Genomic DNA, 54,314 nt, shown 5'->3' on the forward strand with positions numbered 1-54,314 from the left:
CAGTTCGTTCTTGAGCCCGGAGCGGACAACCCGCTCCGGGCGTTTTCTCAAGGCAGCAGAACCGTAGACCCCACAGTCCTGCGAGCCGACAATTCCGCCTGCGCCTTCGCCGCCTCGGTCAACGGATACCGCTGCTGGATATCCACCACCAGCTTCCCACTCCCAATCATCGCGAACAGATCATCCGCCATCGCCTGGGTGTTCTCGGCATTGTTGGCGTAGCTCGCCAGGGTCGGCCGGGTCACGTACAGCGAGCCCTTCTGCGCCAGGATGCCCAGGTTGACCCCGCTAACCGCGCCAGAGGCGTTGCCGAAGCTCACCATCAACCCGCGCGGGCGCACGCAGTCCAGCGAGGTCAGCCAGGTGTCGGCACCGACGCCGTCATACACCACGGCGCATTTCTGGCCGTCGGTCAGTTCCAGCACCCGCTTGGCCACATTCTCGTGGCTGTAGTCGATGGTCGCCCACGCGCCCAGCGCCTTGGCCCGCTCGGCTTTCTCGGCGGAACTGACCGTACCGATCAGCTTGGCGCCCAATGCCTTGGCCCACTGGCACGCCAACGAGCCCACGCCACCGGCAGCGGCATGGAACAGGATGAAGTCGCCCGGCTGCACGGCGTAGGTCTGCTTGAGCAGGTATTGGGTGGTCAGGCCCTTGAGCATCACCCCGGCTGCCTGCTCGAAGCTGATGTGCTCGGGCAGCTTGACCAGATTGGCTTCCGGCAAGGTGTGCACTTCGCTGTAGGCGCCCAGCGGCCCCGTGCCGTAGGCCACGCGGTCGCCGACCTTCAGGCGTGTCACGCCCTCGCCCACTGCCTCGACCACACCTGCACCTTCGGTGCCCAGCCCGGACGGCAGCGCAGGCGGGGCATACAATCCACCGCGGAAGTAGGTGTCGATGAAATTCAAGCCGATCGCATGGTTGCGCACTCGCACCTGCTGCGGCGCTAAGGCGGCGGGTTCGAATTCCACAAGCTGCAGCACTTCCGGGCCGCCATGCTGGCTGAACTGGATACGCTTGGCCATCTCGTACTCCTGTCGTCGGGATAGGGAAAGGCCCTCTATCGGACGCCTTTGCTTGATCGCCGTCAACTGCGGCGCGCTGGCCGCCGGTGGTATGCTACGCGGCGAATTCTTCCCTGCCCGTTCCTGGTGACCCGATGACTAGCCGCACCGAGGCCGTGAAAGCCTATCTGCTCGACCTGCAAGACCGCATCTGCTCTGCTCTCGAAAACGAGGACGGCGGCGCCCGCTTCGTCGAGGACGCCTGGGTGCGCGAAGCCGGTGGTGGTGGGCGGACGCGGGTGATCGGCGACGGCAAGGTCATCGAAAAAGGCGGGGTGAATTTCTCCCACGTATTCGGCACCGGCCTGCCGCCGTCGGCCAGTGCCCACCGTCCGGAACTGGCGGGCCGTGGCTTCGAGGCCCTGGGTGTGTCGCTGGTCATCCACCCGCATAACCCCCACGTGCCCACGTCCCACGCCAACGTGCGATTCTTCATCGCCGAAAAGGAAGGCGAGGAAGCGGTATGGTGGTTCGGCGGCGGCTTCGACCTGACCCCGTACTACGGCAATGAAGAAGACTGCATCCACTGGCACCGGGTCGCCGAGCAGGCCTGTGCGCCATTCGGTGCCGACGTGTACTCGCGTTACAAGGCCTGGTGCGACCGCTATTTCCACATCAAGCACCGTGGCGAGCCGCGGGGTATCGGCGGGCTGTTCTTCGACGACCTCAACGAATGGGATTTCGACACCTGCTTCGCCTTCATTCGCGCCATCGGCGATGCCTATGTCGAGGCCTACCTGCCAATCGTCCAGCGCCGCAAGGACACGCCTTACACTGCGCAGCAGCGTGAGTTCCAGGAGTATCGGCGTGGCCGCTACGTGGAGTTCAACCTGGTCTACGACCGAGGCACGCTGTTCGGGCTACAGTCCGGCGGGCGGACCGAATCGATTCTGATGTCGCTGCCGCCGCAGGTGCGCTGGGGCTACGACTGGAAAGCGGCGCCGGGCAGCGAGGAAGCGCGGCTGACCGAATACTTCCTGCAAGACCGCGACTGGCTCGGCCAGTAAGCCTGTGGATAACCGGAGAAACTCCATGGACCAGTACGTCGTTTTCGGTAATCCCATCGGCCACAGCAAGTCGCCGTTGATCCACCGGCTGTTCGCCGAGCAGACCGGCCAGGATCTGGAATATTCCACCCTGCTGGCGCCACTCGACGATTTCAGTGACTGCGCCCGCGGCTTCTTCAAGCAAGGCAGTGGCGCCAACGTCACCGTGCCGTTCAAGGAAGAAGCCTACCGCTTGTGCGACAGCCTGGCCCCCCGCGCGCGGCGCGCCGGAGCGGTGAATACCCTGACCCGACTTGCCGACGGCACCCTGCAAGGCGACAACACCGATGGCGCCGGGCTGGTCCGCGACCTGACGGTGAATGCCGGCGTGACCCTGGCGGGCAAGCGCATTCTGATTCTGGGTGCCGGTGGCGCGGTACGAGGAGTGCTGGAGCCGATCCTGGCGCATAAGCCGCAATCGCTGGTGATCGCCAACCGCACGGTGGAAAAGGCCGAGCAGCTGGCCCACGAGTTCGACGAACTGGGGCCGGTGGTGGCCAGCGGATACGCCTGGTTGCAGGAGCCGGTGGATGTGATCATCAACGCCACCTCGGCGAGCCTCGCTGGCGAACTGCCGCCGATCGCCGACAGTCTGGTCGAGCCTGGCCGCACGGTGTGCTACGACATGATGTATGGCAAGGAGCCGACCCCGTTCTGCCAGTGGGCGACCAGGTTGGGGGCGGCCAAGGTGCTCGATGGTCTGGGCATGCTCGCCGAACAGGCAGCCGAGGCGTTCTTCATCTGGCGCGGCGTCCGGCCGGACACCACGCCAGTGCTGGCTGAATTGCGCCGCCAGCTCGCCCGCGGCTGATGCAGCTCAGCGGCTGGCGCTGAGGGCCGCTTCGGCGTTGCCACCGTCCCGAGTGGTCACGCCCTGCAGCCAGCCGCCGAGCGCCTGCGGATGGGCCTTGACCCAGGCCGCGGCCGCTTCGTCGAAACTGGTCTTGTTATCCACAACCTCGGCCATGATGCTGTTTTCCATGTCCAGGGTGAAGGTCAGGTTCGCCAGTAGCTTGGCCGCGTTCGGACAGGCCTGTGGATAACCCTTACGGGTCAGGGTATAGACATCGCCTTTGCTGCCGAACCACTTCTCCCCGCCAGTGAGGTAGTGCATGTTCAGCTTCACGTTCATGGGGTGTGGCGTCCAACCGAGGAAAACGATGAACTGCTGCTTCTTCGCTGCCCGGTCGACCTGCGCCAGCATCGCCTGCTCGCTGGACTCCACCAGCTTCCACTGACCAAGGTCGAATTCGTTTTTATCGATGATCTCTTTCAGCGACTGGTTCGCCGGCGCGCCGGAGCCAATCCCATAGAGCTTCTGGTCGAACTTATCAGCGTACTTGTGCAGGTCGGCGAAGTCCTTCACGCCGGCATTCCACACGTAGTCCGGCACCGCGAGAGTGAACTCGGTGCCCTGGAGGTTGCGTGACAGCCGCTGGACGTCGCCCGTGGCGACGAACTTGTCATGAAAGCCCTGCTGCGCCGGCATCCAGTTGCCAAGAAAGGCATCCACCTTGCCGTCCTTGAGGCCGCCATAGATGATCGGCACCGCCAGGTTGTCGATCTTCACCTCGTAGCCCAGGCGTTCGAGCAGCAAGCGAGCGACCGCGTTGGTCGAAGCGATGTCGCTCCAGCCGGGGTCGGCAAGCCTGACGGTGCTGCATTGGGCGTTGTCTGCGGCCTGGGCGCTGATGGCGCCGAAACCGAGTAACAGGGTCAAAGCGGTGCGGGCGAACGTGTGCATGGCGGCCTCTCTTCTCAATCCATGGGGGCGGGCTGTGGATAACGTGCCTTGCGCTCGAGGTCATCGAGATCGATGTGGTTACGCATGTATTGCTGACTGGCGTCCACGAACGGTTGGTGGTCCCAGCTTTTCAAGGTGCCGATGGCCAGGGCCTCGGCCACCAGGCGACGGCGGCGCTGGCTGGCCAGCACCTGTTGACGCAGACTGGGAATGTCCCAGCGGTGGCGCGCCTCTTCGATGAAGGCTTGCAGCAGCGCCTGATAGTCCGGGCTGCCGGCGAGGTTCTCCCGCTCGTGCGGGTCGTTGCTCAGGTCATAGAGTAGACAGGGGTCGTCTTCGCTGTACACGAATTTGTACGGTCCGCGGCGAATCATCATCAGAGGGCCGACCGTACCTTCGGCCATGTATTCGCCAATCACTTCGTCGTGCCCGCCCTGCCCTTGCAGGTGGCCGAGCAACGAGCGTCCATCCAGGTGCAAGTCCGGCTCGACGCTGCCGCCAGCCAGTTCCACCAGGGTCGGCAGCAGGTCGCAGGTCGATACCGAGGCGCCGACCCGCTGCGCCGCGAAGCGCTTGGGTGCATGGATCAGCAGCGGTACCCGTGCCGACATTTCGAACCAGTGCATCTTGTACCAGAGGCCGCGCTCGCCAAGCATGTCGCCGTGGTCGCCGGAGAACACGATCAGAGTGTCCTCGGCCAGATTGCACTCTTCCAGGGTCTGCAAAAGCTTGCCGATGTTGTCGTCGATGTAGCTGCATGCCCCGAAGTAGGCGCGGCGAGCGGCACGAATCTTATCCACAGGCAGCGGCTTGTCCCATAGGTCGTAGACCTTCAGCAGGCGTTGCGAATGTGGGTCGAGCTGATCCTGGCTCGGCGTGTCGTGCGGCATGGGGATATCCACACCCTCGTAGCGATCCCAGTACTGCCGGGGAATGGTGTACGGGTCGTGAGGGTGGGTCATCGAAACGGTCAGGCAGAACGGCTGGCCATCATTGGCGCGCACATGGTCGTAGAGGTACTGGCGCGCCTTGAAGACCACCTCTTCATCGAAGTCCAGCTGGTTGGTGCGCACACAGGGGCCGGCTTGCAGCACCGACGACATGTTGTGATACCAGCTTGGTCGCTCATCTGGCGCGTCCCAGTTTACCGACCAGCCATAGTCTGCCGGGTAGATGTCGCTGGTCAGGCGTTCTTCGTAGCCATGCAGTTGGTCCGGCCCGCAGAAGTGCATCTTGCCCGACAGCGCGGTGCGATAGCCCAGGCGACGCAGATAGTGGGCGTACGTCGGTACGTCGCCGGGGAAGTCGGCGGCATTGTCGTAGGCACCGATACGGCTGGGCAGTTGACCGCTGACCAGGGTGAAGCGCGACGGCGCACACAGGGGGCTGTTGCAATAGGCCGAATCGAATACCACGGCCTGCTCGGCGAGGCGGCCGAGGTGGGGCATCTGGATCGGCGAGGGACCGTAGATCGGTAGCAGCGGCGCGGCCATCTGGTCGGCCATGATGAACAGGATATTCGGGCGCGTCATGGTAGGCTTTCCATCGTCGAGGGTTATGCATTTCACTTGCTTTCCACGATGAGGCCCTGGATAAATGGGGTAAAGCCCATGGCGGACAATGACTGGGATTAGCTGAGCTTATGTTTGAACACCTTGCCGAGTTTTCTCTGGAGACCCTGCGGGTGTTCGAGGCCGCGGCCCGCCTGCGCGGGTTCACCGCGGCGGCGCTGGAGCTGGGCACGACCCAGCCTGCGGTGAGCCAGCAGATCAAGCGCCTGGAGGCGCAGCTGGCGACGCGCTTGTTCGATCGGATCTACCGTGGCATCGCGCTGACCGAGGCCGGCCAGGTATTGTTCGAGCAGGTGCAGCAAGGCATGCAGTGCATGAACGAAGGCATTGCCCAGGTCAGTGGACAGGGCCAGCGCGAAGTGTTGCAGGTGGCGACTGACTTTGCCTTCGCTGCCTTCTGGTTGATGCCTCGCTTGCAGCGCTTTCACGACGCTTATCCCCAGGTGGACGTGAGTCTGGTGACCAGCGAACGCACCGAGGCGATGCTGCGCCCGGACATCGACGTAGCGGTGCTGTTCGGCGATGGTCGATTTCACCAGGGCGAGAGCCGCTGGCTGTTCGACGAGGAGGTGTTTCCGGTCTGCAGTCCCCGGTTGAGCCATGGCAAGGCCTTGCCAGCCGAGGCTTTGCAACGATTGCCCCTGCTTCATCTGCGTCCTGGCCAGGGCAGTCGCTGGTTCGATTGGGCGGGCGTGTTTCGTGGACTCGGATTGGCGAGCGCACCGCCGACCGGCCATTTGCGGTTCGACAATTACACGCTGTTGATCCAGGCGGCTATCGCGGGTCAGGGCGTGGCGATCGGCTGGGGACATCTGGTCGATGGACTGGTCGAGCAGGGCTTGTTGTGTCGCCCCGTGGCGGGCCATCTGCGTTCGTCACGGGGGTATTACGCAGTACTTCCGCCGCGGAAACGGCGCGGGGCGTTGATCGCGCGATTCGTGGACTGGCTGGAGCAGGAACGTGGCCAGTAGGCCTCACCTCAGGTCACAAAGTTCAGATGCTCTCCCCGGTGCAGATCCAGCTCGAGCATATCCACCATTCCCGCTGCAATCCCGGCCAAACGCCGCACGGGCTCGGCAATCGCAGGCTCGAGGGTGCCCTGCACTGTGCGAAAATGCTCGATGCCAAGCCCTGGGCAATCCTCCGGCGCATTGATCACCGTCCAGTGCAAGTCACTGCGTTGTAGGCCATCGACAATTCGGTCGACGCAAATGCGCTGTTCGTCGGTGTAGTGCCCTGGCATGTCGAGCACAGCGAAATCGCCCACCAGCAACAGTCGGCGTATAGTCGTGCGCGCGAGCCCGGCCAGCAGTGTTGCGCTCATCCGTGTTTGAGCCGGCAGGTCGCCTGGAGCCAGTTGCGACAGCAGCGCGATCACCGCCGAACCGCCCGCCGCGGCTTGTTCGGCCTGGTCGGCGCTGTCCAGCCCACCTATCTTGAAGTGCAGACCTGGGCGCGGTGCATGGCGGTTGAGGTCCTGCACCACCGCCGTGACCTCGTGTTGGCGCGACAGCAGCTCGACCATCAGGGCATTGCCCAGGCTACTATCGGCGCCGAACAGCACCAGTTTGAAAACGGGCGTTTCGGCATTTTTCACGGCGTCACTCCCTTGCCAGATGATGAAGGGTTTGACCACTTTCAGGAGTTATCGTGCAACGGATCAAGGGATATCACGCCCACGTCTATTATGACGCCGGCACCATCGACCAGGCACGCGAGTTGTGCGAGGAAGCGGCGCGGTTGTTCCCGGTGACCATGGGGCGAATGCACCAGAAACCGGTAGGGCCGCATCCGGACTGGAGCTGCCAGTTGGCCTTCGGGCCGGAGGTGGTGGGAGTGGTGTTGCCGTGGTTGGCGTTGAATCGCAAGGGATTGGTGGTATTCCTGCACCCGCTAACCGGCGATGAGCTGGTGGATCACCGCGACCACGCGATCTGGATGGGGGCTGTGCGACCGCTGAATCTTGCGGTTTTCGGTGGGTAGAGTCGTGCCGTTCGCTCGCGGGCAAGCCCGCTCTGTGGGAGCGCAGAACCGCCGCTGCCACAGAGCAGGTGCTGCCGCAAAGGCGGCGCGGATCAGCGCCGCGCGCCGCGCACCCCTTCGGCCAGCGCCGAGCACAGGCTCAGTACATCACTGACAGCCTGGTCGTCATCGTTGGCCTTGGCGATCTTGTCGACCAGCGCCGAACCCACGACCACACCATCGGCCAGGCGCGCAATTGCCGCTGCCTGCTCCGGGGTACGGATGCCGAAGCCGACGCTGATCGGCAGGTCGGTATGTCGGCGCAGGCGAGCAATGGCTTCGGTCACGTGCTCGGTGGTCGCCGAACCCGCACCGGTCACACCAGCCACCGACACGTAGTAGACGAACCCGGAACTGCGCTCCAGCACACGCGGCAGACGCACGTCGTCGGTGGTCGGGGTGGTCAGGCGAATGAAGTCGATGCCCGCGGCCTGGGCCGGGGTCGCCAGCTCGGCGTCGTGCTCGGGCGGCAGGTCGACGATGATCAGGCCATCGACGCCCGCTTCCTTGGCCTGGGCAACGAACTGCGCCACGCCGAAGCGATGGATCGGGTTGTAGTAACCCATCAGCACGATCGGCGTGGTCTGGTTATCCACTCTGAATTCACGAACCATCTGCAGGGTCTTGGCCAAGGTCTGGCCAGCGTCCAGGGCACGCAAGGTGGCCAGCTGGATGGCTACGCCATCGGCCATCGGGTCGGTGAATGGCATGCCCAGCTCGATCACATCGGCACCGGCGGCCGGCAGGCCCTTGAGGATCTGCAGCGAGGCGTCGTAGCCCGGGTCGCCAGCAGTGACGAAGGTGACCAGTGCGGAGCGGCCTTCGGCCTTGAGCTCGGCGAAGCGTTGTTCAAGACGGCTCATGCCTGTTTCTCCTGGGCTGCCATGTGGTTCATCACGGTTTGCATGTCTTTGTCGCCACGGCCCGACAGGCACACGACCATCAGGTGGTCCTTGGGCAGGGTCGGCGCGCGCTTGATCGCCTCGGCCAGGGCGTGGGAGCTCTCCAGCGCCGGGATGATGCCCTCCAGGCGGCAGGTGGCATGGAACGCATCGAGGGCTTCATCGTCGGTGATGCTGACGTACTCGACGCGCTTCACTTCGTGCAGGTAGGCGTGCTCAGGGCCGATGCCGGGGTAATCGAGTCCGGCGGAAATCGAGTGGGCATCGGTGATCTGGCCGTCGTCGTCCTGCAGCAGGTAGGTGCGGTTGCCGTGCAACACGCCCGGTACGCCGCCGTTGAGGCTGGCCGCATGCTTGTCGGTGTGCACGCCGTGGCCGCCGGCTTCGACGCCGATGATCTGCACGCTCGGCTCTTCGAGGAATTCATGGAACAGGCCCATGGCGTTGGAGCCGCCGCCGACGCAGGCGACCAGGCTGTCAGGCAGGCGGCCTTCCTTCTCCTGCAGTTGAGCGCGGGTTTCCTTGCCGATGATCGACTGGAAATCACGAACCATGGCCGGATATGGGTGCGGGCCGGCTACGGTGCCGATCAGGTAGAAGGTATCGTCGACATTGGTGACCCAGTCGCGCAGGGCTTCGTTCATGGCGTCTTTCAGGGTGCCGGTGCCGGCGGTGACCGGGACGATCTCGGCGCCCAGCAGCTTCATACGGAACACGTTGGCCTGCTGGCGTTCGATGTCGGTGGCGCCCATGTAGATCACACAGGGCAGACCGAAGCGCGCCGCCACGGTGGCGGTGGCCACGCCGTGCATGCCGGCGCCGGTTTCGGCGATCAGACGCTTCTTGCCCATGCGTTTGGCCAGCAGCACCTGGCCGATGCAGTTGTTCACCTTGTGCGCGCCGGTGTGGTTGAGTTCTTCACGCTTGAAGAAAATCTTCGCGCCGCCGCAGTGCTCGGTCAGGCGTTCGGCGAAGTACAGTGGATTCGGCCGGCCAATGTAGTCACGCTGGAAATAGGCCAGGTCCTCGACGAACTTCGGGTCTGCCTTGGCCGCTTCGTACTCGCGGGCCAGGTCCAGGACCAGGGGCATCAGGGTTTCGGCCACGTAGCGGCCGCCGAACGAGCCGAACAGGCCGTTGGCATCCGGGCCGGGGCGGTATTGGGTCTGGGTCATGGGGCGCTCCAGGGCGTTATGAATGAGTGATGGGCTTTACTCTAACCACGACACGCCCGGCTGAAAACCGATAAGATTGCGCTAACCTGTCAGGAAATCTCACACGACGATGGCCCACGATCTCCCCCCGCTCAATGCCCTGCGCGCATTCGAGGCCACGGCCCGGCTCAACAGTGTCAGTCAGGCAGCCGAAGCGCTTCACGTGACCCACGGCGCCGTTAGCCGGCAGCTCAAGGTGTTGGAGGAGCATCTGGGGGTGGCGCTTTTCGTCAAGGATGGCCGTGGCATCAAACTCACAGATGCCGGTATCCGCCTGCGCGATGCGAGCTTCGACGCCTTCGACCGGCTGCGGGGCATCTGCGCGGAGCTCAGCCGGGACATCAGCGAGGCACCATTCGTGCTGGGCTGTTCGGGAAGTCTGCTGGCGAGGTGGTTCATACCACGGTTGGGAAGATTGAACGCCGATCTGCCAGAGTTGCGCCTGCACCTGTCGGCTGGCGAAGGTGACCTCGACCCACGCCGTCCCGGGCTGGATGCGCTGCTGGTCTACGCCGAGCCTCTTTGGCCTGCGGACATGCAGGTGCATGTGCTGGCCGAAGAGCGCATCGGGCCGGTACTGAGCCCGCATTTCGCAGGCTTCGAGCGGCTCCGCACGGCCCCGGCGCAGGCTCTGCTGGGAGAGCCTCTGCTACACACCACCTCAAGACCCCAGGCATGGCCGACGTGGGCTGGCAAACAAGGGCTGGACGCCGGTGCCCTTCAGTATGGCCAGGCCTTCGAGCACCTTTACTACCTCTTGGAAGCGGCGGTTGCGGGCCTCGGTGTCGCCATCGCGCCGCAACCGTTGGTGGCCGATGACCTGCGTGCCGGGAGGTTGAGCGCGCCTTGGGGGTTCTCGCCGACCCGGGCGGCGCTGGCGCTATGGGTGCCGCGGCGCGCCGCAGATGGGCGCGCCGAGCAGTTGGCGCAATGGCTGCGCCGGGAGTTGGACAGTCAGTTGGCCTAGTTGCGCTTGCACAGCAACCAGGCGGCCAGCAGACCCAGCGCCCCCACCGCTACACCTGCGGTGGTCAGTGGGTGCTCCTGGGCATAGTCGCGGGTAGCGATGCCGGTTTGGCGGGTGCGGGTCTTGACCTCTTCATAGGCCTCGCCGAGCAGGCTGCGCGAGTGACGCAGCGCGCTTTCGGCATTGCTGCGAATGGTCTTGAGTGACTTCTGCGACTCCTCGGAGGCGTCGTGCTTAAGGTTTTCCAGGGCTTTGAGCAGGCTTTCGATCTCCGACTCCATGCTTTCCAGGGACGCTTTGCGCAGCGAATTGCGTGGCATGTGGACTCTCCTTCGCGGTAGGGGTGGTAAGGATTGCGACTTCCCGCTGCGTTGAAAGTGCGATCGAACTTTCCGCGCCGTCGACGGCTCGCAGGTAAACCAAGCCGGCGCTGCTAGGCTCAAATGTCACAACCCTTCAAGGAGAACGTCATGAGCGATCATCACACGTACAAGAAAATCGAGTTGGTTGGATCGTCTACCACCAGCATCGAGGACGCCATCAACAATGCACTGGCCGAGGCGGCCAAGAGCATCAAGTTGTTGGAATGGTTCGAGGTGGTCGATACCCGCGGGCATATCCGCGATGGCAAGGTCGAGCACTACCAGGTGACGCTCAAGGTCGGCTTCCGTATCGCCAACAGCTGAAGTTCGGCCGGGGCCAGTGGCCCAGGCGTGCTGATACTTCTCGAGGGTGCCGCTGCCGGCGCCCTTTTTCGGCTTCATTCAATCAGGAAAAGTGAGTGATGAATAAAGTGATGTCGGCAGTAGCGCTCATGGTGTTGGCGGGCGGAGCTTCAGCGGCGGGCAAGCCGTGCGATGAGCTCAAGGCGGAAATTGCCGCGAAGCTCGATGCCAAGGGGGTCGAAGGCTATACCCTCGAAGTGGTGGACAAGGGCGAGCCGGCGGGCAAGGTCATCGGTAGCTGCGAGGGCGGCACCAAGGAAATCGTCTACCGGCGTGGTTGATGCGAGGGGTTTGCCCGCGTATGAGGTCACGCAGTCTTGAGCGCTTGGGCCATCAGCTCATAGGAACGCACTCGGTCGGCATGCTCGTAGAGGTCGCAGGTGAAGATCAGCTCATCCGCTCCGGTCTGCTCCAGCAACACCTCCACCTTGGCGCGTACTTTCTGAGGGCTGCCAATCATCGCCAGGCCCAGGAAACTACCCACCGCATCGCGTTCATGGGGCAACCACAAGCCGTCCATGCTCGGCACCGGTGGGCGCTGCATCAGGCTTTGTCCTCGGATCAGCGCGAGAATGCGTTGGTACACCGAGGTGGCCAGGTACTCGGCCCGCTCGTCGGTGTCGGCAACCACCATCGGCACGCCGAGCATCACGTAGGGCTTGTCCAGGGTGGTCGAGGGCTTGAAGTGATCGCGGTAGATGCGGATCGCCTCATGCATCATGCGCGGCGCGAAATGCGAGGCGAAGGCATAAGGCATGCCGCGCATACCGGCTAGTTGAGCACTGAACAGGCTGGAGCCGAGCAGCCACATGGGCACCTCGGTATCGTGACCCGGCACGGCGATCACTTTCTGGTCATCGGTTCGCGGCCCCAGGTAGCGTGACAGCTCCTCGACGTCGTCCGGAAAATCGTCGGGACTGCCAGCACGGTCACGGCGCAAGGCATGGGCGGTCATTTGATCGGACCCCGGCGCACGGCCCAGGCCCAGATCGATCCTTCCAGGATAGAGGCTGGCCAGGGTGCCGAACTGCTCTGCGACCACCAGGGGCGCGTGATTGGGCAGCATGATACCGCCGGAGCCTACGCGAATGGTCGAGGTGCCACCTGCCAGATAGCCGATCAGCACCGAGGTGGCGGAGCTGGCGATGCCGTCCATGTTGTGATGCTCGGCCACCCAGAAACGGTTGTAACCGAAGCGTTCGACGTGGCGCGCCAGGTCCAGGGAGTTGTGTAGCGCTTGGGCAGGACCGGCGTCGGCGCGTACCGGTACCAGGTCGAGTGTGGAAATCTTCAGGTCACGCAGCTGGGTCATCGGAGCCTCCGCAAAAGGACATAGGCCAGAAGCCTTTTGTTCTGTGTATGGGCAGAATCGCAGTAATCAATGCTCGCCGGTGGATTGATCTGAACTTGCTGTACGAGAGCTGCCTCTGAATCAGTACGTATGTAACCCTTGACCAGGAGGCATCATGAAAAAGACAGCATCGGCGGTTTGGCAAGGTGGACTCAAGGACGGCAAAGGCCGGATTTCCACCGAAAGCGGGGCGCTCAAGGAGAGCCCCTACGGTTTCAATACCCGGTTCGAAGGCTCGCCTGGGACCAACCCGGAAGAGCTGATCGGCGCCGCGCATGCCGGTTGTTTCTCCATGGCGCTGTCGATGATGCTCGGCGAAGCGGGGCTTACCCCGGAGCGCATCGATACCACTGCCGAAGTGAGCCTGGAGCGCGAGCCCGATGGATTCGCCATTACTGCGGTACATCTGACCCTCAAGGCCAAGGTGCCCGGTGCCAGCGAGGCGCAGTTCCTGCAGATCGCCGACAAGGCCAAAGCCGGCTGCCCGGTGTCCAAGGTGCTGAAGGCAAAGATCAGCCTGGATGCTTCGCTCGAGGGCTGAGCCGCGAAACGGTGGCAGATTGCTGTAGTCTAAAGTGCGTTGGCAGCGAGGCTGCCTTTTCGGGAGCCGTTCCTATGAAACGCGTCGTAATTGCCGCACTGGCCTCTGTCCTCGCCACTTCAGCATTAGCGGCGGTCAAACCGTGCGAAGAGCTCAAGGCCGAGATCGAAGCGAAGATCCAGGCTGCTGGCGTACCGTCCTATACCCTGGAAATCGTGCCCAATAGTGAGGTGAAGGACCAGAATATGGTCGTCGGCTCCTGCGATGGCGGAACCAAGAAGATCATCTACCAGAAGAACGATCAGTAAGCGCTCGCCCCATGGAAGCAGCCAAGGCCGCTTCCATGGGGTCGCTGCGCCTAGGGTATGCAGAACACGTTGCTCGCTTCATCCACCACCTTGTTGCGGCTGGCGTCGTACATCGCCACCTCGGGGTCCATGACCGGCGCACGGGCAACCAGGCGATAACGTTCACCGGCCTTGAAGTTATCGAAACGCACGGTGAGATAGCAGGTGCGATCCCGAGGGTCGGTGGTCAAGCCGCCTGAGTACACTTCGTAGTCGAAGCGCACCACCAATTCGTGCTTGCCGGGGGTTACCTGGAAGTAGCGGCCATCGTTCAGCCGTTGACCGTCGAGTCGGTCGGCCATGACCAGACGCCCAGGGGTCATGGTGTAGAGGTCGACCCAGGCCTGCTTGGGGTCGGCCGGCGGCAAGGGGCTGGCGCAAGCCCCCAGGGCACTGAGGGCGATCAGCATCATGGGCTGGCGCATTGCAATACTCCCGCGTGCGACTCACAAGGTACAAGCATAGCGCCGTTCAGGCGGTTCAGGTGCGCTGACAGCCCGCTGGCAGGCCTTGGCCGACGAGTTTTTGCTGGTGATCGTAGAGCTTGATCCAGGGCCGGAAGCCGATGCTGCCGGCTTGCAGCTGATAGCGCTGGCCGGCGCCGAAGTCCTTGAACGTCAGGTTGAGCTGGCAATCGCGCCACAGTGGTTCATTCACCGGGCCGATATTGCTCGGCGTGACAGGGAACTGATAGCGCACGGTCAACTCGTGGCTGCCAGGCGCTACTTCGAAGTAGCGATTGTCTGCCCATTCACGTTCGTCCACCTGGACGGCGTGCAACGATGTATCGGCATGCGGGTCTAGATCGATCCAGGCCTGATTGGGATCGGGATCGGGCAAGGTCGAGCAGGCAGATAGCAGGGTCAGCGAACTGGCGACCAACAGTGCACGCATGGCGGTACTCCCCCGGGCAAGATAGTCTTGGGCGCATTGGCCGTGAGCGAGCGGGACGACCCCAGATGGATCGAATTTTTCTTTTGCAGCGCTCGGGCCCTGGGCCACTCGACCGCATTTTCAGCAGATTGGTTCCCCTGCTGGCCGTGCTTCTGCTGAACGGTTGCACCAGCGTCGGTTATTACGGGCAACTGGCCCAAGGGCAATGGCAACTGCTGCGGGCGCGCCAGCCTGTGGATGACGTGTTGGCCGATCCGACCAGCAGCCCGCTATTGCGCCAACGCCTGGCTCATGCGGAACAGGCGCGGCGCTTTGCCAGCGAACACCTGCAACTGCCAGATAATCGCAGCTACCGGGTCTATGCCGACCTCGGTCGACCCTATGTGGTGTGGAATGTCTTCGCGACTCCCGAGCTGTCGCTGCAACCGGTGACTCACTGCTTCCCCATCGCCGGCTGCGTCGCCTACCGCGGCTACTACCGTCAGGGCGCAGCTCGCGGTGCGGCGGCGCTGATGCGCCAGGACGGCCTGGATGTTTATGTCGGGGGCGTCGAGGCCTATTCGACCCTGGGTTGGTTCGACGACCCGATTCTGTCGACGATGGTCGGCTGGGGCGATGAGCGCCTGGCGGCGTTGATCTTTCACGAATTGGCGCACCAGCGCTTCTATGTGCGTGACGACACCGCGTTCAATGAGTCGTTTGCCACCTTCGTCGAGCAGGAGGGTGCCCGGCAATGGCGCGCGGCCTTTGGATTGCCGGCGTTGGAGGATGGCCAGGCCGGACAACGGGCGCAGTTCACTCGATTGGTACTGGCCAGTCGCGAGCGCCTGCAGGCGATCTATGCAGGTCCGCTGGACGATGCGCACAAGCGGGAGGCCAAGCAGGCCGAATTTCAGCGCCTGCGGCGCGAGTACCGGGTATTGCGCGATGGGCCGTGGGCGGGGGACAAGCGCTACGACGCCTGGATCTACGGGCCGATGAACAATGCCAAACTGCTGCCGTTTGGTCTGTACGACCAGTGGGTGCCAGCGTTCGCGGCGTTGTTTGGCGAGGTGGGCGGGAATTGGCGGCTGTTCTACCAGCGGGTGGAGCGATTGGGGCAGTTGCCGATCGAACAGCGCACAGCAGCGTTGCAGCGGTTGAGGTAAGCCGACGAGGGTTTGGGGCCGCTCTGCGGCCCCGGCCATCAGGCCTTGATGAACGCCTGATGCAACTGCGCCAACGTGGCGAAGTGAAAAGCCGGCGCTTCAGCCTCCAGTTCATCCTGGCTGCCAAACCCGTACCCGACCGCCACCGCCTGCAGCCCATTGCTGCGAGCGCCGATCAGGTCGTGCTTGCGGTCGCCGATCATCAGCGTCTGCGAAGGATCCAGCCCCTCCTGGTCCAACAGGTGGCGAATCAACTCGACCTTGTTGGTGCGGGTGCCATCCAGCTCGCTGCCGTAGATCACTTTGAAGTGGTGGTCGAAAGCGAAGTGACGGGCGATCTCACGGGCGAACTCCCACGGTTTTGAGGTGGCGATGTATAGCGTGCGGCCCTGGTCGTTGAGTGCCTCGAGCAGCTCAGGCACGCCATCGAACACGTGGTTCTCGTAAAGACCGGTCACCCGGAAGCGTTCGCGGTAGTGGTTCACCGCCTCCCACGCCTTGGCTTCGTCGAAATCGTAGAACTGCATGAAGGCCTGTAACAGCGGTGGCCCGATGAAGTGCTCCAGGCGCGTGAGGTCCGGCTCGTCGATGCCCAGTTTGGCCAGGGCGTATTGGATCGAGCGGGTGATGCCCAGACGAGGGTCGGTCAGGGTGCCGTCGAGGTCGAAAAGGATGTTCTGTTGGTGCATGAGGCGTTCCACTTGAATGCTGCGGGGTCTTCTTCGCGGGCAAACCCGCTCCCGCAAGGGATGGCGCCGCTTGGCCGCGAAGAAGTCACTCAGGTTGGTCGTAGCCTTCGGCCAGGTGCTGGTCCTTGAGCTTTACGTAGTTGCCGGCACTATACGGGAAGAACGCCCGCTCCTTGTCGGAAAGCGGTCGCGCTTGCTTCACCGGGCTGCCCACGTACAGGTAGCCGCTCTCCAGGCGCTTGCCCGGCGGCACCAGGCTGCCGGCGCCGATGATCACCTCGTCTTCGACGATGGCGCCATCCATGATGGTGCTGCCCATGCCGACCAGGATGCGATTGCCCAGGGTGCAGCCGTGCAGCATCACCTTGTGGCCGATGGTCACCTCGTCGCCGATGATCAGCGGGAAACCGTCGGGGTTGAACGGGCCGGCGTGGGTGATGTGCAGCACGCTGGCGTCCTGCACGCTGGTGCGCGCACCGATACGGATGCGGTGCATGTCGCCGCGGATCACCGTCAACGGCCACACCGAGCTGTCCTCGCCGATCTCCACGTCGCCCAGCACCACTGCCGAACGGTCGACGAAGGCACGTGGTCCAACTTTCGGAGTGTGTTGCTGGAAGCTTCGGATGGCCATGATAGCGTCTCTCATCTGTGCCGATAGGCAGGCTGCCTGCTGCGGTCGGCGTCGATTGTAATTAAGATGGTCCAGTGTTTCTTCTGCCAAGGTATCCAAACCGTGAGTGCGAACAACCCGCTTCTGCAGCCCTACGATCTGCCGCCGTTCTCGGCGATCCGTGCCGAACACGTGCTGCCAGCCATCGAAGAGATCCTGGCCGACAACCGCAAAGCCATTGCCCAGATCCTCGAAAAGCAAGGCAAGCAGCCTACCTGGGCCGGCCTGGTGCTGGCCATGGACGAACTCAACGACCGACTGGGCGCTGCCTGGAGCCCTGTCAGCCACCTCAACGCGGTGTGCAACAGCCAGGAGCTGCGCGAGGCCTATGAGGCGTGCCTGCCGGCGCTCAGTGCCTACTCTACCGAACTGGGACAGAACCGTGCGCTGTTCGAAGCCTATCAGGCGCTGATCGACAGCCCCGAAGCCGCTGGCTTCGACGTGGCGCAGAAAACGATTCTCGAGCACGCCCTGCGTGACTTCCGCCTGTCGGGTATAGACCTGCCGGCCGATCAGCAGCAGCGTTATGCCCAGGTGCAGAGCAAGCTCAGCGAACTGGGCAGCCGCTTCTCCAACCAATTGCTCGACGCTACTCAGGCCTGGACCAAGCACGTCACCGACGAAGCCGCCCTGGCCGGCCTGCCTGATTCGGCCAAGGCACAGATGGCCGCCGCCGCCCAGGCCAAAGGCCTCGAAGGCTGGTTGATCACACTGGAATTCCCCAGCTACTACGCGGTAATGACCTACGCCAGCGACCGCGCGCTGCGCGAAGAGCTGTACGCCGCCTACTGCACCCGTGCCTCGGACCAGGGGCCGAACGCCGGTCAGTTCGACAACGGCCCGGTGATGCGCGAGATCCTCGATCTTCGTCAGGAACTGGCCGAGCTGCTGGGCTATAAGCACTACGCCGAACTGAGCCTGGCGACCAAGATGGCCGAGTCCAGCGACCAGGTGCTGAGCTTCCTGCGTGACCTGGCCAAGCGCTCCAAACCCTTCGCCGCCCAGGACCTGGAGCAACTCAAGGCCTACGCTGCCGAACAGGGCTGCGCCGAGCTGGCCAGCTGGGACGCAGGCTATTTCGGTGAGAAGCTGCGCGAGCAGCGTTATAGCGTCTCGCAGGAAACCCTGCGTGCCTACTTCCCCATCGACAAGGTGCTCGGGGGCCTGTTCGCCATCGTCCAGCGCCTGTACGGCATCGAGATTACCGAGCTCAAAGATTTCGACACCTGGCACCCGGACGTGCGTCTGTTCGAGATCAAGGAAGACGGCCAACACGTCGGCCGCTTCTTCTTCGACCTGTATGCCCGCGCCAACAAGCGCGGCGGTGCCTGGATGGACGGCGCTCGCGACCGTCGCCGCACGGCCGAGGGCGCGTTGCAGAGCCCGGTGGCCAACCTGGTGTGCAACTTCACCCCGGCAGCGCCCGGCAAGCCCGCGCTGCTGACCCACGATGAAGTCACCACGCTGTTTCACGAGTTCGGCCACGGCCTGCACCACCTGCTGACCCGCATCGAGCATGCTGGCGTGTCCGGCATCAACGGCGTGGCCTGGGATGCAGTCGAGCTGCCGAGCCAGTTCATGGAGAACTGGTGCTGGGAACCTGAAGGCCTGGCGCTGATTTCCGGTCATTACGAAACCGGTGCTGCCCTGCCCCAAGACCTGCTGGACAAGATGCTGGCGGCGAAGAACTTCCAATCCGGCATGATGATGGTGCGCCAGCTGGAATTCTCGCTGTTCGACTTCGAGTTGCACGCCAGTCACGGCGATGGCCGCAGCGTGCTACAGGTGCTCGAAGGTGTTCGCGACGAGGTCTCGGTGATGCGTCCGCCGGCGTACAACCGTTTCCCCAACAGCTTTGCCCATATCTTCGCTGGCGGTTATGCCGCAGGTTACTACAGCTACAAATGGGCCGAGGTGCTGTCGGCCGACGCCTTCTCGCGCTTCGAGGAAGAAGGCGTGCTCAACGCCGAGACCGGCCGCGCCTTCCGCGAGGCTATTCTGGCCCGTGGTGGTTCGCGTGAGCCGATGGTGCTGTTCGTCGACTTCCGTGGCCGTGAGCCTTCCATCGATGCCTTGCTGCGCCACAGTGGCCTGAGCGAGGACGCGGCAGCATGAGCGAGGTCGTCGTGAACAAGACCAAGAAGCGTTTCATCGCCGGTGCGGTATGCCCGGCGTGCAGCGAGCCGGACAAGCTGATGATGTGGAACGAGGACGGTGTGCCGCACCGCGAGTGCGTCGCCTGCGGCTTCACCGACACCCTCAACGAGCAGGGCCTGTCGGTGCCCAAGGAACTGGGCACACGGGTCAATCAGCAGGCGCCCAAGGCCGCTGCCCCGGCCCAGGTGCAGACGGTGCAGTTCTTCCCCAACCCCAAGCTGAAAAAGCCCACCGAGTGATCTTCGGGCCGGCGCCTGCACGGGCGCCGGCCCTGTTGCACTTAGATATGGCTTCCTGACCTGGTTGAGCGGCGCCCTACCTTGGCCGCCCTTCAATCAGCACCAGGGAGTGCCCCATGACCGACAGTCTGCCCACGCTGGCCCATGGCTTGCTTGACTATTCCGCGTTGCGACCCGAGCAGCTCGAGCCCCTCTTCCGAACCTTGCGCGATACCAATATCGCGGCCCTCGAACAGATCATCCAAGCCCACGGACAATCGCCTGGGTGGGACAATTTCGTGTTGGCGATCGACCGTCTGGACCAGCGAATCGAAGGCCTGTTCGATCTGCTCGTACCGCTGGCGTACGAAGACGGCGCTTGGCGCGACGCAGTCAACGCCTGTTATGAACTGTGCATGGCCTGGAAGCAGGACAAATACAGCCAGCCTGGGCTGCATGACGCCTACCAGCGTCTCGACACCCTCCAGCTCGACGACGAACGGAAAGTGGTGCACGCCCTCATCCTGCGTGACCTGCGCCTGGGTGGGCATGGTCTCCATGGGACCGAACTCGTGCAACTACGCGAGACCGAGGCGGCGATCGCCCGGTTGCAAGACCAGTTCCTGGGCAACCTGGAAAAGGCACGTACTGCCTGGGACTACCTGATCACCGACGAGTCCGACCTGGCCGGCCTGCCGTCGACGCTGCGCGAGCGGCTGGCCGCCAATGCCCAAGCCCTTGGCGAACAGGGCTGGCGGCTCGACCTTGAGCAAGCGACGGTCGAGGCGCTGCTCGCCTGGGCCGACGATCGAAAACTGCGCGAAACGGTGTACCGCGCCTCGCGAAACCTGGCATCCGATCTGGGGCCGGACAGTGCGTTGGACAATGAGCCCGTACTGCGTGCGTTATTGCGCCTGCGTCACGAGCGGGCTCAATTGCTGGGACTGACCGATGCAGCGCAACTGGGCCTGGAAACCCGGGAGGCGCGCACGGCGGAGCAGGTCGAAGGGTTCATCGAAAACCTGATCGAGCAAAACCGCCCTCGCCTGCAAGACGATCTGCGGGTGATCGAGGCCCACGGCGAGCAGCTGGGAATCGCCCCGGTCGAGCCGTGGGACACGGCATACCTGGCGCGTCAGCTACGCCTGCAAGGCAGTGAGGAAATCGAGATGCGCATGCAGACGCTGTTCCCGTTGGACAGGGTCCTGACGGGTTTGTGGCAATTGCATGAGCGGCTGCTGGGTATTCGGATCTCGTCCTCTGCCGTGGTTGCCTGGCATCCGGATGTGCATGTTCTCGAGGTCAGCGAGGCGAGAGCGACCCTCGGTCATATCTACCTGGATATATATGCGCGCGCGGACAAGCTGCCTTGGCCGACCTGCTACCCCATGCGTCAGCGTCATGTCGATGCCGATGGGGTGGTCATATTGCCGGCCGTGCTGCTCTCCTGCTACGTCAAGCGAGTCGCGGGCCAGCCAGCGTCACTTTTGAGTCATGAGCAGCTGTGCCAGCTGTTCCACGAGTTCGGGCATGCCTTGAACCAGGTGCTGGTGACCAACCGGCACCGTCGGCTCAACCGGGTCGCCGATACATCGCTCGGCGCGGACCGTTGCGAGTTCGTTGGCAAGTTCATGGAACAGTGGTGCTGGTCGGCGTCCACCCTGCATGCCGTTGCACAGCCGGCGTCGGTGTCGTTGCCGCAGTTGCGCCAGTGGCTGGCGGCCAGGAGCCGCATGCAATCGGTGAGCGAGGCCGAACAACTGCGCAAGGGCTGGTTCGACTTCTTCGTACACCGTGACCCAGACGCCCGCCAGAACTTGCGCCAGTTGGCCGTCGCTGCCACTCGTCGTGTCGGGTTGCCCGAAGGGTTCGCCGAGGACCGTTTCGCCGAAACGTTCGACTACATGGTGACCGGCTACGAAGCCGGGTTCTACACCTATAAATGGGCGCAGACCCACGCGATCGATGCGTTCACCCGCTTCGAGGCAGCCGATGCCGATGAGGCCGCGTTGGGCCGAGCGGTGCGCCACGAGATCCTGGCCAAGGGCGGCTTGCGTGGTATGGGTGCCTCGTTCCTGGCTTTCGTAGGTCGGAACATGTCGCTGCAAGCCTATGCGCGTCGGCAGGGTTCTGCCTGACGGTAGTGGCAAAGGTTCGGTGCTTTGCGATACTGTACGTAAATACAGTATACGGGGCCGATCATGCAACCGACTTCCATCCGCGGTCGCGGTACCGCCAGCAATCCCCATAACCGCTTCGCGCCCAACCGCTCGGTGGTGGAGGACGACGGCTGGTACCAGGAAGTACCCCAAACCCAGGGCACCGAGGTGCGGGTCGAGATGGCCAAGACCATCATCGCCCGCAATACCTCGCCCGACTTGCCCTTCGACCGTTCGATCAACCCCTATCGGGGGTGCGAACATGGCTGTATCTATTGCTATGCGAGGCCTAGCCACGCCTATTGGGACATGTCGCCAGGCCTGGACTTCGAGACCAAGCTGATCGCCAAGACCAACGCTGCCGAGGTATTGGCCGAGCAGCTGAGCAAGCCCGGTTACGTCTGCGCGCCGATCAACCTCGGCGCCAACACCGACCCCTATCAGCCGATCGAGCGCGACCAGCGCCTGACCCGACAGTTGCTCGAAGTCCTGCTACGTTTTCGCCACCCGGTGACCATCGTCACCAAGGGATCGCTGGTACTGCGCGATCTTGACTTGCTGGCGGAGATGGCCGGTCAGCGGCTGGTGCGGGTGATGATCAGCCTGACCACCCTGGACGATGAACTCAAACGGGTGCTGGAGCCGCGTGCGGCCTCGCCCAAGGCCCGCTTGCGAGCGATCCGCGTGTTGCACGAAGCCGGCGTACCGGTGGGAGTACTGTGCTCGCCGATGATTCCGATGATCAACGACAGTGAGCTGGAGCATCTGCTTCAGGCCGCCAAGGAAGCTGGAGCCCAGAGCGCGGCCTACATGATGCTGCGTCTGCCGCTGGAAGTGGCGCCGCTGTTCGAGCAATGGTTGCAGGACCATTACCCGCAGCGGACAGCTCATGTGCTCAGCCTGATTCGCCAGAGCCGTGGTGGAGCGTTGTACGACAGCCGCTTTGGCGCACGCATGCGCGGCGAGGGTGTGTTTGCCGAGTTATTGGCCCAGCGCTTCGCCCGGGCCATGAAACGTCTGGCGTTCGCCGGACGGGAAGCGCAAGCGCTGGATTGCTCGGCGTTTTGCCCGCCAGGTGGACAAATGGCGTTGTTTTAGGCCGCTGTCCACAGTACGACTAATCCGACTCAATAATTACACTCATACCCCTAGCCATTTGATGCTTTTTTGCTATTATCTAGATCCCGCCTTCCTCATCTGGAACACCCGTTCTAGAGCCTTCGAATTAAGTTTCAGTTAAGTTTTCCCCGTTAGCGTAGGAACCCAGTCGACGAAGACTGTGATCAATGGCCTGTGCGTGTCATCTAACTCCCTGCATAGCCAGAATCTTTCCCCGGTAAAATGGATTTACCTACACACCGCCAAGAGGATGAATCATGCCCGTCAAGGACCCTTCCAAGGTCGTTCCGCAGGCCCCTGCCGAGAGCGCCGATGCCGCCCTCAAACACATCGTCGACGGCTTCCTGCGTTTTCACCATGACGTCTTCCCCGAACAGCAGGAGCTGTTCAAGAAGCTCGCCACGGCGCAAACGCCGCGTGCCATGTTCATTACCTGTGCCGACTCGCGCATCGTCCCCGAACTGATCACCCAGAGCTCGCCCGGCGACCTGTTCGTGACCCGCAACGTCGGTAACGTCGTACCGCCATATGGCCAGATGAACGGGGGTGTTTCCAGCGCCATCGAATACGCCGTACTGGCGTTGAAGGTGCATCACATCATCATCTGCGGTCACTCCGACTGCGGCGCGATGCGTGCAGTACTCAACCCGCACTCGCTGGACAAGATGCCGACCGTCGGTGCCTGGCTGCGCCACGCCGAGGTCGCCCGTACCGTGGTCGAGAACAACTGTTCCTGTGGCAGCGAGCACGAGACGATGCAGGTGCTGACCAAGGAAAACGTCATCGCCCAGCTGCATCACTTGCGCACTCACCCTTCGGTCGCCTCGCGCCTGGCGGCCGGTGAGTTGTACATCCACGGTTGGGTCTACGACATCGAGACCAGCCGAATCGAAGCCTACGACGCTGCCAGCGACAGCTTCATGCCCCTGGCCGCCGGCGAGCCGGTTCCCTGCGCCACTCCGAGAGGCCGCTACTAAGCGACCCGTCCACAGCTAGAGCCTTGATAGCCGGCTGCACCCCATAGGGGTGTGGCGCGGCCTTCGGCTGCCTTGAATTCCCTGACTGCCCTGCCGGCATTTTCGCTGGCGGCCAGCGCCTGCGCGTTCGTCAGGGACCCACGTGCCCACGACCAGCGGATTGGTCGTGCGACAGAGAAAGGAGAAATAGGGTGAACATTACACAGTTGAAAGCGGCCCTGCCGCGTGAGTTGCTAGCGTCGGTGGTGGTCTTTCTGGTCGCTCTACCCCTGTGCATGGGCATCGCCATCGCTTCCGGCATGCCGCCGGCCAAGGGCCTGATCACCGGCATCATCGGTGGCGTCGTGGTGGGCTTTCTGGCCGGTTCGCCGTTGCAGGTCAGCGGCCCCGCAGCGGGTCTGGCGGTGCTGGTGTTCGAGTTGGTGCGCCAGCACGGCATGGGCATGCTCGGGCCGATCCTGTTGCTGGCTGGGGTATTGCAACTGCTAGCCGGGCGCCTGCGCCTGGGCTGCTGGTTCCGGGTGACGGCGCCGGCAGTGGTGTACGGCATGCTTGCAGGCATCGGCATACTGATCGTGCTGTCTCAGGTGCATGTGATGTTCGACACGACGCCGCAGCCGTCCGGTATGCAGAACCTGCTGGAGTTTCCAGCCACCTTGATGGCGGCCTTGCCCCAGGAGGCTGCCGGTAATGGTTGGCAGGCGGGGGCACTGGGTCTGGGGACCATTGCCTTGATGTGGAGTTGGGAGCGTTGGCGTCCGCAGAAGCTGCGGTTCATCCCCGGCGCACTGCTCGGGGTCGCGACCATGACGATCATCAGCATGTGGCTGGCCCTGCCGGTCAATCGTGTGGTGGTGCCTGCCGACCTGTCCGAGGCCATCGACTGGATTCGCCCGGATGACTTGCTCAAGCTGGCCGACCCCACCCTGCTGGTCGCCGCGTTCGCCCTCGCCTTCATCGCCAGCGCCGAGACCTTGCTCTCCGCCGCTGCGGTCGATCGCATGCAAAGCGGCCAACGCTCGGACTTCGATCGCGAACTGTCGGCACAAGGTATCGGCAACATGCTCTGCGGTGTGTTGGGTGCCTTGCCCATGACAGGGGTGATCGTGCGCAGTTCGGCGAACGTCCAGGCCGGTGCGCAGACACGCGCTTCGGCGATCCTGCATGGCCTGTGGTTATTGGCCTTCGTCGTGGTGCTGAGCAGCGTGCTACAGCAGATCCCGGTGGCGAGCCTTGCGGGCGTGCTGGTGTACACCGGTATCAAGTTGGTGGACTTCAAGGCGTTCAGGGGCCTGGGCCGCTACGGGCGGATGCCGATGTTCACCTACGCGGCTACGGCCTTGGCGATCGTCTTCACCGACCTGCTGACCGGGGTGCTGTTGGGCTTCGCTTTGACCCTGCTGAAGCTGGCGTTCAAGGCCGCACGGTTGAAGATCAATCTGGTGAGCCTGGCCCAGCCTGGGCACATGGAGCTGCGCTTGAGCGGTGCAGCCACGTTCCTCAAGGTGCCGGCGTTGACCAAAGCATTGGAGGCCGTGCCTGCTGGCACGCATCTGCATGTGCCGTTGGCCAACCTTCGATACATGGATCACTCGGTGCTCGAGCTGCTCGAAGACTGGGCGCGGGCCCAGCGTCAACTGGGTGCGCGCCTGATCATCGAGCCACGCGGACTCAAGCGCCGGATCGAAGGGCGTTTGCGTACCGCGCCGGAGTGCTGATGTCTTGGATGTCCAGCCCGTGAGGGCTGGACATCGCTCAAGCGGTGGTCGGCACCAGTTTGCGACAGCTCTCTTTACGGCTGGGGTATTGCTCGCATTTGCGCAGCACCTGCTTTACCTGGTTATCGGCCTTGAGCTGACGGTTGGCCATGAGCTTTTCGGTGATGAACAGTTCTTCGGAGCCCAACGTGCGTTCGGCCTCTTCGATCATGGCCAAGGCTGCCTGAGGTTGGTTGTTTCTCAAGTGATGGCCGATTATCAGGTCATAGATCGATGGGCTGGCCAGTGACCAGTCCGTGATGGCCTGCAGGTCGGCCAGCGCGGCGCGGCTGTTGCCTTGCGCCGCATGCAGGCTGTAGGCGGCCCGGCGTATGCCAGGTTGGTCCGCGACCGGAGAAGACAAGGCCTGTGCGACAAACGCTGCGGCTTCTGGGAGTTTTTTCTGTTCCAGGGCGGTCGTTGCTGCATAGGCACTGCGATAGCCTTGCAACGAGCGTTGCACCTCTGCGTTGTCCCGAATCTTTGGCCAACTCCGCCTATCGACACGCGCTCGCGACTGCTGCTTGTATTCGCGTTGCAGATACTGGCGCAGCTCCTCATCCCGATGCATCGGTGACATGTGCGAGCGGCTCAAGTATTGGCCGGTGGAGGCGATGGCGGTTCCCAGACCTTGGTTGAGCAGCGTTTGCAGCTCGCGCGAAGTGCGGTTGATGTCGAACTGCTTCAGGGATTCAGTCACGGCGACCTGCCGCTGTTCCAGGAAACTGCTCAGCAGCGGTTTTTGCTTGCCTTGGAAATCGTTTAGGCGCTGCAAGCTCACACTGGAGGCCCTGGGTGCGTAGCCAGCGCTGACCATCAGGTCGGCCCCCAGCAAGTCGGCCTGATCTTCCTGGGTACGCCCCCATGCGGTGCTCCAGACATTGTCCGAGAAACTATTGGCCAATGCGGTATACAGGACGGTATTGCCGATGGTTTTCTGGGTGCGCAACGGGTCCTTGCTGTAGAACTTGCCAGTATCGCGGTTCAAGCCCGTGTCCTTGGCCATGGCTGCGATCACCACGGTACTGGCGACATTGGTCATCAGCGCCTTTTGCTGCTGGAAGGTTGCAAGGCGATCATGATGGCGCAGCAGTACATGGCTCATTTCATGGCCGAGCATGGCGGCGATCTCGTCTTCGCTCTCGACGTTGTCGAGCATGCCGAGGGGTACGTAGATATTGCCGTAGGGATCGGCCGAAGGGCCGAACGCGTAGCTGTCGATGATGCGTACCTGCAGGGCCGGGGCTTGCCCCGGCCATCCCTTGGCCAGTCGCGTGACGATGCCTTGCAGGTAGGTTTGCAGTTTGGGAATACGCACCAGGTTCTGTTGGCGTATCTCATCGGCAGGCAATGTCCGGCCATCGAAGCTCAGGCGAAGTTGGCCGGCATGCTGAGGGTCAAGGCGGTAGTATTGGCGCACCTGCTCCTGGTCCAAGTAGCGGCCATCCAAGCGCGATTGAGTGGATGGGCCGACCAGGTTCATGAGCGCGTCATTGGCCCCGCCTAAGGTCTGGCAGCCGCTCAACGAAATCGTTAGGGCTGCTGCCAATGAGACGATAAGGGCTTTGTCCTTTGTCATTTTTCACACCCGGCACCGAATCCGATGGTCGAATTATTCTGATGATCTTCGGCCATGCTCCTGGTCAGCTTCTGGCACGGTAGTTTGACGACGTTCAGTGGTGGGGCGACGCGCACGCTCATGGTGTCTAGCCAAACTTTCTCGCCGGCCAAGTCGACCTGTACCAGGTCCAGATCCTTGTTGTACTGCAGCACCTGCACGGCTTGTTTCGGCAGGCTGGCCCGCGCGACGTCGCGCAGTGACTTGCCTTGCTCGTCAAGGATTGGTAGCGGATCTTCTAGAAAAGCCTCGACCATTGGCGTGGCGAACAGGTTTTGGCTCAACAGCGCGGCGAACAGGAAAAGGGCGGTCTTTCTCATCTCTGGGCTCCATGAGTAGCAAAATCCAAACGGCTCCGCGCCTTGCCGTCGAGCAGGGCTTGAATCCGGGTACTGAACAACGTCAGGGAAAGCAACAGCAGGCCTAGCACGTTGGCGGGCGTGTAGTTGCATCGCCAAAGGATTACGCTCAGGCCGCCTAGTAGCATCATGACCAGCCCCCAGGCCATCACCGGGCCGATCCTCAAGTGTGCGCGCTGGCCGCTGAAAGCAGATGAGAACAAGGGGGCTTCGAGTGTCCCTTTGAGGTAGGTGAGCAGGGCCAGCAGTAGCAGCTCGATCGCATCGATGACGTCGATGGAGACATTGCGTAGCAGGTCGAGCTCGGCCAATGTCGGTGTGGACCGGTAGTAATTCATGCCCCAATTGATGAGGTTATCCAGGGCCATTGCGTGCAAGTAGACCCCGGGAACCTTGCCGTGCAGCGGTGACTGCGTGACATCACCAGTCCCTGCGATACGCGCGCCGACCAGCACCATCTTGCCTCGCAGTAATTGCCGCAGCAGGGCCTGCTGTTCCGGGTCAGTTACCTCCAAGTCAGCGGCCGAAAGGGTCAGCGTATAGGCACAGTTGGCTTGGGCGTCGTTGCCGAGCTTCCAGAAAATGGCCTGGAGCAGCTGGTCGAAAAGGCCTGGCACATGGCAGTCGCTGATGTCGGAAACCTTGGCCTGCAGAGGCGATTGGTGCACCCCCCATTGTACGGTCATGGGCCGGAGCCGGATGGCTTCGTCGGCACTGGTGGGCAGCCCGGTGCAGGTATGGCTGAGGCAATAGCGGCGGTACATCGCCAGTGCCGGCGTCTCCAGTGCGCCGAGCTCGGTTGGCACGGCGAGGGGATACTGAGCGCCATATCCGCTCCAACTGACCAAGGCTGGTGTGCTGGCCTTGGCCAGCTGCGGCAAGGTGTTGGCGCCATCTGGGGTGCCACGCTCGACGCCGGTATTGGCTACCAGCAACGCAATGCCCTGCTGCTGGTAGCGTTCGAAGACATTGGCCAAGACCTGACTTTCCATCCGTGGATGCTGGCCGGGCACAACTCGGGAATGGTCATGGCTGTACAACAGGTCGATGAAAACAGCCTCTGGCCTGTAGGCGAGCAGACGTTTGAACAGCCGGCTCTGTTCGGTGTAGGGCAAGGGCCAATAGGTATCGTTGCGCAGCAGATAGTCGTCGTCGATCAATACGACCACGACTTGGCGTTGCCCGTCGTCGGCATAGCTGTTGGCCAACAGCCGGTTCAACCAGCGCGACGATGCATCGTCCGTGGAACTGGCGAGCCCTAAGGGGTCGAGCAGTGCGATCGCGACCAGGGAAAGGCCAAACACCAATTGGCGCAAGGAAAAGCGCGGGAACCTGAGCATCCATGCCTCGAATCAAGTGACGAGGCATTTTGCCACTATTGGTTGCTCCTTCGAAACCCCAGCTATTTCAACCTGCCCATCGCCCAATGGTAATGGGCAGGTTCCCTTAGCAAGGCTGCCCCAGCTCCACCCCCAATTGCCGTGACAGACACGGCCAGCGCTTCCAGGCAGTGCCTGTCTCCGGGCTGCTCAATTTTTCGCGATAGGCCTCTACCGACTCGCTGGCGAAGCTTTCGTCATCGAGCATCTCATCCACCGAGTGGTGCACCACTTCGTCGAGCTGGTTGGCGAACGTCTCGCCGATCAACTGGTGGGCGATCAGGTTGGCTACCGTGGTGTCCACCGGAATCAGCGGCTGGTCGAAATGGCGGATGTACAGGTCGTTGACCTCTTCTACCAGGCGATGGGCCAGGTACGCTTCATCCAGCAGGCAGTCGAGGCCGACCTTGTCTTTCATGACCTCCGGCGGCTGCAGGAAGTAGGCTTCGGCAATCTTCAGCACCGGCTTGATCTGCGACTCGATCCCGGCTTCTCGGGCAACCGAATTGGCGGCCTCCAGCAGCTCCGGCACTTGTTCCACATAAGCGCTGACGAAGCGTGACAAGGTTCCCTGGGCGTCCTGCTCGGGCAGATGAATCGAAGGATGCAGATGCGGCAGTTGCAGTGCCAGCCGCTGGGCCAACTGGCCGGTGTCTGCCTCGTTTTGATGGGCTTTTTGAATCTGCTCGCGTACAGCAGCGATGTTCATGACAACTCCAGGGACATTACGTTTCAAACGGAAGACACTAAATTAGCTCGGTATACAGCATACCTAAGACCTATTTGTTATAACCTGCGCAAACGTGTGCGCTTCTGAGCATAAAGAGTTGCTATTATTTTGCCATAACCGCTCTATCTCGGCGTTCTTCCTGAAATTCTCAATTGCGTGAAGATCATTTCATCCCCGTCATTGCGACGCAGGGGTCCCTGGCTATACTCCGGTTGAACGTGATTCGTTGATGAGGCCCGACTGCTTTATGCAGGGGCTCGGTCGTCGAAGCCAGGCAGTCTTGACCGCCGTCCCCCCCTTGCCGCAGGCCACGCCTCCGGGACAACAAGAACGATAAGGGGAACCCGCAATGATGCGACATCCACATGTCTGGATGGGCCTCCTGTTGTGGACGGTTTTCGACCAGGCCAACGCCGCCTGGACCGTGAACATGGCGCCTGGGGCCACGGAAGTCTCCAACGCCGTCTTCGACCTGCACATGACCATTTTCTGGATCTGCGTGATCATCGGCATCGTGGTGTTCGGTGCGATGTTTTGGTCGATGGTGCTGCACCGTCGCTCCACCGGCCAGCAGGCTGCGCACTTCCATGAGCACACCTGGGTCGAGATCCTCTGGACCGTCGTACCTTTCCTGATCCTCGTAGCCATGGCGATCCCCGCCACCAAGACCCTGATCGACATTTACGATGCCAGCGACTCGGACATCGATATCCAGGTCACCGGCTATCAGTGGAAGTGGCACTACAAGTACCTGGGTCAGGACGTGGAGTTCTTCAGCAACCTGGCCACCCCCGCCGAGCAGATCCACAACCAGACGCCCAAGGACGAGCACTACCTGCTGGAGGTCGACCAGCCGCTGGTGCTGCCGGTGGGCGCCAAGGTGAGGTTTCTGGTGACTGCGGCGGATGTCATCCACTCCTGGTGGGTGCCGGCCTTCGCGGTCAAGCGTGACGCCATCCCAGGCTTCGTCAACGAGGCCTGGACGCGCATCGAGAAGCCGGGCATCTACCGTGGTCAGTGCACCGAGCTGTGTGGCAAGGACCATGGCTTCATGCCGGTGGTGGTCGAGGTCAAGTCCAAGGCCGACTACGACACCTGGCTCGCCGAACGCAAGGCCGAGGCCGCTCAGCTCAAGGAGCTGACCAGCAAGGAATGGACACTCGAGGAACTGGTCGCGCGTGGGGACAAGGTCTATCACACCACCTGTGTCGCTTGCCACCAGGCCGAAGGCCAGGGCTTGCCGCCGATGTTCCCGGCGCTCAAGGGCTCGAAAGTCGCCACCGGGCCCAAGGAGGAGCACCTGAGCGTGGTCTTCCATGGTCGCCAGGGCACGGCGATGGCGGCCTTCGGCAAGCAGCTCTCGGAAGTCGACATCGCCGCGGTGGTCACCTACGAGCGCAACGCCTGGGGCAACGACAAGGGCGACATGGTCACGCCGAAGGACGTGCTCGCGCTCAAACAGGCCGAAGCGAAATGAAGCGGGTTACTCGCGGCAATCAACGGATTGCAGGAGACAGGACATGAGTGCAGTGATCGACGACCACGCCCACGGCCATGAGCACGCCCATGGCCCGGCCAAGGGCCTGATGCGCTGGGTGCTGACCACCAACCACAAGGACATCGGCACGATGTACCTGTGGTTCAGCTTCACCATGTTCCTGCTGGGCGGCTCGTTCGCCATGGTGATCCGTGCCGAGCTGTTCCAACCCGGCCTGCAGATCGTCGAGCCTGCCTTCTTCAACCAGATGACAACCATGCACGGGCTGATCATGGTGTTCGGCGCAGTGATGCCGGCCTTCGTCGGCCTGGCCAACTGGATGATCCCACTGATGATCGGCGCCCCCGACATGGCCCTGCCGCGGATGAACAACTTCAGCTTCTGGCTGCTGCCGGCGGCGTTCCTGTTGCTGGTGTCGACCCTGTTCAGCCCTGGGGGTGGGCCGAACTTCGGCTGGACCTTCTATGCACCGCTGTCGACCACCTATGCACCGGCCAGCGTGACCTTCTTCATCTTCGCCATTCACTTGATGGGTATCAGCTCGATCATGGGCGCGATCAACGTGATCGCCACCATCCTCAACTTGCGGGCGCCGGGAATGACCCTGATGAAGATGCCGCTGTTCGTCTGGACCTGGCTTATCACTGCCTTCCTGCTGATAGCGGTGATGCCGGTGCTGGCCGGTGTGGTGACGATGATGCTGATGGACATTCACTTCGGCACCAGCTTCTTCAGCGCCGCCGGCGGTGGCGACCCGGTACTGTTCCAGCACGTGTTCTGGTTCTTCGGCCATCCCGAGGTGTACATCATGATCCTGCCGGCGTTCGGCGCGGTCAGCTCGATCATTCCGGCGTTCTCGCGCAAACCGCTGTTCGGCTACACCTCGATGGTCTATGCCACGGGGGCGATCGCCTTCCTGTCGTTCATCGTCTGGGCGCACCATATGTTCGTGGTCGGGATCCCTGTGGTCGGCGAACTGTTCTTCATGTACGCCACCATGCTTATCGCCGTTCCCACCGGGGTGAAGGTATTCAACTGGGTGAGCACCATGTGGGAAGGCTCGCTCTCCTTCGAGACGCCGATGCTGTTCGCCATCGCCTTCGTCATCCTGTTCACCATTGGCGGCTTTTCCGGGCTGATGCTGGCCATTGCTCCGGCCGACTTCCAGTACCACGATACCTACTTCGTGGTGGCGCATTTCCACTACGTGCTGGTGCCTGGCGCGATCTTCGGCATCTTTGCCTCCGCTTACTACTGGTTGCCGAAATGGACCGGCCACATGTACGACGAAACCCTGGGCAAGTTGCACTTCTGGCTCTCGTTCATCGGCATGAACATGGCCTTCTTCCCCATGCACTTCGTCGGCCTGGCCGGCATGCCGAGGCGGATCCCCGACTACAACCTGCAGTTCGCCGACTTCAACATGGTGTCGTCGATCGGAGCCTTCCTGTTCGGTGCCACGCAGATCTTCTTCCTGTTCATCGTTATCAAGTGCATTCGCGGCGGCGCACCGGCCCCGGCCAAGCCATGGGATGGCGCCGAAGGCCTGGAGTGGACCATTCCTTCGCCTGCGCCCTATCACACCTTCCAGACACCCCCGGAAGTCAAATAGGAAACCGCCATGTCCGGCTTGCCGATCAAACGCCTGGTCCTGCGCCTGCTGATGCTGACGGTGGTGATGTTCGCCTTCGGCTTCGCCCTGGTGCCGATCTATGACGTGATGTGCAAAGCCTTCGGCATCAACGGCAAGACCGGTGGGCAGTACGAAGGCAGCCAGGTCAGCGACTCGTCCCGCTCGGTGCGCGTGCAGTTCATGTCGACCAATGCCAGCGACATGGTCTGGGATTTCTATTCCACCGCCGACCAGCTCGAGGTCAACCCGGGTGCGGTCAACCAGATGATCTTCATCGCCCACAACCCCACCGACCGGCCGATGAGCGCGCAAGCCATCCCGAGCATCACCCCTGCCGAGGCGGCGGCGTATTTCCACAAGACCGAGTGCTTCTGCTTTACCCAGCAGGTGCTGCAGCCCGGCGAACGCATCGAGATGCCGGTGCGCTTCATCGTCGACCGCGATCTACCGGCCAACGTGAAGCACCTGACACTGGCTTACACCTTGTTCGACATCACTGCGCGTCATCCGCCGGTGGCCCACGCCACGGCAGCCAACGCCCAGGGCGCCCGCTGAGGGAAGGAGAACAGCAATGGCAAGTCATGATCACTACTACGTGCCGGCGCAGAGCAAGTGGCCGATCATCGCCACTCTGGGCATGTTCATCACGGTGTTCGGTCTGGGTACCTGGTTCAACGACCTCAAGGCCGGCCACGCGGACTCCCATGGGCCGTTGATCTTCTTCATCGGTGCGGTGTTCCTGGCCTACATGCTGTTCGGCTGGTTCGGCGCGGTGGTCAAGGAAAGCCGCGCCGGGTTGTACAGTCCGCAGCTCGACCGCTCGTTCCGCTGGGGCATGAGCTGGTTCATCTTTTCCGAGGTGATGTTCTTCCTGGCCTTCTTCGGCGCGCTGTTCTATGTGCGGGTGCTCGCCGGGCCCTGGTTGGGTGGCGAGGGGCACAAGGGCATCGCTCATATGCTATGGCCGAGCTTCGAGTTCGCCTGGCCGCTGCTGCACACCCCCGACCCGACGTTGTTCCCGCCGCCCAAGGAAGTGATCGATCCCTGGCACCTGCCGCTGATCAACACCATCTTGCTGGTGAGCTCCAGCGTCACCATCACCATCGCCCACCACGCCTTGCGTCGCGATCACCGTGGCGCGCTGAAGCTGTGGTTGGGGCTGACTATCGTCCTGGGTGCCAGCTTCATCGCCCTGCAGGCCTACGAATACCACGAGGCGTACACCAAGCTGGGGCTGACGCTAGGCTCGGGGATCTACGGTGCGACCTTCTTCATGCTCACCGGCTTCCATGGGGCCCATGTGACCCTGGGCACGATCATCCTGTTCGTCATGTTCGTGCGCATCCTGCGCGGACACTTCAACCCCGACAAGCACTTCGGCTTCGAGGCGGCCAGCTGGTACTGGCACTTTGTCGATGTGGTGTGGGTGGGGTTGTTCATCTTCGTGTATGTGCTTTAGCGCCTCAGAACGGGGCGTGTGACACCAGCTGACCGCTGATGAAGCCCCAGGCCACCAGGCCGATGGTTACGGCGGCCAGGGCCACGCGCACGGTCAGGGCCTTGAGCAGCCGGGTAGAGTGGTCGTCGTCCTTGACCAGGAACACCAGGCCACTGAACAGGCTGGCAATCGTGGCCAACAGCATCAGGACAATCGCGGCCTTGAGCATGGCGCTTCTCCAGGGGGATGCGGTGATGTGGATAAGTATAGCGATCGACCGGGCGAGACTCCGATGAGGCCGTTTCGTCCGGGCTGGATCCCCACCCTGGTCGTGCTCGCGCTGCTGCCGGGCCTGATCGCCCTAGGCTGCTGGCAGCTCGGTCGGGCTGAGGAAAAGCGTGCCTTGCTGGCCTCCTACGCCGAGCGGCAGCTCGAAGCCCCCGTGGTCACAGGCCAACTGCAGCAGGATGAGGACAATGCCTATCGCCGGGTGCACCTGTATGGCCGGTTCGATGCCGAACACAGCTTGTTGCTGGACAACCGCATGCGTGATGGCCAGGCCGGTGTCGAGCTGTTGCAGCCATTCCATGACCAGGCCAACGGCCTGTGGCTGCTGGTGAATCGTGGCTGGCTGCCCTGGCCCGACCGCCGCGTACCGGTGCGCTTCACTACCCCGGATTCGCCATTGGCGCTGGAGGCCTCGGTGTACGTGGCGCCCGGTTCCACCTTCCAACTGCACCCGGACCCGGTCGACGGCCAGTGGCCGCACCTGCTGACGGCCGTCGACCCGCAGCAACTGTGGCAACAGCTGGGGCGTGAGGGCTTTAACCATGAGTTGCGTCTGGAACCGGGTCCGGCCAGCTATCGCCTGGATTGGCCGGTAGTGGCCATGGGGCCGGAAAAACACCAGGGATACGCCGTGCAGTGGTTTGCCTTGGCCAGCGCCCTGGTACTGCTCTACCTCTACTTCGGCTGGCATCACAAGAAGGAGAAAGCCCATGGCCGCCGCCACTCCGCTGGACCTGCCTGAACGCAGCAAACCCAGAGCCCGCGGGCGTTTGCAGCTTATTCTGATTCTCCTGGTAGTGCTCGGGCCGATGGTCCTGGCCACTTGCATGTACAAGCTCAAGTTCTGGGTCCCGGAAGGGCGCAGCTACCACGGCGCGATGATCGGCACTGGCCAGACCCGTGCGGATATCGGCATTGCCGGCGAGGACTCACGCTGGCAATTGCTGGTCAGCGCGCCGCAGGCCTGCGCCGAGGATTGCCAGCGCTTGGTCTACCTGGCGCGGCAGATCCAAGTCGGACTAGGTCGCGACGCCAGCCGTGCCAGCCATGCCCTGGCGGCGGCTCAGCCGTTGGACGCTGCCTACCAGGCAGTGCTCGGCCGCGAATACCCGCAACTGCAGCGGTATTCCCTGGATGCCTCGCACTACCTGCAAAAGGTCGGCGATGCGGGCCCGCAACTGTGGATCGTCGACCCGCACGGCAACCTGGTGCTGCGCTACGACGGCAAGGTCAACGGTAAGCATGTGCTCGATGACCTGCGCCATCTGCTCAAGCTGTCCAACATCGGCTAGGAGCCTGCCATGGCCAGACCCGGATTTCGCCTCGCTGTGTTCGCCACCTTGCTGGCACTGCTGGTCGTCCTGCTCGGTGCCTATACCCGACTGACCCATGCCGGCCTTGGCTGCCCCGACTGGCCGGGTTGCTATGGCTTCATCGGCGTGCCCAAGGGCGAAGCGCAGTTGGCCCACGCCGAGCTGCACTTTCCCGATCATCCGGTGGAAGCGGCCAAGGGCTGGGCGGAGATGGTCCACCGCTATTTCGCCGGGACCCTGGCCCTGGTCATCGCCGGCCTGGCCCTGCAGGCGGTGCGTCGCCATGCCCGCGACGGGCAGCCCTATCGCCTACCGCTGCTGTTGCTGGGCGTGGTGCTGGCCCAGGCGGCCTTTGGCATGTGGACGGTGACGTTGAAACTGTGGCCGCAGGTGGTCACTGCCCATCTGTTGGGCGGCTTCACCACCTTGAGCTTGCTGTTCCTCTTGTCGCTGCGCTTGTCCCGGGCCTTCGCGCCCTTGCCGAAGCTGCCGCTGAGTTTGCGTCGGGTGGCCGCGCTGGCGTTGCTGGTGGTGATCGGCCAGATCGCCCTGGGCGGTTGGGTCAGCGCCAACTACGCAGCGGTCGCCTGCATCGACTTGCCCACCTGCCACGGCCAGTGGTGGCCGGCGGCAGACTTCAGCAACGGCTTTCATCTGACCCAGCACGTCGGCCCCAATTACCTCGGCGGGCAACTGGACAGCGATGCGCGTACCGCTATCCACATCAGCCACCGCCTGGGCGCTGTGCTGGTGACCGTGGTACTGCTGACGCTGAGCTGGAAGCTGTATCGCTGTGGCCTGGCCGGCCTGGCCCGCTGTGTCTTGCTGGCGCTGGCGCTGCAGGTGGGTCTGGGCATCAGCAACGTCGTATTGCACCTGCCACTGGCCGTAGCCGTGGCGCACAACGCAGGGGGCGCATTGTTGTTGCTGTGCATGGTGCTGGTGAACTACCGCATTCGCGTGGCCGACAAGGTGCGTGTCGGCCATGGTTGGCGGCTGACGCCGGTAGCCGGTATTGGTGTGGCCCAACCCATGAGAAACGATACATGGCGACGCTTCTAAACGCCCGGCGAGCAGGGTGGCGCGACTATCTGGAGCTGACCAAGCCCAAGGTGGTGGTGCTGATGCTGATCACTTCGCTGGTCGGCATGTTGCTGGCCAGTCGTGTCGAAGTGAACTGGAGCATATTGCTGTTCGGCAACCTGGGCATCGCCCTGTGTGCCGGCAGTGCGGCGGCGGTCAACCATATCCTGGATCGGCGGATCGATGCGCTGATGGCGCGCACCGACAAGCGTCCGCTGGCCCAGGGCCGGGTCGAGCCGCTGCCGGCGTTGTTGTTCGCCCTGGCTTTGGCGCTGCTCGGCATGGCCTTGCTGCTGGTGTTCACCAATGCCCTCACCGCCTGGCTTACCCTGGCTTCCCTGCTCGGCTATGCGCTGCTCTACACCGGCTATCTCAAGCGGGCCACGCCACAGAACATCGTCATCGGTGGACTGGCCGGCGCAGCCCCGCCGCTGTTGGGCTGGGTAGCGGTCAGTGGCCAGGTCAGCGCTGAGCCACTGCTGTTGGTACTGATCATTTTCGCCTGGACGCCCCCGCACTTCTGGGCCTTGGCCATCCACCGCAAGGAGGAATATGCCAAGGTCGATATTCCGATGCTGCCGGTCACCCATGGCGAGGCCTACACCAAGCTGCACATCTTGCTGTACAGCCTGATATTGCTGGCCGTGAGCCTGCTGCCGTACGTCATTCACATGAGTGGGCCGGTGTACCTGGTCTGTGCCTTGGCTTTGGGCCTGCGCTTCCTGCACTGGGCCTGGGTGTTGTACCGTGGCAGCCGGCCGCATGCGGCGATCGGCACCTTCAAGTACTCTATCGGCTACCTGTTCGCGCTGTTCACCGCGTTGCTCGTTGATCACTACCTGTTGCTGAGCCTATGACCCGAACCCAGAAAACCGTCTTCATCCTCGTTGCCCTGGTCGCGCTGATCATCGGCCTGACCGTCAACAAGGTGCTCAACGAACGCAGCCAGCCGAACCCCGCCGAACTGATCGATGCCGGCATCATTCTGCTGCCCCAGAGCCGTGCGGTAGCCGATGTGACCATGACCGACCAGAACGGCCAGCCGGTGCAGCTGGACGACCTCAAGGGCAAGTGGTCGTTGCTGTTCTTCGGCTACACCTACTGCCCGGACATCTGCCCCACTACCCTGGCCCAGTTGCGTCAGGTCAAGAGCGAATTGCCCAAGGAAGCCGTGGACCGCCTGCAGGTGGTGCTGGTGAGCGTCGACCCCAATCGCGACACGCCCAACCAGCTCAAGCAGTACCTGGGCTACTTCGACAAGGACTTCGTCGGCCTGGCGGGATCGATCGAGGATACCCAGAAGCTCGCCAATGCCTTGAGCATTCCTTTCATTCCGGCTGATACCAGCAAGCCAGGCTACACGGTTGACCACAGCGGCAACCTGGCGATCGTCGGCCCCGATGGGCGTCAGCGTGGCTTCATCCGTGCGCCGTTCAACAACCAGAAGCTGGTGGCGCAGTTGCCGGGACTGGTCAAGCGCGACTGAACCTGACCGCGGCTTTGGTTCCACTTGCGTGTCGGTTAGGATGACCGACCGAAGCATTGGCATGGAGAGCCTGATATGACGTCGCGCGATACGCGCATTCTTGGTTGGCGGCTGGTGGTACTGCCGCTGCTGTTGCTGGCCCTGGCCGTCTGGCAAGGTCAGCGTGCCGATGAACACCGCACCTTGTTGCTGGAGGATCGCGGCCAGTTGCATGGGTTCATCGCCGAGGTCGAGCGCATGCAGCGCGACCGCGATCACCGCGATGTGCAGTTCAATGGTCGCTCGGTGAACCCCTACCTGGCCAATAGTCTGGCGGTGCTGAGCCTCAATGAGGTGGAGCGTGAGCTGACCTTTGCGCGCATCGGCACCGTGCTGGCCCACGGCGCACTGCCTCTGGCAGCCCTGCTGGTGCTGCTTGGCGTAAGCGCTTTGCTGACGCTGCGCTGGGCCGGCAGGGCGGCGCTGGCCTCAAGGGATCGGCTGGTGCGCTTGTTCCACCGGGTGCGGCAGCTGTTGCCGCTGGTGTTGGCCGCGCTGATGGTACTGCTGACCCTGACCGCTGTGCTGGAAATCGCTTATGAGGCGCTGTGGTTGTTCGCGCTCAAACAGACCTCGGCCGGAGTGCTCAAGCTGCAACTGCTGGTAGGGTTCCTGATCCTGGCCATGCTCTGGCCGCTGTACCGGTTGCCTGGCCATCTGAAAAGCATGCTGCAACTGTTCAACCCCGAACCCCATGACATCTTCGGCACGCCGCTGACCGAGCAACAGGCGCCTGCCCTGTGGGCCAGGGTGCGGTCGTTGGCGCAGCGGCTCGATGCGCTGGAGCCGGACAACATCGTGGTCGGCTGCCTCGAAGGTTTTTACGTGACCTCCGCGGAGGTCTTGCTGCAGCCTGACGAACGTCGCCTGCACGGGCGTACGCTGTACCTGCCGCTGCCGTTGCTGGCGGTACTCAGCCGCAGCGAAAGCGATGCGGTGATCGCCCATGAACTGGCGCATTTCTCAGGCGAGGACACCGCCTACAGCATGCGTTTCGCTCCCATCTACCAAGGGGTATGGCGCAGCATCGGGGTGCTCGGCGAGCATATGGAGGCAGGCTTTCTACGGGGCTTGCTGACCCTGCCGGCCTTCGCCCTGGCGGTGTATTCGATGCAGCGGTTCGACCATGCCGTGAGCCACTGGAGCCGCGAACGCGAACTGCTGGCCGATGCCGCGGGCGCACGGATTGGCGGGCCGCAGGCAGTGGTGGATTCGCTGGTGCGCATCGGCGCGCTGGAGCCGCTGATCGATCAGCACCACGCGCACTTGTGCAGCCAGCCGGAACAGTGGCCGCAGGACCTGTTGGGTGCTGTGCTGGCCCATCTGGCGCAGCAACCGGTCGTGTTGCCAGACAACGAACTGGCGGAGCAACTGCCCCACCCGACCGATACCCATCCGCCGACCCTGCAGCGCATCCAGGCGCTTGGCATGTCGGTCGAGGATGCGCGCCATGGTCAGGCGTTGCGCCCGGTGTCGGTGGACCAGGCCCTGGCCCGCCTGGCCGAGGACGTGCCCGAGGTGTCAGTGCTGTCGCGACAACTGACGTCGGCGCTCGGCGGCTACCTGTCGCGTCAGCGCGAGGAAATGCGTCGCGAGTTGGAGGAGCGTGCCCAGGCGGTGCCGAGCGAAAGCATCGTCCATGAAGGCGCACAGCTGCGCGGACGGTTTCTGCTGGTCGTGGCGGTAGGCTGCATGATCGCGGCGCTGTGGTTGGTGCTGGGGGTGAATGTGCACGGTGCAAAGCCCGGGCTGATCACCTTCTTCCGGGTGCTGGCAGTGGGCATCGCCGCAACCGGGGTGATGCTCGGCGTGTTCGGCTGGCGCTTCGTCAAGCGTGCTGCCATTCCCGCGCTGATCCTGACCCGAGACACGGTACGCTTCGCCAATGCCCCGCAAGCGATCCCGCTGCATTGCTTCGATCAATACATGATCAAGGTTTCGCCTGGCTTGGCGGTGGTGTTGCAGCTGGCCGAGGATGCACCCTTGCCGGTGTTCCACAAGCGCAGGTTCTGGGAGCCCGATGCCACGTTCGATGCGCGGACCCGGCGGGTCACGTTGGCCCTGGGGCGTTGGAGCGTGGACGGCAAGGCGCTGAGTGGTGGCGAGCTGTCGTTGCTGGTGGGGCGCTACCTGGAGGGCGGTCACGCACGGCAGGCGCTGCAGGCGTTGGAAGGAGAGTCGGTGGGCGACGCCCGATAGGAGGAGTGGATTCATCGCCGGCTTGCCGGCGATGAAGTCAGCGATAGCTAGCGGCTCAGAAGCTCGGTACCACTGCGCCTTTGTACTTATCCTGGATGAATTGCTTCAACTCGGGCGAGTGCAGCGCTGCCTTGAGCTTGCTCATGGCATCGGAGTTGATGTTGTCCGGACGCGCCACCAGGATGTTGACGTATGGCGAGTCGCTACCCTCGATGACCAGGGCGTCTTTCTCTGGATTCAGCTTGGCTTCCAGCGCGTAGTTGGTGTTGATCAGCGCCAGGTCGACCTGGGTCAATACACGCGGGATGGTCGCGGCTTCCAGCTCGCGGAACTTGAGCTTCTTGTCGTTGCCGGTGATGTCTTTCACGGTGGACAGGATGTTCTTGTTGTCCTTGAGAGTGATCAGACCTGCCTTGTCCAGGAGCAACAAGGCACGGCCGCCGTTGGTCGCGTCGTTGGGGATGACCACGGTGGCACCGTCCGGCAACTCGTCGAGCTTCTTGTGCTGGCTGGAGTAGGCACCCAGCGGCTCCAGGTGCACGCCGACCACGCTCACCAGGTCGGTGCCCTTGGCCTTGTTGAATTCATCGAGGTATGGCTGGTGCTGGAAGAAGTTGGCATCCAGGCGCTTCTCGGCCACCTGTACGTTGGGTTGGATGTAGTCGGTGAATTCCTTGACCTTCAGCTCCACGCCTTGCTTTTCAAGCTGCGGTTTGACGAAGTTGAGGATCTCGGCGTGGGGTACCGGTGTGGCGGCGACGGTCAGGGTTTCGGCGTGGGCCGAGAAGGCCGCGACAGCGGCGACGACAGCAAGCAGCTTCTTCATTGATCACTCCTTGTGAGGGCCGCGACGGCCCCCGAGCGGGCCGGCCGGGCCGACCCCATTGGGGTTATTTACGGGAAAAATGCACGACCAGTTTGTCGCCCACGCTTTGCAGGACTTGAACCAGGATCAGCAACAACACCACGGTGACGATCATCACGTCGGTCTGGAAGCGCTGGTAGCCAAAGCGGATCGCCAGGTCGCCGAGGCCACCGGCACCGACCACGCCGGCCATGGCAGTGTAAGACACCAGGGTGATGGCGGTGACGGTGATGGCCGCGAAGATGCCTGGGCGAGCTTCCGGCAGCAGCGCGTTGGTGATGATCTGGCGAGTGGTGGCGCCCATCGACTGGGTCGCTTCGATGATGCCGCGGTCCACTTCCCGCAGGGCGGTTTCGACCAGGCGAGCGAAGAACGGCGTGGCCCCCACCACCAAGGGTGGAATGGCGCCGGCGACGCCCAGGGAGGTGCCAGTGATCAGTACGGTGACCGGGATCATCACGATCAGCAGGATGATGAACGGCAGCGAACGCAGGATGTTGACCACCAGCGACAGCAACGCATACACGCCCTTCTGCTCGAACATCTGCCGAGGGCCGCAGAGGAACAGCAGCACGCCCAGCGGCAGGCCCAACAGCACGGTGAAGAACAGCGAGCCGAACAGCATGATCAGGGTATCGACGGTGGCCAGCCAGATTTCGGCCCAGTCGACGTTGGCGAAGAAATTCAGGGCGTCCATCAACGCAGTACCTCCATATGTACGTCAGCTGCCGTGAAGCGGGCGAAGGCCGCCTCCATGTCGCCGCCGGTGACGGCCAGGGTCAGCTGCCCATAGGGCACGTCCTTGATGCGATCGATGCGCCCGGCAAGGATGCTGTAGTCCACGCCGGTCTCACGGGCGACGGTGCCCAGCAGTGGCGCGTAGGTCGCATCACCCTGGAAGGTCAGGCGCACGATGCGGCCCGGTACATGGGCGAAGTCATCACGCTGTTCGCCCTCGTCGACCTGCTCGTCTTCCTGCACGAAGCGTTTGGTGGTTGGGTGCTGGGGGTGCAGGAACACCTCGGCCACCGAGCCCTGCTCGACGATCTGGCCGGCATCCATCACCGCCACGCGGTCGCAGACCCGACGAATCACGTCCATTTCATGGGTGATCAGCACGATGGTCAGCTTCAGCTCACGATTGATCTCGGCCAGCAGTTGCAGCACCGAAGCGGTGGTCTGCGGGTCGAGGGCACTGGTGGCCTCGTCGCACAGCAGGATCTTCGGGTTGGTGGACAGGGCGCGGGCAATGCCGACGCGCTGTTTCTGGCCGCCGGACAGCTGCGCCGGGTACTTCCTGGCGTGGTCGGACAGACCGACACGGGCCAGCAACTCGGTGACGCGCTTGTCGATGTCGCTGCGCGACAGCTCGCCGGCCAGAGTCAACGGCAATGCCACGTTGTCGGCAACGGTCTTGGAAGCCAGCAGGTTGAAGTGCTGGAAGATCATCCCGACCTGCTGGCGCAGGCTGCGCAGTTGGGCGGCGTTGAACGCCGTGACGTCCTCGCCGTCGATGATGATCTTGCCACCGGAGGGCTCCTCCAGGCGGTTGATCAGGCGCAGCATGGTGCTCTTGCCGGCGCCGGAATGGCCGATCAGGCCGAACACCTGGCCATCTTCGATGGCCAGGCTGGTCGGATGGAGAGCGGGGATTTCCCTACCGGCGACGCGGTAGGTCTTATGTACTTGTTGGAACTCGATCACGTAGCGAACCTTGTGGGGCGCATGGAATTTGGGTCAGCGGTTAGCTGTCGGTCGCGCATTTTAGCGTTTTCCCTTAGCTGTTCTTAGCATTTATTTCGTGATGCACCAATTCTGCGGGCATAACGCGACAACTGGTAAACCCGATTGAACGCTCGGCGAAGCCCTTCAGTCACTACAAGACAAGCCCGAATGGGCACGCCTGAAGACTGAAGAGGAGAGCCGATCATGCCCAGCAAGAAAACGGACGCGCCCAGGACCAGCGAAGCCGCCGGCACCCAGACCCCGGACCGGGCCAACACCAACGCCAAACTGCAGAGCCTGGAGGGCGTGCGCAGCGATCCCACCGGCCAGGCCCTGCGCACCAACCAGGGCGTGCGCATCGCCGACAACCAGAACACGCTCAAGGCTGGCGCTCGAGGTCCATCGTTGCTCGAAGACTTCATCATGCGCGAGAAGATCACCCACTTCGACCATGAGCGTATTCCTGAGCGCATCGTCCACGCCCGTGGCACCGGGGCCCATGGCTATTTCCAGAGCTACGGCTGCCACGCCGAATTGAGCAAGGCGGGCTTCCTTCAGGACCCTGAGAAAATCACCCCGGTATTCGTGCGTTTCTCCACTGTGCAGGGACCGCGGGGATCGGGAGACACGGTACGCGATGTGCGCGGATTCGCCGTCAAGTTCTACACCGATGAAGGCAATTTCGACCTGGTTGGCAACAATATGCCGGTGTTCTTCATCCAGGATGCGATCAAGTTCCCCGACTTCGTCCATGCGGTGAAGCCTGAACCGCATAACGAGATGCCGACCGGCGGCTCGGCCCACGATACTTTCTGGGATTTCGTCTCGCTGGTGCCGGAGTCGGCGCACATGGTCATGTGGGCCATGTCCGACCGAGCGATCCCCCGCAGCCTGCGGATGATGGAAGGCTTCGGCATCCACACGTTCCGCCTGATCAACGCTGAAGGCGTGGCGAACTTCGTCAAGTTCCACTGGAAGCCGCGTCAGGGCGTGCACTCTCTTCTATGGGACGAGGCACAGAAGTTGGCGGGCAAGGACACCGATTTCCAGCGTCGTGACCTTTGGGAAGCCATCGAGACCGGCGACTACCCGGAGTGGGAGCTGGGCGTGCAGATCGTCCCGGAGGCGGACGAACACAAGTTCGACTTCGACCTGCTCGATCCGACCAAGATCATTCCCGAGGAGCTGGTACCGGTGACGCCACTGGGCAAGATGGTGCTCAACCGCAACCCGGACAACTTCTTCGCCGAAACCGAGCAGGTGGCCTTCTGCCCTGGGCATATCGTGCCGGGCATCGATTTCACCAACGACCCGCTATTGCAGGGCCGGTTGTTCTCCTACACCGATACCCAGATCAGTCGTCTCGGTGGCCCGAACTTCCACCAGATCCCGATCAATCGCCCCGTAGCGCCCAATCACAACAACCAGCGCGATGCGATGCATCAGCACGTCGTGCATAAGGGGCGCGCCTCTTATGAGCCGAACTCCATTGACGGCGGCTGGCCCAAGGAGACCCCGGCAGGTCCCCAGGATGGTGGTTTCGAGAGCTATCAGGAGCGTATCGACGCGCACAAGATCCGTGAGCGCAGCGAGTCGTTCGCTGATCACTTCTCCCAGGCCCGGCTGTTCTTCGAGAGCATGAGCGAGACTGAGCAGCAGCATATCGTCAAGGCGTACAGCTTCGAGCTGGGCAAGGTCGAACGCGAGCACATCCGTGCCCGTGAGGTGAATGAAATTCTCGCCAACATCGATCTCCAGCTGGCGGCAGCCGTGGCGGCCAACCTTGGCCTGCCGGCGCCCAAGGCCGGCACCGTCAAGGTCAAGGGTAGCCAGTTGAAGCAATCGCCGGCGCTCAGCCAGATGAATCACCTGGGCGATGTCGGCATCAAGGGTCGCAAGATTGCCGTGCTGGTGGCCGATGGCGTGGATGGCGGTAGCGTCGACCACTGGCGCAAGGCGCTCGAGGCGCACAGCGCGCGGATCTTGGTGTTGGGACCGACCTCGGCGCCGGTGAAAACGGCCGACGGGCAGATGCTGGCGGTGGATGCCTCGATGGAAGGGATGCCTTCGGTCATGTTCGATGGGGTGGTGGTGCCGGGCGGCAAGAAGGCGCTGGATGCGCTGGCGGCCAGCGGGTTGGCCAAGCATTTCCTGCTGGAAGCCTACAAGCACCTCAAGGCGATCGCTTCTGCTGCCGAAGGCAAGTCGTTGATCGACGGGCTGGGCCTCAAGATGGACAAGGGCTTGTTGGCAGGCGATGACCAGAAGGCGGTGGATGCCTTCGTCAAAGCGGTCGAGGGGCATCGGGTTTGGGAGCGTGAGGCTGCGGCCGAGGCTATTCCTGCCTGATCGGTGTGGAACCTTTCGCGGCGGTTCGGCGCCCCGAGCCGCCACGGAGCGTTCACTGTTGGTGCGGTATTAGCACCACCTGCGCCGGCAGCGAACGTTGGATCTCGTGCTTCTGTTTCAACGCGAATCCGCTGTCGATCTTGTGCACGCGCTTTTCCAGAAGGGTCTTCAGCCAAGGCGCGTCAGCTGTGCGTGGCACCTGAAACACCACATCACACTGGTAATTCACCACATCCTTGGCGATTTCGTCGAGTTGACGACGCATCGCTGCAATGTCCGTGGTCTTCAACGCAATGACCGTGCTTGGTGCGGTCGGATCGATCACCCGTGCCGCAGGCTTGGCTTCGGCCGCTTTCAATGCAGCCTCGGCTTTTTCCAGTTCAGCCTTGCGTGCCATGGCCACGGCATCGCCGCCGGTCACTGCCGGAGCCTGTGGCATCAGGGCGCGGGCGCGGGCCAGGGCCGTCGCTGCGGCATTCACGTCACCTTTCTGCAGCACGATCTGGCTGCGTTGCAGGTAGGCTTCGGCCAACTGCCGCTGGTATTGCTCCAGGCGCGCATCGTCGGGCGACTGCGCCTGCAGCGCGGCGAGTTGGTCTTCGGCGGTGGCCAGCTCGTTGCTGGTGATACTTTGCTGCAGCTGCTGCCAGGCATCGGCTTGGGCAGGTGCGGAGGCCTGGTCGACCGGCGCGCTGGAACAAGCGGCCAGGAACAGGGAAAACACGGCAACAAGCAGATAACGGGTTGCGAACGGCTTCATTCCTGCGACTCTCTATTTGCGCAAAAAGCGAGCAAGTCTACACCCAGGTGCGCACGCTCGAAAACAAGTCTTACAGACCCTTTACCCGCGAAATGGTTGCAGGATGCGCCGTGCGTACCCTGACCGGCTCATCGTTTAGGCAGGGCCAGGCTCAGCAAGAATAGCACTGCGGCGCAGACCACGATCGACGGCCCGGCCGGGGTGTCCTTGAACCAGGACAGGGCCAGGCCGCCACACACCGCGACTACGCCGAGCAGGCTCGCGCCCAGAGCCATCTGCTCGGGCGAGCGGGCATGGCGCTGCGCGGTGGCCGCCGGAATGATCAGCAACGAGGTGATCAGCAACACCCCGACGATCTTCATCGCCACCGCAATGACCACTGCGATCAGCAGCATCAGCCCCAAGCGCAGGCCGGCTACTGGAAGGCCTTCGACCATGGCCAGCTCTTCGTGCACAGTGACCGCCAGCAAAGGCCGCCAGAGCACGGCGAGCAGTACCAGCACCAACGCGCTGCCGCCGAGGATCCAGGCCAGGTCGGTGGTGCCGATGGCCAGCAGGTCGCCGAACAGGTAAGCCATCAGGTCGATGCGTACGTCGTGCATGAAGCTCAGAGCCACCAGGCCCAGCGACAGGGTGCTGGGCGCGAGGATGCCAAGCAGGGTATCGGAGGCCAGTGGCTGACGTTGCTGCAAGGTCACCAGCAGGATCGCCAGCAGCAGGCAGCCGACGGTCACCGCCAGCGCCGGGCTGACGTCCAGGGCGAAGCCCATGGCCACACCCAGCAGTGCGGCATGGGACAGGGTATCGCCGAAATAAGCCATGCGCCGCCATACCACGAATGAACCCAGCGGCCCCGCAACCAGCGCCAGGGACAGACCCGCGAGCAGGGCATACAGAAGAAAATCAGCCATGCTTGCAGTGCTCTCCGTGAACATGGGCGCCGGGGGCGACCACCGAGCCATGCAGGTCGTGGCTGTGGTCGTGATGATGATGGTAGATGGCCAGGCTCGGGGCATTCTGGCCGAACAGCTCGACGAACGCAGGGTCGCCGCTGACTTGCTCTGGATGCCCGGAACAGCACACGTGGCGGTTCAGACAGACCACCTGGTCGGTGGTGCTCATCACCAGGTGCAAGTCGTGGGAGACCATCAACACGCCGCAGCCATGGCGGTCGCGCAGGCGGGTGATGAGGTTGTACAACTCGGTCTGGCCGACCACGTCCACCCCCTGCACCGGCTCGTCCAGCACCAGCAGTTGCGGTTCGCGCAACAGGGCACGGGCCAGCAGTACACGCTGCATTTCGCCGCCGGAGATGGTCTGGATCGGGCTGTCGATGACCTGCTCGGCGCCCACTTCCTGGAGGGCCGAAAGCGCAGCGGGGCGGTCCACGCCGGGCACCAGGCGCAGGAAGCGCAATACCGACAGCGGCAAGGTCGCATCCACCTGGATTTTCTGCGGCATGTAACCGATGCGCAGCTTCGGCTTGCGCCATACCTTGCCTCGGTGCGGTTTGAGCAGCCCGAGTACTGCGCGCACCAGGGTGGTCTTGCCGGCGCCGTTGGGGCCGATCAGCGTGACGATTTGCCCGGGCGCCACCGACAGGTCGATGCTGTCCAGCACGGCCTCGCCGCCAAAGGTGACGCCGACCTGCTCCAGGCGGATCAAGGCGTCGCTCATGCTGCGCTCCGGCAGTTGCTGCACAGGCCGACCACTTCGACCGTCTGGGTCTCGACGGTGAAGTTCACGCCTTGGGCGCTGGCGACGATGGCGTCGCTGATGCTCTGCTGTTCCAGCTCGATGGCCACGTGGCATTGCCGGCAGATCAGGAACTGGCCCTGGTGCACGTGTTCGGGGTGGCTACAGCCGATGAAGGCGTTGAGCGAGGCGATGCGGTGAACCAGGCCGTTTTCCAGGAGAAAGTCCAGCGCACGGTATACGGTGGGCGGCGCGGCGCGGCGGCCATCCTGTTCGCTGAGTACGGCAAGGATGTCGTAAGCCCCCAGCGGCTTGTGACTCTGCCAAACCAGTTCCAGTACGCGCCGGCGCAGGGCAGTCAGGCGCAGGCCTTGGCGAGTGCACAGGGCATCGGCCTCGGACAATGCGCTGTGCACGCAGTGGGAGTGATCGTGGGGGCGGTTGGCCAGCGGCGTGATGGACATGGGCAGCGACGGTTCTGGATGGAGACGTTATTATGTTACCTGTTTCTGACGAGTCGAGTATTAAACGTGTCCCGATTCCTTGTGCTTTTTGTCGCTTTCCTCGCCTGTTCGGCGCAGGCCGACGTGCGTGTGCTGACCAGCATCAAACCCCTGCAGCAGATTGCCGCGGCAGTCCAGGACGGGGTGGGCAGTCCCGAGGTGCTGCTGCCGCCGGGCGCTTCGCCGCACCACTACGCCCTGCGTCCCTCCGATGTGCGGCGGGTGGCCGATGCCGACCTGCTCTACTGGATCGGCCCCGACATGGAGAGCTTCCTGCCCAGGGTCCTGGGTAGCCGCAGCAAGCCCACGGTGGCGGTGCAGACGCTCAAGGGCATCCACCTGCGCCGCTTCGGCGAGGACAGTCATTCCCATGAGCAAGAGGCCCATGACGACCATGACCACGACCACCGCCCAGGCAGCCTGGATGCCCACCTGTGGTTGTCGACGGTCAATGCACGGGTTATCGCATTGACCATGGCCGCCGATCTGGCCCGAACCGACCCGGCCAATGCCGCGCGCTACATGGCCAACGGCCGGGCCTTCGTCGAGCGCATGGACGCCCTGGATGCGCGCATCAAGGCACGCGTGGCGGGTGTCGCCGACAAGCCCTACTTTGTCTTCCACGAGGCGTTCGACTACTTCGAGAACGCTTACGGCCTGAAGCACACCGGGGTGTTCAGCATCGCCTCGGAGGTGCAGCCGGGCGCCCAGCATGTGGCGGCGATGCGCGGACGTTTGCAGGAAGTGGGCAAGACCTGTGTGTTCAGTGAGCCACCGATCCGACCACGCCTGGCAGAAACGTTGACTGCCGGATTGCCGGTACGCCTGGCGGAGTTGGACGCGCTGGGCGGTAACGATCCGGTGGATGGCAAGGGTTACGAGCGTCTGCTGGAGAAGCTGGGCAGTGATCTGGCGGGGTGCCTGGAGCAGCTCTGAGCCTACACTGGCCCTTTCGCGGGCAAGCCCGCGAAAGGGCCGGCGCGACCTAGAGTGCGAACGGCAGGTGCAACGCCACTTGCTGACGTTGCGCCAGGCGCACCTCGAACTCGCGCGGGTCGTGGATCATCACATCCATGCCGGCAAACGATTCCGCTGCAATCAGGCGCGACAGCCAGAAACGCACGCACGCCACCCGTAGCATTTCCGGCCACAGCTCGGCTTCGGCAGCGGTGAACGGCCGCAGTGCCGCATAGGCTGCCAGCAAGGCCTGGGCACGCGCCACGTCGATGGCACCGTTTTCATCCAGGCACCAGTCGTTCACGGTGATGGCGATGTCGTAGAGCATCGGACCGGAGCAAGCGTTATAGAAATCGATCACGCCGGTCAGGTGGGTGCCTTCGAACATCACGTTGTCGCGGAACAGGTCGGCATGCAGGTTGGCCCGTGGCAAGGCCAGGATCTGCGCCTTGTGTGCCTCGATCTCGGCCAACGCCGGTCGCAGCAGCGCGGCCTGCTCCGCGCTCAGGCGTGGCAGCAGTTCGGCACCGCTGGTCAGCATCCATTCCAGGCCGCGGTCGGTACGGCGTTCGATGATACGCTCGCGGGTGGCCAGGTGAATGTGTGCCAGCAGCTCGCCCACCTGGGCGCAGTGCTGGTTGTTCGGTGCCTTGATGTGCTTGCCCGACAGGCGCGGCTGCAGCAACGCCGGCTTGCCGCACAGCGTGCGCAATGCGTTGCCGTCGCGGTCACGCAGGGCGTAGGGCACAGGCATGTCGGCGTCGTGCAGCACGTCGAGCAGGTCGATGAAGAACGGCATGTCCTCCACCGGGCCGCGCTCGACCAGCGTCAGGACGAACTCCCCCTGTTCGAGGCTGACGAAGAAATTGCTGTTTTCGGTGCCGGCGGCAATGCCCTGGAAATCGAGCAGACGGCCCAGCTCGTACGGCGCCAGAAAGGTTTCCAGCTCAGGCCGGGTCACGGGGGTGAAGACTGACATGATGAAGAGTTGCCCATGCGGGCACTTCCGCCGGGAAGTGCCAGGTTGATGTAATGGATGCGCGTCAGATTACCACTCGAAGATCTTCCACGACGGAATCAGCATGTCCGGTTGGTCGGATCGTATGAAATTGCCATCGGAGCCATCGGCGCGTACCAGGAAATAAGGCTTGCCATGTTTCGGCGTGACCTTGATCGCATACAGGAAGCCATTCTGGCGGTATTCCTGGATGGTTCGGTCGCCTTCGGTGCGGATGGTCACCTCGGGATCGGCCGAGGGCGCATCATCCGCTGCCAGGGTGACGACAGGCATGGTTGCCAACAGGCCGAGCAGTAACAGGCGATTGAGTGTACGCATGATAACCTTGTCCCTTTGTCGTCAATGATTCTGGCTATTCTAGCGCCGGACCCGTCGAAAAGGTTGATTCTGCTCATGAGCCAAGCGCCCCTCGTCCTGGTGGACGGTTCCTCCTACCTCTACCGTGCATTTCACGCGCTGCCGCCGCTGACCACGTCCAAGGGCATGCCGACCGGTGCGGTCAAGGGCGTGCTGAACATGCTCAAGAGCCTGCGCAAGCAATACCCCGACAGCCTGTTCGCCGTGGTCTTCGACGCCAAGGGCGGTACTTTCCGCGATGCCATGTTCGCCGAGTACAAGGCCAACCGCCCAAGCATGCCGGACGATCTGCGGGTGCAGATCGAGCCGCTGCATGCCAGCGTCAAGGCGCTGGGCTACCCGCTGCTGTGTGTCGAAGGGGTCGAGGCCGATGATGTCATCGGCACCCTGGCGCGCAGCAGCGCGGCACTGAATCGCCCGGTGATCATCTCCACGGGCGACAAGGACATGGCGCAGCTGGTGGATGGGCACATCACCTTGGTCAACACCATGACCGGTAGCGTGCTGGACGTGGCCGGCGTGCACGAGAAGTTCGGCGTGGGCCCGGAGCACATCATCGACTTCCTGGCTCTGATGGGCGACAAGGTCGACAACATTCCAGGCGTGCCTGGCGTCGGTGAAAAGACCGCCGTGGGGCTGCTGACCGGTATCGGTGGTGGCCTGAGCGATCTTTACGCCAACCTCGACAAGGTGCCAGCCCTGGCCATTCGTGGTGCCAAGACCCTGCCCGCCAAGCTCGAGGAGCACCGTGACGCGGCGTTTCTGTCATACGAGCTGGCCACCATCAAGGTCGACGTGCCGCTCGACATCGAAGTCGATGCGCTGGTCTGCGGCGAACCCGATCGTGAAGCCCTGCTGGCGCTGTACACCGAGATGGAATTCAAGAGCTGGATCGCCGAAGTGCAGCGCGATGCAGCCCAGGCCGGCGAAGCCATCGAAGCGGTAGAGCCTCCCGCGGCCCAGGTCGAAGCGAAATATCACACCCTCTACGAGCAGGCCGAATTCGACGCCTGGGTGGAGAAGCTTCGCCAGGCGCCGCTGTTCGCCTTCGACACCGAGACCACCAGCCTGGACGCCCAGCAGGCGCAGCTGGTGGGGGTGTCGTTCGCGATCGAGCCGTACGAAGCGGCCTACGTACCGCTGGCCCACGACTACGAAGGTGCACCGACCCAACTGGACCGTGAGGCCGTGTTGCTGGCGCTCAAGCCGTTGCTGGAAGATCCGAACAAGGCCAAGGTCGGGCAAAATGCCAAGTACGACATCAATATCCTCGCCAATGGCTCGCCGGCCATCGAAATGCGTGGCGTGGCGTACGACACGATGCTCGAGTCGTACGTGTACAACTCCACCGCCACCCGTCACGACATGGACAGCCTGGCGCAGAAGTACCTCGACCACACCACCATCGCCTTCGAGGACATCGCCGGCAAGGGCGCCAAACAGCTGACCTTCAACCAGATCCACCTGGACAAGGCCGGCCCCTACGCTGCCGAAGATGCCGATATCACCCTGCGTCTGCACCAGGCGTTGCAGGCGCGGCTGGCACAGACGCCAAGCGTGCAGCCGGTGCTGATGGACATCGAGATGCCGTTGGTGCCGGTGCTGGCGCGGATCGAACGCCAGGGCGCGCTGGTCGATGCCGAGCTGCTGAAGGTGCAAAGCGGCGAACTGGGGGTGAAGATGGCCGAGCTGGAGCGCCGGGCGTTCGAGCTGGCCGGCGAGACGTTCAACCTCGGTTCGCCCAAGCAACTCGGTTCGATCCTGTACGACAAGCTGGGCATGCCAGTGCTGAGCAAGACCGCCAAGGGCCAGCCGTCAACTGCCGAAGCGGTGCTCGATGAGCTCGCCGAGCAAGGTTACCCGCTGCCTGAGGTGCTGATGCAGTACCGCAGCCTGAGCAAGCTCAAGAGTACCTATACCGACAAACTGCCGGGTCAGATCAACCCGCGCACCGGGCGTATCCACACCTCCTACCAGCAGGCGGTGGCGGCCACCGGGCGGTTGTCGTCGAGCGACCCGAATCTGCAGAACATCCCGATCCGCACCGCCGAAGGCCGCCGTATCCGCCAGGCCTTCGTCGCCAGTCCGGGCTACAAGCTGCTGGCGGCGGACTATTCGCAGATCGAGCTGCGCATCATGGCTCACCTGGCCAAGGACGAAGGCCTGCTGCATGCCTTCCGCAATGACCTGGACGTGCACCGGGCCACGGCTGCTGAGGTGTTCGGCGTAGCCCTGGAGGACGTCACCACCGACCAGCGCCGCAGTGCCAAGGCCATCAACTTCGGCCTGATCTACGGCATGAGTGCGTTCGGCCTGGCCAAGCAGATCGGCGTCGACCGCAAGCAGTCCCAGGACTATATCGACCGGTATTTCGCCCGCTACCCAGGGGTGCTGGCATACATGGAACGCACCCGAGCCCAGGCAGCCGAGCAAGGCTTCGTGGAAACCCTGTTCGGTCGCCGCTTGTACCTGCCGGACATCAACGCCAAGAATCCGGCTCTGCGCAAGGGCGCCGAGCGCACGGCGATCAACGCGCCGATGCAGGGTACTGCCGCCGACATCATCAAACGGGCGATGGTCAACGTCGACAACTGGCTGAGCGGCAGCGGGCTGGATGCGCGAGTGATCCTGCAAGTGCACGATGAACTGGTTCTGGAAGTGCGTGAGGACCTGGTCGAACAAGTCAGAGATGAAATTCCCCTGCACATGAGCAGCGCCGCGCAGTTGGATGTGCCGCTGCTGGTCCAGGTAGGGATCGGCTCGAATTGGGACGAAGCTCACTGATTGAAGGGGCAAGGCCGTGTAGGATCCGTGGGGAGTACCGCGGGTCCTGGCATAAGGTTCTTACGCTTCGTGAAACTATCGCAAATAGTTTCGAGGGCCCTGGAACTAAACCGGTGAAACGCTACTCAGAGTAACTGAATGGCTGGTGAAGCCTTTCGATGCTCCTATGTTGTGTTAAGTGTTGGCAGATATCTGGACCTCACCCTAGCGGTCCGGACTTGAACCCCGAACTTCCCCCTCCCCATACGAAGTCCGGGGTTTTTTTTGCCTGCGATTTGCCGGCAAGCGGCCTCAGGCCGCGGGCTTGTCTTCCAGTTCCATCCAATCCGCCAGCACTCGATAGGCCTCTTCCAGGCCCAGGCGCTTGGGTGCCGAGAACAACTGGATGGTCACTCCCTCACCCCAGCCCTTGCGGATTTCCGACTGCACCTTGAGCAGGGTGTTCTTGCCCGCGCCATGGGTCAGCTTGTCGGCCTTGGTCAGCAGGATGTGCATGGGCATGCCGCTGGCCTTGGCCCAGTCGAGCATCATCTTGTCGAAATCGGTCATCGGATGGCGCACGTCCATCATCAAAATGACGCCGCGCAAGCACTCGCGGCTGCCCAGGTAGGCCTCCAAGTGACGCTGCCAGTGCTGCTTGAGCGGGATGGGCACTTTTGCATAACCGTAGCCCGGCAGGTCGACCAAACGCCGTTCATCGTCCAGACTGAAGAAATTCAACAGCTGGGTGCGCCCCGGGGTTTTCGAGGTACGCGCCAGGCTGGCATGAGTCAGGGTATTGAGGGCGCTGGATTTGCCGGCGTTGGAACGGCCGGCGAAAGCCACCTCGTAACCCTGGTCGTCCGGGCATTGTTCGACCTTGGCAGCGCTGAGGGCGAATTTGGCTTTCTGGCAGAGGCCGAGGATGGGGTTCTTGACTTGCATGGGATATCCGATGTGGGTGTTGCCAAAGC

The 54,314-nt window shown here is 62.9% G+C and carries 56 protein-coding genes; 29 read left to right on the forward strand and 27 right to left on the reverse strand.

What is annotated here, in order from left to right:
- Positions 1–47 precede the first annotated feature (47 nt).
- Entirely contained in the window at positions 48–1,025 is a 978-nt protein-coding gene (locus KY379_RS10920) for an NADPH:quinone reductase (RefSeq protein WP_261239830.1), read from the reverse strand.
- 134 nt (positions 1,026–1,159) lie between these two features.
- Between KY379_RS10920 and hemF the strand changes: the two genes are divergently transcribed.
- Positions 1,160–2,071: an oxygen-dependent coproporphyrinogen oxidase gene (gene hemF, locus KY379_RS10925; RefSeq protein ID WP_133325713.1), complete on the forward strand. Its 912-nt coding sequence runs from the start codon at positions 1,160–1,162 to the stop codon at positions 2,069–2,071.
- 25 nt (positions 2,072–2,096) lie between these two features.
- A complete protein-coding gene (gene aroE, locus KY379_RS10930) occupies positions 2,097–2,921 on the forward strand; it encodes a shikimate dehydrogenase (protein ID WP_133325715.1) in 825 nt (274 codons plus the stop codon).
- Between the two features lie 6 nt (positions 2,922–2,927).
- Here aroE and choX read toward each other — a convergent pair whose 3' ends face one another.
- Together choX and betC are read right to left on the reverse strand one after the other, a co-directional pair.
- Positions 2,928–3,854, reverse strand: a complete 927-nt coding sequence (gene choX / locus KY379_RS10935) for a choline ABC transporter substrate-binding protein (protein WP_133325717.1) — start codon at positions 3,852–3,854, stop codon at positions 2,928–2,930.
- A gap of 14 nt (positions 3,855–3,868) precedes the next feature.
- Positions 3,869–5,386, reverse strand: a complete 1,518-nt coding sequence (gene betC, locus KY379_RS10940) for a choline-sulfatase (RefSeq protein ID WP_261239832.1) — start codon at positions 5,384–5,386, stop codon at positions 3,869–3,871.
- A 110-nt stretch (positions 5,387–5,496) separates the two neighbouring features.
- Between betC and KY379_RS10945 the strand changes: the two genes are divergently transcribed.
- Positions 5,497–6,396 (forward strand): choline sulfate utilization transcriptional regulator, encoded by a 900-nt coding sequence (locus KY379_RS10945; protein ID WP_261239834.1) that lies wholly within the window; start codon positions 5,497–5,499, stop codon positions 6,394–6,396.
- 8 nt (positions 6,397–6,404) lie between these two features.
- Here the strand turns inward: KY379_RS10945 and KY379_RS10950 are convergent, their stop codons facing one another.
- Entirely contained in the window at positions 6,405–7,022 is a 618-nt protein-coding gene (locus KY379_RS10950) for an NAD(P)-dependent oxidoreductase (RefSeq protein WP_261239835.1), read from the reverse strand.
- A gap of 53 nt (positions 7,023–7,075) precedes the next feature.
- On the opposite strand from KY379_RS10950, the gene KY379_RS10955 reads away from it, so the two are divergent.
- Complete coding sequence (locus tag KY379_RS10955) at positions 7,076–7,408, forward strand: DOPA 4,5-dioxygenase family protein (RefSeq protein ID WP_133325725.1); 333 nt, start codon at positions 7,076–7,078, stop codon at positions 7,406–7,408.
- Positions 7,409–7,500: 92 nt separating this feature from the next.
- Here KY379_RS10955 and trpA read toward each other — a convergent pair whose 3' ends face one another.
- Together trpA and trpB are read right to left on the reverse strand one after the other, a co-directional pair.
- Positions 7,501–8,310, reverse strand: coding sequence for a tryptophan synthase subunit alpha (gene trpA / locus KY379_RS10960; RefSeq protein WP_261239836.1), 810 nt, complete (start codon positions 8,308–8,310; stop codon positions 7,501–7,503).
- Positions 8,307–9,524 carry a tryptophan synthase subunit beta gene (gene trpB / locus KY379_RS10965; RefSeq protein WP_261239837.1) on the reverse strand — a complete coding sequence of 406 codons (1,218 nt, stop codon included), beginning with the start codon at positions 9,522–9,524 and terminating at the stop codon, positions 8,307–8,309. The genes trpA and trpB overlap by 4 nt, the downstream gene beginning before the upstream one ends.
- 109 nt (positions 9,525–9,633) lie before the next feature.
- Between trpB and KY379_RS10970 the strand changes: the two genes are divergently transcribed.
- On the forward strand, positions 9,634–10,530 hold the full coding sequence (locus KY379_RS10970) for a LysR family transcriptional regulator (protein ID WP_261239838.1): 897 nt from the start codon (positions 9,634–9,636) through the stop codon (positions 10,528–10,530).
- Here the strand turns inward: KY379_RS10970 and KY379_RS10975 are convergent.
- Positions 10,527–10,850, reverse strand: a complete 324-nt coding sequence (locus KY379_RS10975) for a YqjD family protein (RefSeq protein ID WP_133325733.1) — start codon at positions 10,848–10,850, stop codon at positions 10,527–10,529. The genes KY379_RS10970 and KY379_RS10975 overlap by 4 nt on opposite strands.
- A 150-nt stretch (positions 10,851–11,000) precedes the next feature.
- Here KY379_RS10975 and KY379_RS10980 point away from each other — a divergent pair, with 150 nt between their 5' ends.
- Positions 11,001–11,216, forward strand: coding sequence for a dodecin (locus KY379_RS10980; RefSeq protein ID WP_133325735.1), 216 nt, complete (start codon positions 11,001–11,003; stop codon positions 11,214–11,216).
- A gap of 98 nt (positions 11,217–11,314) precedes the next feature.
- Positions 11,315–11,536, forward strand: coding sequence for a DUF1161 domain-containing protein (locus tag KY379_RS10985; RefSeq protein WP_133325737.1), 222 nt, complete (start codon positions 11,315–11,317; stop codon positions 11,534–11,536).
- A gap of 26 nt (positions 11,537–11,562) precedes the next feature.
- Here the strand turns inward: KY379_RS10985 and KY379_RS10990 are convergent, their stop codons facing one another.
- Positions 11,563–12,567, reverse strand: a complete 1,005-nt coding sequence (locus KY379_RS10990) for an LLM class flavin-dependent oxidoreductase (RefSeq protein WP_133325739.1) — start codon at positions 12,565–12,567, stop codon at positions 11,563–11,565.
- Between the two features lie 154 nt (positions 12,568–12,721).
- Between KY379_RS10990 and KY379_RS10995 the strand changes: the two genes are divergently transcribed.
- Entirely contained in the window at positions 12,722–13,147 is a 426-nt protein-coding gene (locus KY379_RS10995; protein WP_133325741.1) for an OsmC family protein, read from the forward strand.
- A gap of 74 nt (positions 13,148–13,221) precedes the next feature.
- Complete coding sequence (locus KY379_RS11000; RefSeq protein ID WP_133325743.1) at positions 13,222–13,455, forward strand: DUF1161 domain-containing protein; 234 nt, start codon at positions 13,222–13,224, stop codon at positions 13,453–13,455.
- A gap of 50 nt (positions 13,456–13,505) precedes the next feature.
- Here KY379_RS11000 and KY379_RS11005 read toward each other — a convergent pair whose 3' ends face one another.
- Both KY379_RS11005 and KY379_RS11010 read right to left on the reverse strand, forming a co-directional pair.
- Positions 13,506–13,919, reverse strand: a complete 414-nt coding sequence (locus tag KY379_RS11005; RefSeq protein ID WP_133325746.1) for a hypothetical protein — start codon at positions 13,917–13,919, stop codon at positions 13,506–13,508.
- A 55-nt stretch (positions 13,920–13,974) separates the two neighbouring features.
- Positions 13,975–14,388 carry a hypothetical protein gene (locus KY379_RS11010; RefSeq protein ID WP_133325748.1) on the reverse strand — a complete coding sequence of 138 codons (414 nt, stop codon included), beginning with the start codon at positions 14,386–14,388 and terminating at the stop codon, positions 13,975–13,977.
- 83 nt (positions 14,389–14,471) lie between these two features.
- Here KY379_RS11010 and KY379_RS11015 point away from each other — a divergent pair, with 83 nt between their 5' ends.
- Positions 14,472–15,536, forward strand: a complete 1,065-nt coding sequence (locus KY379_RS11015; protein ID WP_261239947.1) for an aminopeptidase — start codon at positions 14,472–14,474, stop codon at positions 15,534–15,536.
- 38 nt (positions 15,537–15,574) lie between these two features.
- On the opposite strand, the gene KY379_RS11020 is transcribed toward KY379_RS11015, so the two are convergent.
- Together KY379_RS11020 and KY379_RS11025 are read right to left on the reverse strand one after the other, a co-directional pair.
- Entirely contained in the window at positions 15,575–16,225 is a 651-nt protein-coding gene (locus KY379_RS11020; RefSeq protein WP_133325750.1) for an HAD family hydrolase, read from the reverse strand.
- Between the two features lie 85 nt (positions 16,226–16,310).
- Positions 16,311–16,859, reverse strand: a complete 549-nt coding sequence (locus KY379_RS11025; protein ID WP_133325752.1) for a gamma carbonic anhydrase family protein — start codon at positions 16,857–16,859, stop codon at positions 16,311–16,313.
- A gap of 66 nt (positions 16,860–16,925) precedes the next feature.
- Between KY379_RS11025 and prlC the strand changes: the two genes are divergently transcribed.
- The 6 genes from prlC to KY379_RS11055 all read left to right on the forward strand — a co-directional run bounded on the left by prlC (position 16,926) and on the right by KY379_RS11055 (position 25,246).
- Positions 16,926–19,013: an oligopeptidase A gene (gene prlC, locus KY379_RS11030; protein ID WP_196171458.1), complete on the forward strand. Its 2,088-nt coding sequence runs from the start codon at positions 16,926–16,928 to the stop codon at positions 19,011–19,013.
- Positions 19,010–19,294 (forward strand): YheV family putative zinc ribbon protein, encoded by a 285-nt coding sequence (locus KY379_RS11035; RefSeq protein WP_261239845.1) that lies wholly within the window; start codon positions 19,010–19,012, stop codon positions 19,292–19,294. The genes prlC and KY379_RS11035 overlap by 4 nt, the downstream gene beginning before the upstream one ends.
- Positions 19,295–19,410: 116 nt before the next feature.
- The gene (locus KY379_RS11040) at positions 19,411–21,411 is read left to right on the forward strand and encodes a M3 family metallopeptidase (RefSeq protein WP_261239847.1); all 2,001 of its coding nucleotides are present in this window, start codon (positions 19,411–19,413) and stop codon (positions 21,409–21,411) included.
- 63 nt (positions 21,412–21,474) lie between these two features.
- Complete coding sequence (locus tag KY379_RS11045; RefSeq protein WP_133325760.1) at positions 21,475–22,530, forward strand: PA0069 family radical SAM protein; 1,056 nt, start codon at positions 21,475–21,477, stop codon at positions 22,528–22,530.
- A gap of 278 nt (positions 22,531–22,808) precedes the next feature.
- A complete protein-coding gene (locus KY379_RS11050; protein WP_133325762.1) occupies positions 22,809–23,528 on the forward strand; it encodes a carbonic anhydrase in 720 nt (239 codons plus the stop codon).
- Between the two features lie 191 nt (positions 23,529–23,719).
- Positions 23,720–25,246, forward strand: a complete 1,527-nt coding sequence (locus tag KY379_RS11055) for a SulP family inorganic anion transporter (protein ID WP_261239851.1) — start codon at positions 23,720–23,722, stop codon at positions 25,244–25,246.
- Between the two features lie 37 nt (positions 25,247–25,283).
- Here the strand turns inward: KY379_RS11055 and KY379_RS11060 are convergent, their stop codons facing one another.
- From KY379_RS11060 to KY379_RS11075, 4 genes are all read right to left on the reverse strand, one after another.
- Positions 25,284–26,864 (reverse strand): M48 family metallopeptidase, encoded by a 1,581-nt coding sequence (locus KY379_RS11060; RefSeq protein WP_261239853.1) that lies wholly within the window; start codon positions 26,862–26,864, stop codon positions 25,284–25,286.
- The gene (locus KY379_RS11065; protein ID WP_261239854.1) at positions 26,861–27,223 is read right to left on the reverse strand and encodes a hypothetical protein; all 363 of its coding nucleotides are present in this window, start codon (positions 27,221–27,223) and stop codon (positions 26,861–26,863) included. Before KY379_RS11065 ends, KY379_RS11060 begins: the two co-directional genes overlap by 4 nt.
- Positions 27,220–28,602 carry a CHASE2 domain-containing protein gene (locus KY379_RS11070; RefSeq protein ID WP_261239855.1) on the reverse strand — a complete coding sequence of 461 codons (1,383 nt, stop codon included), beginning with the start codon at positions 28,600–28,602 and terminating at the stop codon, positions 27,220–27,222. The genes KY379_RS11065 and KY379_RS11070 overlap by 4 nt, the downstream gene beginning before the upstream one ends.
- A 106-nt stretch (positions 28,603–28,708) precedes the next feature.
- Entirely contained in the window at positions 28,709–29,350 is a 642-nt protein-coding gene (locus tag KY379_RS11075) for a hypothetical protein (protein WP_261239856.1), read from the reverse strand.
- A 370-nt stretch (positions 29,351–29,720) separates the two neighbouring features.
- Between KY379_RS11075 and coxB the strand changes: the two genes are divergently transcribed.
- The 4 genes from coxB to KY379_RS11095 are packed head-to-tail and all read left to right on the forward strand — an operon-like array spanning position 29,721 to position 33,961.
- Positions 29,721–30,848 carry a cytochrome c oxidase subunit II gene (gene coxB / locus KY379_RS11080; RefSeq protein WP_261239857.1) on the forward strand — a complete coding sequence of 376 codons (1,128 nt, stop codon included), beginning with the start codon at positions 29,721–29,723 and terminating at the stop codon, positions 30,846–30,848.
- A 43-nt stretch (positions 30,849–30,891) separates the two neighbouring features.
- Positions 30,892–32,481 carry a cytochrome c oxidase subunit I gene (gene ctaD, locus KY379_RS11085; RefSeq protein ID WP_136912326.1) on the forward strand — a complete coding sequence of 530 codons (1,590 nt, stop codon included), beginning with the start codon at positions 30,892–30,894 and terminating at the stop codon, positions 32,479–32,481.
- 9 nt (positions 32,482–32,490) lie between these two features.
- On the forward strand, positions 32,491–33,057 hold the full coding sequence (locus tag KY379_RS11090; RefSeq protein WP_133325773.1) for a cytochrome c oxidase assembly protein: 567 nt from the start codon (positions 32,491–32,493) through the stop codon (positions 33,055–33,057).
- 16 nt (positions 33,058–33,073) lie between these two features.
- Complete coding sequence (locus KY379_RS11095; protein ID WP_133325775.1) at positions 33,074–33,961, forward strand: cytochrome c oxidase subunit 3; 888 nt, start codon at positions 33,074–33,076, stop codon at positions 33,959–33,961.
- Positions 33,962–33,965: 4 nt separating this feature from the next.
- On the opposite strand, the gene KY379_RS11100 is transcribed toward KY379_RS11095, so the two are convergent.
- Positions 33,966–34,169, reverse strand: coding sequence for a twin transmembrane helix small protein (locus tag KY379_RS11100; RefSeq protein WP_133325776.1), 204 nt, complete (start codon positions 34,167–34,169; stop codon positions 33,966–33,968).
- 63 nt (positions 34,170–34,232) lie between these two features.
- On the opposite strand from KY379_RS11100, the gene KY379_RS11105 reads away from it, so the two are divergent.
- From KY379_RS11105 to KY379_RS11130, 6 genes are all read left to right on the forward strand, one after another.
- Positions 34,233–34,970, forward strand: coding sequence for an SURF1 family protein (locus KY379_RS11105; RefSeq protein ID WP_261239860.1), 738 nt, complete (start codon positions 34,233–34,235; stop codon positions 34,968–34,970).
- The gene (locus tag KY379_RS11110) at positions 34,939–35,520 is read left to right on the forward strand and encodes a hypothetical protein (RefSeq protein ID WP_133325780.1); all 582 of its coding nucleotides are present in this window, start codon (positions 34,939–34,941) and stop codon (positions 35,518–35,520) included. The genes KY379_RS11105 and KY379_RS11110 overlap by 32 nt, the downstream gene beginning before the upstream one ends.
- A gap of 9 nt (positions 35,521–35,529) precedes the next feature.
- Complete coding sequence (locus tag KY379_RS11115; RefSeq protein ID WP_196171468.1) at positions 35,530–36,603, forward strand: COX15/CtaA family protein; 1,074 nt, start codon at positions 35,530–35,532, stop codon at positions 36,601–36,603.
- Positions 36,588–37,481, forward strand: coding sequence for a heme o synthase (gene cyoE / locus KY379_RS11120; RefSeq protein ID WP_261239863.1), 894 nt, complete (start codon positions 36,588–36,590; stop codon positions 37,479–37,481). The genes KY379_RS11115 and cyoE overlap by 16 nt, the downstream gene beginning before the upstream one ends.
- The gene (locus tag KY379_RS11125; RefSeq protein ID WP_133325786.1) at positions 37,478–38,110 is read left to right on the forward strand and encodes an SCO family protein; all 633 of its coding nucleotides are present in this window, start codon (positions 37,478–37,480) and stop codon (positions 38,108–38,110) included. The genes cyoE and KY379_RS11125 overlap by 4 nt, the downstream gene beginning before the upstream one ends.
- Positions 38,111–38,185: 75 nt before the next feature.
- Positions 38,186–40,348 carry a M48 family metallopeptidase gene (locus KY379_RS11130; protein WP_133325788.1) on the forward strand — a complete coding sequence of 721 codons (2,163 nt, stop codon included), beginning with the start codon at positions 38,186–38,188 and terminating at the stop codon, positions 40,346–40,348.
- A 55-nt stretch (positions 40,349–40,403) separates the two neighbouring features.
- Here the strand turns inward: KY379_RS11130 and KY379_RS11135 are convergent, their stop codons facing one another.
- The 3 genes from KY379_RS11135 to KY379_RS11145 form a co-directional block, all read right to left on the reverse strand.
- A complete protein-coding gene (locus tag KY379_RS11135; protein ID WP_261239865.1) occupies positions 40,404–41,174 on the reverse strand; it encodes a MetQ/NlpA family ABC transporter substrate-binding protein in 771 nt (256 codons plus the stop codon).
- 64 nt (positions 41,175–41,238) lie between these two features.
- Entirely contained in the window at positions 41,239–41,910 is a 672-nt protein-coding gene (locus tag KY379_RS11140) for a methionine ABC transporter permease (RefSeq protein ID WP_133325792.1), read from the reverse strand.
- Positions 41,910–42,917: a methionine ABC transporter ATP-binding protein gene (locus KY379_RS11145; RefSeq protein ID WP_261239866.1), complete on the reverse strand. Its 1,008-nt coding sequence runs from the start codon at positions 42,915–42,917 to the stop codon at positions 41,910–41,912. Before KY379_RS11145 ends, KY379_RS11140 begins: the two co-directional genes overlap by 1 nt.
- A gap of 225 nt (positions 42,918–43,142) precedes the next feature.
- Between KY379_RS11145 and katE the strand changes: the two genes are divergently transcribed.
- The gene (gene katE / locus KY379_RS11150; RefSeq protein WP_261239868.1) at positions 43,143–45,287 is read left to right on the forward strand and encodes a catalase HPII; all 2,145 of its coding nucleotides are present in this window, start codon (positions 43,143–43,145) and stop codon (positions 45,285–45,287) included.
- Between the two features lie 52 nt (positions 45,288–45,339).
- Here the strand turns inward: katE and KY379_RS11155 are convergent, their stop codons facing one another.
- From KY379_RS11155 to zur, 4 genes are all read right to left on the reverse strand, one after another.
- Positions 45,340–46,047, reverse strand: coding sequence for a PA5502 family lipoprotein (locus tag KY379_RS11155; protein ID WP_133325798.1), 708 nt, complete (start codon positions 46,045–46,047; stop codon positions 45,340–45,342).
- 128 nt (positions 46,048–46,175) lie between these two features.
- A complete protein-coding gene (gene znuB / locus KY379_RS11160; RefSeq protein WP_133325800.1) occupies positions 46,176–46,958 on the reverse strand; it encodes a zinc ABC transporter permease subunit ZnuB in 783 nt (260 codons plus the stop codon).
- On the reverse strand, positions 46,951–47,724 hold the full coding sequence (gene znuC / locus KY379_RS11165; protein WP_261239874.1) for a zinc ABC transporter ATP-binding protein ZnuC: 774 nt from the start codon (positions 47,722–47,724) through the stop codon (positions 46,951–46,953). The genes znuB and znuC overlap by 8 nt, the downstream gene beginning before the upstream one ends.
- Positions 47,721–48,206, reverse strand: coding sequence for a zinc uptake transcriptional repressor Zur (zur, locus tag KY379_RS11170; protein WP_133325804.1), 486 nt, complete (start codon positions 48,204–48,206; stop codon positions 47,721–47,723). Before zur ends, znuC begins: the two co-directional genes overlap by 4 nt.
- An 18-nt stretch (positions 48,207–48,224) precedes the next feature.
- Here zur and KY379_RS11175 point away from each other — a divergent pair, with 18 nt between their 5' ends.
- On the forward strand, positions 48,225–49,181 hold the full coding sequence (locus KY379_RS11175) for a zinc ABC transporter substrate-binding protein (protein ID WP_261239875.1): 957 nt from the start codon (positions 48,225–48,227) through the stop codon (positions 49,179–49,181).
- Between the two features lie 49 nt (positions 49,182–49,230).
- On the opposite strand, the gene KY379_RS11180 is transcribed toward KY379_RS11175, so the two are convergent.
- On the reverse strand, positions 49,231–50,181 hold the full coding sequence (locus KY379_RS11180) for a homoserine kinase (protein WP_133325808.1): 951 nt from the start codon (positions 50,179–50,181) through the stop codon (positions 49,231–49,233).
- Positions 50,182–50,250: 69 nt separating this feature from the next.
- The gene (locus KY379_RS11185) at positions 50,251–50,538 is read right to left on the reverse strand and encodes a DUF2782 domain-containing protein (RefSeq protein WP_133325810.1); all 288 of its coding nucleotides are present in this window, start codon (positions 50,536–50,538) and stop codon (positions 50,251–50,253) included.
- Between the two features lie 75 nt (positions 50,539–50,613).
- On the opposite strand from KY379_RS11185, the gene polA reads away from it, so the two are divergent.
- Positions 50,614–53,361, forward strand: coding sequence for a DNA polymerase I (gene polA / locus KY379_RS11190; protein WP_133325812.1), 2,748 nt, complete (start codon positions 50,614–50,616; stop codon positions 53,359–53,361).
- 291 nt (positions 53,362–53,652) lie between these two features.
- On the opposite strand, the gene yihA is transcribed toward polA, so the two are convergent.
- Entirely contained in the window at positions 53,653–54,285 is a 633-nt protein-coding gene (yihA, locus tag KY379_RS11195; protein WP_133325814.1) for a ribosome biogenesis GTP-binding protein YihA/YsxC, read from the reverse strand.
- Positions 54,286–54,314: the final 29 nt, after the last annotated feature.

Origin of the sequence: Pseudomonas sp. HD6422, assembly GCF_025377065.1 — a bacterium.
GTDB lineage: Bacteria > Pseudomonadota > Gammaproteobacteria > Pseudomonadales > Pseudomonadaceae > Aquipseudomonas > Aquipseudomonas putida_U.

What these genes read in the sequence shown, in the direction of transcription:
- KY379_RS10920 (WP_261239830.1), bottom strand. Translation starts at nt 1,025, where the DNA reads ATGGCCAAGCGTATCCAGTTCAGCCAGCATGGCGGCCCGGAAGTGCTG.
- hemF (WP_133325713.1), top strand. Translation starts at nt 1,160, where the DNA reads ATGACTAGCCGCACCGAGGCCGTGAAAGCCTATCTGCTCGACCTGCAA.
- aroE (WP_133325715.1), top strand. Translation starts at nt 2,097, where the DNA reads ATGGACCAGTACGTCGTTTTCGGTAATCCCATCGGCCACAGCAAGTCG.
- choX (WP_133325717.1), bottom strand. Translation starts at nt 3,854, where the DNA reads ATGCACACGTTCGCCCGCACCGCTTTGACCCTGTTACTCGGTTTCGGC.
- betC (WP_261239832.1), bottom strand. Translation starts at nt 5,386, where the DNA reads ATGACGCGCCCGAATATCCTGTTCATCATGGCCGACCAGATGGCCGCG.
- KY379_RS10945 (WP_261239834.1), top strand. Translation starts at nt 5,497, where the DNA reads ATGTTTGAACACCTTGCCGAGTTTTCTCTGGAGACCCTGCGGGTGTTC.
- trpA (WP_261239836.1), bottom strand. Translation starts at nt 8,310, where the DNA reads ATGAGCCGTCTTGAACAACGCTTCGCCGAGCTCAAGGCCGAAGGCCGC.
- trpB (WP_261239837.1), bottom strand. Translation starts at nt 9,524, where the DNA reads ATGACCCAGACCCAATACCGCCCCGGCCCGGATGCCAACGGCCTGTTC.
- KY379_RS10970 (WP_261239838.1), top strand. Translation starts at nt 9,634, where the DNA reads ATGGCCCACGATCTCCCCCCGCTCAATGCCCTGCGCGCATTCGAGGCC.
- KY379_RS10975 (WP_133325733.1), bottom strand. Translation starts at nt 10,850, where the DNA reads ATGCCACGCAATTCGCTGCGCAAAGCGTCCCTGGAAAGCATGGAGTCG.
- KY379_RS10980 (WP_133325735.1), top strand. Translation starts at nt 11,001, where the DNA reads ATGAGCGATCATCACACGTACAAGAAAATCGAGTTGGTTGGATCGTCT.
- KY379_RS10985 (WP_133325737.1), top strand. Translation starts at nt 11,315, where the DNA reads ATGAATAAAGTGATGTCGGCAGTAGCGCTCATGGTGTTGGCGGGCGGA.
- KY379_RS10990 (WP_133325739.1), bottom strand. Translation starts at nt 12,567, where the DNA reads ATGACCCAGCTGCGTGACCTGAAGATTTCCACACTCGACCTGGTACCG.
- KY379_RS10995 (WP_133325741.1), top strand. Translation starts at nt 12,722, where the DNA reads ATGAAAAAGACAGCATCGGCGGTTTGGCAAGGTGGACTCAAGGACGGC.
- KY379_RS11000 (WP_133325743.1), top strand. Translation starts at nt 13,222, where the DNA reads ATGAAACGCGTCGTAATTGCCGCACTGGCCTCTGTCCTCGCCACTTCA.
- KY379_RS11005 (WP_133325746.1), bottom strand. Translation starts at nt 13,919, where the DNA reads ATGCGCCAGCCCATGATGCTGATCGCCCTCAGTGCCCTGGGGGCTTGC.
- KY379_RS11010 (WP_133325748.1), bottom strand. Translation starts at nt 14,388, where the DNA reads ATGCGTGCACTGTTGGTCGCCAGTTCGCTGACCCTGCTATCTGCCTGC.
- KY379_RS11020 (WP_133325750.1), bottom strand. Translation starts at nt 16,225, where the DNA reads ATGCACCAACAGAACATCCTTTTCGACCTCGACGGCACCCTGACCGAC.
- KY379_RS11025 (WP_133325752.1), bottom strand. Translation starts at nt 16,859, where the DNA reads ATGGCCATCCGAAGCTTCCAGCAACACACTCCGAAAGTTGGACCACGT.
- prlC (WP_196171458.1), top strand. Translation starts at nt 16,926, where the DNA reads ATGGTCCAGTGTTTCTTCTGCCAAGGTATCCAAACCGTGAGTGCGAAC.
- KY379_RS11035 (WP_261239845.1), top strand. Translation starts at nt 19,010, where the DNA reads ATGAGCGAGGTCGTCGTGAACAAGACCAAGAAGCGTTTCATCGCCGGT.
- KY379_RS11040 (WP_261239847.1), top strand. Translation starts at nt 19,411, where the DNA reads ATGACCGACAGTCTGCCCACGCTGGCCCATGGCTTGCTTGACTATTCC.
- KY379_RS11045 (WP_133325760.1), top strand. Translation starts at nt 21,475, where the DNA reads ATGCAACCGACTTCCATCCGCGGTCGCGGTACCGCCAGCAATCCCCAT.
- KY379_RS11050 (WP_133325762.1), top strand. Translation starts at nt 22,809, where the DNA reads ATGCCCGTCAAGGACCCTTCCAAGGTCGTTCCGCAGGCCCCTGCCGAG.
- KY379_RS11060 (WP_261239853.1), bottom strand. Translation starts at nt 26,864, where the DNA reads ATGACAAAGGACAAAGCCCTTATCGTCTCATTGGCAGCAGCCCTAACG.
- KY379_RS11065 (WP_261239854.1), bottom strand. Translation starts at nt 27,223, where the DNA reads ATGAGAAAGACCGCCCTTTTCCTGTTCGCCGCGCTGTTGAGCCAAAAC.
- KY379_RS11070 (WP_261239855.1), bottom strand. Translation starts at nt 28,602, where the DNA reads ATGCTCAGGTTCCCGCGCTTTTCCTTGCGCCAATTGGTGTTTGGCCTT.
- KY379_RS11075 (WP_261239856.1), bottom strand. Translation starts at nt 29,350, where the DNA reads ATGAACATCGCTGCTGTACGCGAGCAGATTCAAAAAGCCCATCAAAAC.
- coxB (WP_261239857.1), top strand. Translation starts at nt 29,721, where the DNA reads ATGATGCGACATCCACATGTCTGGATGGGCCTCCTGTTGTGGACGGTT.
- ctaD (WP_136912326.1), top strand. Translation starts at nt 30,892, where the DNA reads ATGAGTGCAGTGATCGACGACCACGCCCACGGCCATGAGCACGCCCAT.
- KY379_RS11090 (WP_133325773.1), top strand. Translation starts at nt 32,491, where the DNA reads ATGTCCGGCTTGCCGATCAAACGCCTGGTCCTGCGCCTGCTGATGCTG.
- KY379_RS11095 (WP_133325775.1), top strand. Translation starts at nt 33,074, where the DNA reads ATGGCAAGTCATGATCACTACTACGTGCCGGCGCAGAGCAAGTGGCCG.
- KY379_RS11100 (WP_133325776.1), bottom strand. Translation starts at nt 34,169, where the DNA reads ATGCTCAAGGCCGCGATTGTCCTGATGCTGTTGGCCACGATTGCCAGC.
- KY379_RS11105 (WP_261239860.1), top strand. Translation starts at nt 34,233, where the DNA reads ATGAGGCCGTTTCGTCCGGGCTGGATCCCCACCCTGGTCGTGCTCGCG.
- KY379_RS11110 (WP_133325780.1), top strand. Translation starts at nt 34,939, where the DNA reads ATGGCCGCCGCCACTCCGCTGGACCTGCCTGAACGCAGCAAACCCAGA.
- KY379_RS11115 (WP_196171468.1), top strand. Translation starts at nt 35,530, where the DNA reads ATGGCCAGACCCGGATTTCGCCTCGCTGTGTTCGCCACCTTGCTGGCA.
- cyoE (WP_261239863.1), top strand. Translation starts at nt 36,588, where the DNA reads ATGGCGACGCTTCTAAACGCCCGGCGAGCAGGGTGGCGCGACTATCTG.
- KY379_RS11125 (WP_133325786.1), top strand. Translation starts at nt 37,478, where the DNA reads ATGACCCGAACCCAGAAAACCGTCTTCATCCTCGTTGCCCTGGTCGCG.
- KY379_RS11130 (WP_133325788.1), top strand. Translation starts at nt 38,186, where the DNA reads ATGACGTCGCGCGATACGCGCATTCTTGGTTGGCGGCTGGTGGTACTG.
- KY379_RS11135 (WP_261239865.1), bottom strand. Translation starts at nt 41,174, where the DNA reads ATGAAGAAGCTGCTTGCTGTCGTCGCCGCTGTCGCGGCCTTCTCGGCC.
- KY379_RS11140 (WP_133325792.1), bottom strand. Translation starts at nt 41,910, where the DNA reads ATGGACGCCCTGAATTTCTTCGCCAACGTCGACTGGGCCGAAATCTGG.
- katE (WP_261239868.1), top strand. Translation starts at nt 43,143, where the DNA reads ATGCCCAGCAAGAAAACGGACGCGCCCAGGACCAGCGAAGCCGCCGGC.
- KY379_RS11155 (WP_133325798.1), bottom strand. Translation starts at nt 46,047, where the DNA reads ATGAAGCCGTTCGCAACCCGTTATCTGCTTGTTGCCGTGTTTTCCCTG.
- znuB (WP_133325800.1), bottom strand. Translation starts at nt 46,958, where the DNA reads ATGGCTGATTTTCTTCTGTATGCCCTGCTCGCGGGTCTGTCCCTGGCG.
- znuC (WP_261239874.1), bottom strand. Translation starts at nt 47,724, where the DNA reads ATGAGCGACGCCTTGATCCGCCTGGAGCAGGTCGGCGTCACCTTTGGC.
- zur (WP_133325804.1), bottom strand. Translation starts at nt 48,206, where the DNA reads ATGTCCATCACGCCGCTGGCCAACCGCCCCCACGATCACTCCCACTGC.
- KY379_RS11175 (WP_261239875.1), top strand. Translation starts at nt 48,225, where the DNA reads ATGGAGACGTTATTATGTTACCTGTTTCTGACGAGTCGAGTATTAAAC.
- KY379_RS11180 (WP_133325808.1), bottom strand. Translation starts at nt 50,181, where the DNA reads ATGTCAGTCTTCACCCCCGTGACCCGGCCTGAGCTGGAAACCTTTCTG.
- KY379_RS11185 (WP_133325810.1), bottom strand. Translation starts at nt 50,538, where the DNA reads ATGCGTACACTCAATCGCCTGTTACTGCTCGGCCTGTTGGCAACCATG.
- polA (WP_133325812.1), top strand. Translation starts at nt 50,614, where the DNA reads ATGAGCCAAGCGCCCCTCGTCCTGGTGGACGGTTCCTCCTACCTCTAC.
- yihA (WP_133325814.1), bottom strand. Translation starts at nt 54,285, where the DNA reads ATGCAAGTCAAGAACCCCATCCTCGGCCTCTGCCAGAAAGCCAAATTC.